Source organism: Xanthomarina maritima, assembly GCF_008084905.1.
In the GTDB taxonomy this organism is placed as follows: Bacteria; Bacteroidota; Bacteroidia; order Flavobacteriales; family Flavobacteriaceae; genus Xanthomarina; species Xanthomarina maritima.
This window is the reverse complement of sequence record NZ_VSFC01000023.1, coordinates 115,343-160,376: the sequence shown is the minus strand read 5'-3', so window position 1 is coordinate 160,376 and position 45,034 is coordinate 115,343. Positions and strand designations below refer to the sequence as shown.

Annotated in this window: 43 protein-coding genes (1 of these 43 only partly in view); 20 read left to right on the top strand and 23 right to left on the bottom strand. The window is 31.9% G+C overall.

The window, feature by feature from the left end; genetic code table 11:
• The 15 genes from FVF61_RS05510 to mnmE form a co-directional block, all read right to left on the bottom strand.
• Positions 1–416 (bottom strand): hypothetical protein (locus FVF61_RS05510; protein ID WP_148454188.1); only part of this gene is annotated, 416 nt, incomplete at its 3' end.
• A complete protein-coding gene (locus tag FVF61_RS05505) occupies positions 400–720 on the bottom strand; it encodes an STAS-like domain-containing protein (protein ID WP_148454186.1) in 321 nt (106 codons plus the stop codon). The genes FVF61_RS05505 and FVF61_RS05510, both read right to left, overlap by 17 nt.
• Positions 721–725: 5 nt before the next feature.
• On the bottom strand, positions 726–1,748 hold the full coding sequence (locus FVF61_RS05500) for a hypothetical protein (protein ID WP_148454184.1): 1,023 nt from the start codon (positions 1,746–1,748) through the stop codon (positions 726–728).
• A gap of 18 nt (positions 1,749–1,766) precedes the next feature.
• Positions 1,767–3,866 (bottom strand): Piwi domain-containing protein, encoded by a 2,100-nt coding sequence (locus FVF61_RS05495; RefSeq protein ID WP_148454182.1) that lies wholly within the window; start codon positions 3,864–3,866, stop codon positions 1,767–1,769.
• A 30-nt stretch (positions 3,867–3,896) separates the two neighbouring features.
• Positions 3,897–5,762 (bottom strand): DUF2075 domain-containing protein, encoded by a 1,866-nt coding sequence (locus FVF61_RS05490; protein WP_148454180.1) that lies wholly within the window; start codon positions 5,760–5,762, stop codon positions 3,897–3,899.
• Positions 5,759–6,088, bottom strand: a complete 330-nt coding sequence (locus tag FVF61_RS05485; RefSeq protein WP_148454178.1) for a nucleotide pyrophosphohydrolase — start codon at positions 6,086–6,088, stop codon at positions 5,759–5,761. The genes FVF61_RS05490 and FVF61_RS05485 overlap by 4 nt, the downstream gene beginning before the upstream one ends.
• A 3-nt stretch (positions 6,089–6,091) precedes the next feature.
• Complete coding sequence (locus FVF61_RS05480; RefSeq protein ID WP_148454176.1) at positions 6,092–8,053, bottom strand: tetratricopeptide repeat protein; 1,962 nt, start codon at positions 8,051–8,053, stop codon at positions 6,092–6,094.
• 32 nt (positions 8,054–8,085) lie between these two features.
• Positions 8,086–8,370, bottom strand: a complete 285-nt coding sequence (locus FVF61_RS05475; RefSeq protein ID WP_148454174.1) for a helix-turn-helix domain-containing protein — start codon at positions 8,368–8,370, stop codon at positions 8,086–8,088.
• Positions 8,371–8,536: 166 nt separating this feature from the next.
• The gene (locus tag FVF61_RS05470; RefSeq protein ID WP_148454172.1) at positions 8,537–10,351 is read right to left on the bottom strand and encodes a DUF3987 domain-containing protein; all 1,815 of its coding nucleotides are present in this window, start codon (positions 10,349–10,351) and stop codon (positions 8,537–8,539) included.
• Between the two features lie 3 nt (positions 10,352–10,354).
• Positions 10,355–11,275, bottom strand: coding sequence for a BT4734/BF3469 family protein (locus FVF61_RS05465; protein ID WP_148454170.1), 921 nt, complete (start codon positions 11,273–11,275; stop codon positions 10,355–10,357).
• Positions 11,262–11,558: a helix-turn-helix domain-containing protein gene (locus tag FVF61_RS05460; protein WP_148454168.1), complete on the bottom strand. Its 297-nt coding sequence runs from the start codon at positions 11,556–11,558 to the stop codon at positions 11,262–11,264. The genes FVF61_RS05465 and FVF61_RS05460 overlap by 14 nt, the downstream gene beginning before the upstream one ends.
• Positions 11,555–11,854 (bottom strand): helix-turn-helix domain-containing protein, encoded by a 300-nt coding sequence (locus FVF61_RS05455; protein WP_148454166.1) that lies wholly within the window; start codon positions 11,852–11,854, stop codon positions 11,555–11,557. Before FVF61_RS05455 ends, FVF61_RS05460 begins: the two co-directional genes overlap by 4 nt.
• A gap of 231 nt (positions 11,855–12,085) precedes the next feature.
• Positions 12,086–13,102 (bottom strand): DUF6617 family protein, encoded by a 1,017-nt coding sequence (locus FVF61_RS05450; RefSeq protein WP_148454164.1) that lies wholly within the window; start codon positions 13,100–13,102, stop codon positions 12,086–12,088.
• Positions 13,099–14,193, bottom strand: coding sequence for a site-specific integrase (locus FVF61_RS05445; protein WP_148454162.1), 1,095 nt, complete (start codon positions 14,191–14,193; stop codon positions 13,099–13,101). The genes FVF61_RS05450 and FVF61_RS05445 overlap by 4 nt, the downstream gene beginning before the upstream one ends.
• 185 nt (positions 14,194–14,378) lie before the next feature.
• Positions 14,379–15,767 carry a tRNA uridine-5-carboxymethylaminomethyl(34) synthesis GTPase MnmE gene (gene mnmE, locus FVF61_RS05440; RefSeq protein WP_148454160.1) on the bottom strand — a complete coding sequence of 463 codons (1,389 nt, stop codon included), beginning with the start codon at positions 15,765–15,767 and terminating at the stop codon, positions 14,379–14,381.
• Positions 15,768–15,884: 117 nt separating this feature from the next.
• Here mnmE and FVF61_RS05435 point away from each other — a divergent pair, with 117 nt between their 5' ends.
• Positions 15,885–17,009 carry a TlpA disulfide reductase family protein gene (locus tag FVF61_RS05435; RefSeq protein WP_148454158.1) on the top strand — a complete coding sequence of 375 codons (1,125 nt, stop codon included), beginning with the start codon at positions 15,885–15,887 and terminating at the stop codon, positions 17,007–17,009.
• Positions 17,010–17,063: 54 nt separating this feature from the next.
• Here the strand turns inward: FVF61_RS05435 and FVF61_RS05430 are convergent, their stop codons facing one another.
• The gene (locus tag FVF61_RS05430) at positions 17,064–17,714 is read right to left on the bottom strand and encodes a rhomboid family intramembrane serine protease (protein ID WP_148454156.1); all 651 of its coding nucleotides are present in this window, start codon (positions 17,712–17,714) and stop codon (positions 17,064–17,066) included.
• Positions 17,715–17,777: 63 nt separating this feature from the next.
• Here FVF61_RS05430 and FVF61_RS05425 point away from each other — a divergent pair, with 63 nt between their 5' ends.
• The gene (locus FVF61_RS05425) at positions 17,778–18,668 is read left to right on the top strand and encodes a lysophospholipid acyltransferase family protein (protein ID WP_148454154.1); all 891 of its coding nucleotides are present in this window, start codon (positions 17,778–17,780) and stop codon (positions 18,666–18,668) included.
• A 7-nt stretch (positions 18,669–18,675) separates the two neighbouring features.
• Here FVF61_RS05425 and glmM read toward each other — a convergent pair whose 3' ends face one another.
• The gene (gene glmM, locus FVF61_RS05420; protein ID WP_148454152.1) at positions 18,676–20,061 is read right to left on the bottom strand and encodes a phosphoglucosamine mutase; all 1,386 of its coding nucleotides are present in this window, start codon (positions 20,059–20,061) and stop codon (positions 18,676–18,678) included.
• An 87-nt stretch (positions 20,062–20,148) separates the two neighbouring features.
• Here glmM and FVF61_RS05415 point away from each other — a divergent pair, with 87 nt between their 5' ends.
• Genes FVF61_RS05415 through FVF61_RS05405 form a run of 3 tightly spaced genes read left to right on the top strand, consistent with a single transcriptional unit; the run spans position 20,149 to position 22,152 of the window.
• Entirely contained in the window at positions 20,149–20,745 is a 597-nt protein-coding gene (locus FVF61_RS05415; RefSeq protein WP_148454150.1) for an acyl carrier protein phosphodiesterase, read from the top strand.
• Between the two features lie 19 nt (positions 20,746–20,764).
• Positions 20,765–21,433 carry a DNA alkylation repair protein gene (locus FVF61_RS05410; RefSeq protein ID WP_148454148.1) on the top strand — a complete coding sequence of 223 codons (669 nt, stop codon included), beginning with the start codon at positions 20,765–20,767 and terminating at the stop codon, positions 21,431–21,433.
• A 2-nt stretch (positions 21,434–21,435) separates the two neighbouring features.
• A complete protein-coding gene (locus tag FVF61_RS05405; protein WP_148454146.1) occupies positions 21,436–22,152 on the top strand; it encodes a hypothetical protein in 717 nt (238 codons plus the stop codon).
• Between the two features lie 68 nt (positions 22,153–22,220).
• On the opposite strand, the gene FVF61_RS05400 is transcribed toward FVF61_RS05405, so the two are convergent.
• The 3 genes from FVF61_RS05400 to FVF61_RS05390 form a co-directional block, all read right to left on the bottom strand.
• On the bottom strand, positions 22,221–22,742 hold the full coding sequence (locus FVF61_RS05400) for a hypothetical protein (protein ID WP_148454144.1): 522 nt from the start codon (positions 22,740–22,742) through the stop codon (positions 22,221–22,223).
• A gap of 164 nt (positions 22,743–22,906) precedes the next feature.
• Positions 22,907–23,734 (bottom strand): alpha/beta hydrolase, encoded by an 828-nt coding sequence (locus tag FVF61_RS05395; protein ID WP_148454142.1) that lies wholly within the window; start codon positions 23,732–23,734, stop codon positions 22,907–22,909.
• 160 nt (positions 23,735–23,894) lie between these two features.
• A complete protein-coding gene (locus FVF61_RS05390) occupies positions 23,895–24,722 on the bottom strand; it encodes a hypothetical protein (RefSeq protein WP_148454140.1) in 828 nt (275 codons plus the stop codon).
• Between the two features lie 438 nt (positions 24,723–25,160).
• On the opposite strand from FVF61_RS05390, the gene uvrA reads away from it, so the two are divergent.
• From uvrA to FVF61_RS05330, 12 genes are all read left to right on the top strand, one after another.
• Entirely contained in the window at positions 25,161–27,992 is a 2,832-nt protein-coding gene (gene uvrA / locus FVF61_RS05385; protein ID WP_148454138.1) for an excinuclease ABC subunit UvrA, read from the top strand.
• Positions 27,993–28,047: 55 nt separating this feature from the next.
• A complete protein-coding gene (locus FVF61_RS05380; protein WP_148454136.1) occupies positions 28,048–28,218 on the top strand; it encodes a lmo0937 family membrane protein in 171 nt (56 codons plus the stop codon).
• 216 nt (positions 28,219–28,434) lie between these two features.
• The gene (locus FVF61_RS05375; protein ID WP_148454134.1) at positions 28,435–29,124 is read left to right on the top strand and encodes an LOG family protein; all 690 of its coding nucleotides are present in this window, start codon (positions 28,435–28,437) and stop codon (positions 29,122–29,124) included.
• A gap of 25 nt (positions 29,125–29,149) precedes the next feature.
• Complete coding sequence (locus tag FVF61_RS05370) at positions 29,150–30,418, top strand: T9SS type A sorting domain-containing protein (RefSeq protein WP_148454132.1); 1,269 nt, start codon at positions 29,150–29,152, stop codon at positions 30,416–30,418.
• The gene (locus tag FVF61_RS05365) at positions 30,415–33,246 is read left to right on the top strand and encodes a gluzincin family metallopeptidase (protein ID WP_148454131.1); all 2,832 of its coding nucleotides are present in this window, start codon (positions 30,415–30,417) and stop codon (positions 33,244–33,246) included. Before FVF61_RS05370 ends, FVF61_RS05365 begins: the two co-directional genes overlap by 4 nt.
• Positions 33,247–33,508: 262 nt before the next feature.
• A complete protein-coding gene (locus tag FVF61_RS05360) occupies positions 33,509–35,920 on the top strand; it encodes an alpha-ketoacid dehydrogenase subunit alpha/beta (RefSeq protein WP_148454129.1) in 2,412 nt (803 codons plus the stop codon).
• An 87-nt stretch (positions 35,921–36,007) separates the two neighbouring features.
• Entirely contained in the window at positions 36,008–37,618 is a 1,611-nt protein-coding gene (locus FVF61_RS05355; RefSeq protein ID WP_148454127.1) for a class I SAM-dependent methyltransferase, read from the top strand.
• A 9-nt stretch (positions 37,619–37,627) separates the two neighbouring features.
• Positions 37,628–38,005 (top strand): DoxX family protein, encoded by a 378-nt coding sequence (locus FVF61_RS05350; protein ID WP_148454125.1) that lies wholly within the window; start codon positions 37,628–37,630, stop codon positions 38,003–38,005.
• Positions 38,006–38,007: 2 nt separating this feature from the next.
• Positions 38,008–38,484 (top strand): hypothetical protein, encoded by a 477-nt coding sequence (locus FVF61_RS05345; RefSeq protein ID WP_148454123.1) that lies wholly within the window; start codon positions 38,008–38,010, stop codon positions 38,482–38,484.
• 16 nt (positions 38,485–38,500) lie between these two features.
• Entirely contained in the window at positions 38,501–38,962 is a 462-nt protein-coding gene (locus tag FVF61_RS05340) for a GNAT family N-acetyltransferase (protein ID WP_148454121.1), read from the top strand.
• A 159-nt stretch (positions 38,963–39,121) separates the two neighbouring features.
• Positions 39,122–39,535, top strand: a complete 414-nt coding sequence (locus FVF61_RS05335) for a hypothetical protein (RefSeq protein WP_148454119.1) — start codon at positions 39,122–39,124, stop codon at positions 39,533–39,535.
• Between the two features lie 17 nt (positions 39,536–39,552).
• The gene (locus tag FVF61_RS05330; RefSeq protein WP_148454117.1) at positions 39,553–40,719 is read left to right on the top strand and encodes a C45 family autoproteolytic acyltransferase/hydolase; all 1,167 of its coding nucleotides are present in this window, start codon (positions 39,553–39,555) and stop codon (positions 40,717–40,719) included.
• Between the two features lie 5 nt (positions 40,720–40,724).
• Here the strand turns inward: FVF61_RS05330 and holA are convergent, their stop codons facing one another.
• The gene (gene holA, locus FVF61_RS05325) at positions 40,725–41,729 is read right to left on the bottom strand and encodes a DNA polymerase III subunit delta (RefSeq protein WP_148454115.1); all 1,005 of its coding nucleotides are present in this window, start codon (positions 41,727–41,729) and stop codon (positions 40,725–40,727) included.
• 109 nt (positions 41,730–41,838) lie between these two features.
• Here holA and FVF61_RS05320 point away from each other — a divergent pair, with 109 nt between their 5' ends.
• From FVF61_RS05320 to FVF61_RS05310, 3 genes are all read left to right on the top strand, one after another.
• Complete coding sequence (locus FVF61_RS05320; RefSeq protein ID WP_148454113.1) at positions 41,839–42,285, top strand: type I restriction enzyme HsdR N-terminal domain-containing protein; 447 nt, start codon at positions 41,839–41,841, stop codon at positions 42,283–42,285.
• Complete coding sequence (locus FVF61_RS05315; RefSeq protein WP_148454111.1) at positions 42,282–43,271, top strand: glycosyltransferase family 2 protein; 990 nt, start codon at positions 42,282–42,284, stop codon at positions 43,269–43,271. The genes FVF61_RS05320 and FVF61_RS05315 overlap by 4 nt, the downstream gene beginning before the upstream one ends.
• A 94-nt stretch (positions 43,272–43,365) precedes the next feature.
• Entirely contained in the window at positions 43,366–44,205 is an 840-nt protein-coding gene (locus tag FVF61_RS05310; RefSeq protein WP_148454109.1) for an OmpA/MotB family protein, read from the top strand.
• Positions 44,206–44,284: 79 nt separating this feature from the next.
• Here the strand turns inward: FVF61_RS05310 and FVF61_RS05305 are convergent, their stop codons facing one another.
• Both FVF61_RS05305 and FVF61_RS05300 read right to left on the bottom strand, forming a co-directional pair.
• Entirely contained in the window at positions 44,285–44,905 is a 621-nt protein-coding gene (locus FVF61_RS05305) for an L-threonylcarbamoyladenylate synthase (RefSeq protein ID WP_148454107.1), read from the bottom strand.
• Positions 44,905–45,034, bottom strand: the 3' end of a protein-coding gene (locus FVF61_RS05300) for an ATP-dependent helicase (protein ID WP_148454105.1). 2,207 nt of this gene lie beyond the right edge of the window; 130 of the gene's 2,337 nt are visible here — the last part of the coding sequence; its start codon lies beyond the right edge, outside the window; its stop codon occupies positions 44,905–44,907. Before FVF61_RS05300 ends, FVF61_RS05305 begins: the two co-directional genes overlap by 1 nt.

The window sequence follows — 45,034 nt, the reverse complement described above, 5'->3', positions numbered from 1 at the left end:
AAATCTTCCATACTTTGTTCCAAAACATCAATACAAGTGTGATTTATATTAAATGTTCTGAATACTATTTTAATATTATTTAATTCTTGATATAGGCTTTTAAAAGTTTTGGTTGCGATTTTTAATTGTATAGTATTTTGATTATATAACCTATGGTCAAAAGCTGAAAACTCATTCCAAACATTATCCATTTTAGTTTGAACAATAGAGTGTAGACTTTGATTACGATTATTCTTTTTTTGAATAGAAATAGCAATATATAAACCTATTAAGGCGGTTATAACACTTAATAAAGTCTCAACTACATTTACTTCTGAATTAATTTTAAAGTATGAAAATTGTAAAGTAAAATAAGTAATTAAGCTACCACCAAAAAAAGATAGTAAAACGATGAAAATATTACTTCCTCTTTTCATAAATATACTCTTTTATTTTATCAATATATTTAGGAACTTCATTAGAAATAAGTATTAAATTATCCCATACTTCATTTGGTTTATATTTATTACCTAAACGGCTAAATGCTTCATTTAAAAATGAACTGGCATATCCATAAGTACCATCCAAATCTATTTGAAGTTTTACTTTTTTCTTAAGAGCTTCTTCGTATTTTGGAAGCAATATTTTATCATAAAATTCTTGACCAGAGAACTCACCATCATCATAAGTTCTTGCACCTGGTGTATCTGTGAAATCATCACATATATTTATTTCAACCATAGTTTTTATTTTTTAATTGGAAAACACTCTTTTACACAAGTTTGGTCAACTTTCCAGTAATAATAAGTGCCCGAAAATGCATTTTTTAATTTGTACCTTATACTTCTATCGAAATCGATGTACACATTATTTGAAATTACAACTAAATTTTTGATATGATTATCACTATAATTATCGAAAATTGTTGGTAAACCTTTACCTCTCCAAGACAAACCTGTACGTGAGTCAATTCCATTCTTAAATGCAGTTTCTATTATATCCACATTGTCCTGAAATAAATTTACGAAATTTTTCAAGATACCTTCTGTAAATGTTTTTATAATGCCTTTCCCATTGTCTACAAAGGAAAATTTAACGGTATTATCTGTATCTGAATGACTAAGAGCGAAGTGCCATCTTATCTGATTATCTTTCTTGAAGGCGTGGTCGCACGAATTTCTCATCATTTCAAAAACACAACTATAGACTGATGGACTCCTACCTTTTTGCTCCCATATAGTCTCCATTGACTTGGCAATTTCAAATGCTAATTCAGATTGAGGAGTGTTATTATCACCAGTATTTAAAATCGTATTTTTTGAATTGCTATTGCTTTCATCAACCTTACCATTAACAAATTTAAAGAAGCCCGACTTTTCTAAAATTGCCTTACAAGTTTTGTCTTTAGGCTTCGTTCCTGTAAAAACTATGCCAGCTCTAACTAATTCTTCCATAACAGATAACAACATTGATATTGCACCTTCTCCAATCTCTACAATATCATCCATTATGATATTCATATGTTGTCCGCTTCTACCTAAAGCTTTAATTTTATTTATATAACCTATAACATCTTCACTATATTCATATTCCAATTTAAATTTTGATGGTGTCCTTAAATCGAGAAAAGAAAAGCTATGATTTTGCGGTATTAAACCCGAAGTTGATTGACGTAATGAACGAGTTTTCCTTATACGTTTTTTATTTCGTAATTCACGTCTACCTCTTTTTAATAGATACTTTTTTTGTTTTGGGCTTAATTTTTTCATTCAAATATTTAGTACTATTTATAGAAACCAAAGGTTATCTTTTCCAAATTCAGGTATTTCGTTGCCGTCAAAGTGTGGTAGCATTTCTGCAACCATTTCAGGGTATTTAATGGTAACTGGTAAATTTTGTTGGCGTACCGATTTCCAATACATTCTACTGAATTGATATACTTGGTCTATAAGTTCTCTAACTGTTTTTATGTCGTCTACCAATTCCTTTTGAGTACAGTAAATTTTTAGTTTTATCGGGAATGGGAAACCATCATAGAAATTAAACTGATTGTTGCTGTATCGGGTATTGTTGAACAACAGGAATTTGTTGTAGCCAATATTGATGTATGTACCGCTTAGTGGCATTAAATCCTTCCAACCTAAATCAAATGCTACTATATCTGATGATTCCGTTTTGTTAATGGAAACTATGAATACTGGTATTCCTAATCCTAATCGTTTTAAGCCATCTTCTATGGGTTGTAATTCATCTTGGCTCATTGTCTTATAGAAATGAATTACTAAGCGTTTTATATCAGGGGTTAGGGCTGCATAATCTTTTACCGATTTTATAATAGAACCCGCTAATTCTCTTGTCTGGTCTTGTTGGAAACATTCAAAACGATTAAACCTTCCATTATTAGAGAAACTGAATGCACTTCCTATGTATTGAACATCAAAATCAGGGTTTTTAAATGCTCCTACACCAACTACTAATTCTTTCTTTACAGTATTGTCCAAACGCCAAGGAATACCGTTTAATTTGGCTAAAATAGCTATGGCGATATTTGGTAGACTAAAGTAATATTTGTCGTTACTCATTACTTTCTCAGCATCTATCACCTGAGAAGAAATACCTTTTTTAAGTAGCAACTCTTTCAGTTTGTAATAAATCTTACGTCTTGATTTATCTGGTGAGTTTTTGGAAAACGGACTAATGTAAATAGCTATGTATTGAATATCAGGTTCAAAATGCTTTTCGGTAATCTTAGTGTAAATTTCTGACCAAGGATTATCTAAATCTTCAAAACATATACTGAACCCTTTTTCTGTATGGTAAGGCGTGTGTATAAACTTTGACAAACCACCAAAACCTCTTTCTGTACCTCTAAAATATCTGTCCATTTTCTTAGCAACCTCTACATCTTGCTTATGGTATATAAAGAAAAAATGAATGTTTGAAGTATCACTAAAATCAAATGGGCCATATTCTTTCATACCGCTCATAGGTACAATATGCGTTTTACCATCACCAAACAATAGCTGGTTGCTATTGCTTTTAACCTTACCTAATCTAATTTCTTCAACAGGAATAAACCCATTTGAGGTAATAGGTATGAGTTGTTTAAATTCTGCCGTATTTAGATACGTTTTATAAAAGAAATCTATTGCAGTTTTAAACTTTATGTACTTGTTGGATTTATCAGGTGCTTCCGTGGTTTCACCTAAGGCATCCCGAATATCGAAGTTCCAAACAGGAAATACTTGGTCGTAAGCTCTTTTACCTGCACTTGGCAATTCATCAAATTTATACAGTCCATTTTCAAATATCACCCAATTAAAAGCCATTGGGGAAACAAACTCTTGGAGTTCTTCAACTGACTGTTTATAGACTTTTGAAGTACCCTCAAAGGTTACCAGTAGTTCGAGTTGCTTAGTTACCGTCTTGAATTGTACTTTTAAAGAATATCGGTCATAAAGGTTAAATTGACCTGTTCTATCTGATTTTTTACTTGGTAGCCAAACTTCTGTATCGCTGATAAAATTAGGTTTGACCAAAAAGCCTTGCCCTTTGAAATATTCGTGTATTAAGTAATTGTAATACCGTTTTAATATGGAAACCGATAAAGCCGAATTATTCACAAAGTAAGAACGTTCTTCTCCGTTTTCATCTTCTTTAACCTCATAGGTTGGATTTACCGCTTTGGTTACTGGATAAAAACCTTCTACTTCTTTTGTGAATGATGTGTAATAATGCTCCTGTTCCCCAAACTCCTCAATAACCTCATCAGGTACAATCCTATAATTTACTCTTGTAAGAGATTCATCTGCTACATTAGTAAAGTAGAGTGTTAGTTCTTCCTGAGGATGGTTAAAGGTTAGGATGTTGAAACAGTGATTTTGCATTGTGATTTACATATTGGTTATCATTAAGTTTTATTGTTTGGGAGAAATTGCTTGTTTGAAATAATTACTTGTTTCAGGGTCAGAACAATAAATATAACACCCTTTCATACCTCTCGTCATTAATGTTCTGTATGTGTTTTTAATAATAGTTTTTAAAAGTGGTTTCCAATAATCAGGGTTTTCCTTAATTCCTTTTTTCCAACCAAATACGGTTCTATCTCCACTATCTCTTTCACTCGGATTGACTAATACTTCACCATCTCTAACTATCAAATCATTTCCAATAATAACACCAACGTAATCTACTTCTAAACCTTGGGCTGTATGAATACAACCAATTTCAGATACCGAATTAGGGTCAATTATCCATTTACCTCCATAATCCGTCATATTCCAACGCATATTGAAACCAAACTCATCCTCCTTAAAATCGTATGCAGATGGTTTTTTTTTACTATCCCATTTCCAACAATAACCTGCTACTAAACGGGCTTTATTGTTAATTTCATTTTTTTCATAAATAGCTTCTTGAAGTTTTTTAGGATTGTCAAATACCTGAAAATCAAACTCATAATCAATAGAGTTTAAATCGTAATTTGCAGTCTCTTTAATTTGTAGAATATGGTCTACCCAAGCCAAGTAACCATCAGAACCATTACATCTAAACTGAGATTCTAATTTCTGCTTGTGAACTGTTATTCCTAATTCCTTTGCCAATTCTTCGATAACATAGGTTTCACCATAATCATCAACAGAAACTCGCTGATTTTCATCTATAAAAAATACTGACGATAATGAAGAATTTAGTATTTCTTTAATTTGATTATCACCTCTTTTTAAAAAGCCTGTCTTTTCAGTTAAGCGGTGAGCTTCATCAATTATTAATGTGTTAATTACATTTTCAGGAGCATTAATAAACGTACCAGAACCCACAAATAATGATTTTAGTTCTGTCATTCTTTTTTGACCTTTTAACTTTTCAAAATAAACATCACGAGGTGCAGAAGTCTTTGTCACATATTGAGACATTTTACCTCTGCGGTTTAACTCAACAAGGAGATTGATAGCTACAACAGACTTTCCTGTGCCTGGACCTCCTTCTACAATTAATACATTTTTGTTTTTTTCGTGTGACTGAAGAGCTAACTGAAGAGCTGTTTCATAGACAACTTTTTGGTCATCTATCATAATAAACTCCTTATTTCCCTTAATCATACTTTTCAAGCTATCCGCAAGACTTTTGGTAGGTTTTATTTTCCCATTATCTATACGAAACATAATATTAGAGTCATCTCCTTGTTTGATGTATTTTTTGATAAACTCTCTCAGTTTAATAGCATCAGGTTTTAGAAACACAGGAGCTTTATCTATGTAATAGGAATAAAACTCATTCGTAATATTATTATCAGGCACATAATTATGAAGGTATGCACAAGGATAGAGAGCGATTGACTCTTCATCTACTGTTGCATTAAATGAAGTTAACAGTGCTGCGTATGACCAAGCTTGGTAAGATGGATGACTCGTTTCAGATTCACCAAATTGAAATCTTGTTTTAACAATACCATCCTTTGAGGTTATATCAGCGTGTTGCCATTGTTTTAACTCAATTATAATTACATTTTCTTGGTCTCCATCCTTTCCTGTAATGATGAAGTCTACACGCTTAGATGTTTGTGGAAGATGATATTCAATAGAAATTCCACAATCTTCAGGAATTGTAGGGTCACTTACAACCCTTTCCATATAACTTAATGAGTTTTCAAAAGACCTTATTTCGTTAGGAGAAACTTTGTTTCCTGTTTTTTCTAAAATATGACTTGTTATAATATTCCCAATATCATTCGTCAAAATGTCATTACTAAAATCTTCTTTGGTTTTATTGTATACTATCATAAATCAGTATATTTTTTAGCTGTACCCTTTGACTTTGAGACTGGGTATTTTTGATTATTCTTATCTATTTTTTCTGAAATAATCTGATTTACATCAAGATTATGTTTATTGGCTAATAACAAGGAAAAAGAAAGTACATCTGCTAATTCTTCTTTTAATCGTTCAATATTTACATCTTCATTGTCCTTCCATAGAAATAACTCTAAAAGCTCACCTGCTTCAATTGAAATTGCTGCTGCTAAATCTTTAGAGTTATGAAATTGCTCCCAATCTCTTTGGTCACGAAAGTCAATTAGCTTTTGTATTGTTTCCTTTAAATCACTCATTACCTATAATTTTGTTAATTGTTTGGCTAATTCGTATTCCTTATCAAAAGGCATTTGGAGCTGAGACAGCATTTCAGGAAGAGCAATAGCCCAACTTACATAGTAATAAGCCAAAGCTTTATATCCGGAAAACTTTGTGTTCTTTATAGAAGGTATTGAATAACCATCTTTGTTAGGGTCTATACCAGACATTCCTAAAGTTGCAAATTCAAAAGCTAAATCCTTAACCTTGTTTTTTTGCATAGGAGAGAAATATTCTATTGCACCAGCCATATACATTGCAACTGCTGAATTAAGTTCTTGGTCTGAATGACTTTCCAAAAACTTTTTCATTTTTCGCTCCTTTGATGGGTCAATCGAATTTAGTCCGTAAGGATCAGATTCGATTTCAGAAAGAACGTCATCAACAGTTTTACGTCTGTGCTCTGATTCTGCTATTAGTTCAAAGTAGGAGTCTAACTTTAAATCTTCCGCCCAATGTTCTACTAATTCATATTCTTCACCAGGTTCTTTATCTTCTCTATACTCTAAAAATTCTTTATACAGCTCTTTTGCTTGATTTAATTCTAATTTAGAAGGCTTATGGTCATTGATTAAATCAACTTCATATAAACTTTTGAAATGAAGTGCATTAATTAAATTAAAGATTTTAGATTTAGATAATATACCTGTTGGAGTATTTTTTACGATTTCAGGTTTTGTAGTAGCTTCGACACCTTCTTGTATCATTGCTAACATTGACAAAAACTGGAACGGTCTAAGCTCTGGGTAACGGTTATATATTCTATCTTCAATAAAAAGGTCAATTGGCGTATTGTAAATCTGTCTATTTATACCATCAAAGAGTGCTTGTAGATAATTTGCAATTGCCTCTTCAGCGACTCCTTTCTTATTTAAATTATGAGCAAATTTTTCTAATGAATAAAAAAACTTAGACTTTAAAGATTGGTTGGTAATAAATAGTTGATTTTCGTGTACCTCTCTTGCTTCAGTTGCCAATTCTAAGTGCATCAACTCGTGCATTACCAAATGCTCTACAGCGGGATATGATGACTTATATTTTACAAGATGGTAGTCTCTGTTATAATTTTCTGCGAACTCTATTTTTGCAGCTGTAGGTATATCATCATCAATTTCAACCTTTATTGCTTTTTTGCATTGGTTTTCTAATTGTGTTGCAAAATCTTCAACTACTTTTTTGCCATCTATTGAGTTAGTCAGTTTTTGTGCTGATTCAATAGCCATTCTAAAACTATTACCATATAGACCATCTCTATTTGGATTTACCTTAATAGCATTTAAAGAATGCTTAAATGCATCTTCGTAATCATCTTGCATTTCACTAACTAAAGACAAAGCATAGTGAGTGTTTGAATATTTTGGATTTATTTCAATCGCTTTATTGAAATATTTTAAAGCCTCCTCAGTATTACCAAGCTGCATTAAATTTGCACCGATATTATTTAGAGCTATATTATCGTCAGGTTTAACTACAAGCACCTGGTCATAATACTTCATTGCTGTATCAATATCTTCTTTGAATTTGGCGAAGATATTTCCCATCATCAATAAAGCCCATTCATTTTTTGGGTTCCACCTCAAAGCATCTATTAAACAATTTATAGCTTCTTCTTGGTCACCTTCATCAGATAGTATTTGACCAAGTATTCTGTGGTATTCAGAGATATTTGGTGATTTTTCAATCAGTTCTTGTGCAAGTGGTTTTGCTTTATTGAAATCGCCTTTCTCACATAGACTTACTAATTTTTGGTAGGACTTACTATCCTCCTCAATTTTATTAGTATCAATTGTGATTCTAACAAATTCTTCTGAAATTTCAACTTGTGGCACAAAAGGACCTTCTGTATAGTATCTTTTAAGAAAGTCCTCTAACTCATTTATATTTCCTTTTTCAACTGGAAAAATTTCAAATAGAAAATCGTCTATTTTAAATATTATATTCATTACAATGTATAGTTCTCTGTTTCCTTAATAATTTACTGCTGTTCAATTTCTCTTAATGCAAATTTCAGAGCTTGAACTCCCACTTTTTCCTTGTCAATGACTGCTAAAATTTGGTCTACTAACCATATTGTCAACAATTCATTTTCATTCGCTTTTAAAATAGAAGCCAAGAGTACAACCTGCTCACGCTTTGCTCTTCTTTCACCACGCTCTATTTTACTGAACATTGGTGTATCAATTTCTAATTGAGCTGATAGCTGTCGTTGCAATAACCCTTGATTTTCTCTAAGTTCTTTTAAACGTTCGCCTAACTTCATGACAATTTATTTTTTGACTTGTCAAATATTGGCTAATATAGGAAGAAAAGACCAATACAAAAGAAGGAAAACCGTAAAGTCATTAACTAATTATCAACATGATAAATTCTTGAACAATAAGGGTATTTATACAGGACTTTAAGGAAACCGAGGAAACTAAGGATATTTAATCCTTAGCATCCTCAACATCCTTGTTTTCCTCAATAGAGAGGTTTGTATAGGTGTCCTGTTGCTCACGGTGAATGAGGTTGGACTTTATAAAACCAGTGATATAGCCTTCGGCTGTTTTTGCAGGAATGTTTAGTTTCTTGGCTACTTCCAAATACTTCTGACGGTTAAAGTTTCTTGGTAAAGCGTATAGGAATTTTTCTTTACGGTTCATTCGGGTAGGTTTGGTTTCTTCTTGTGGAAGCTCACCAAATACTTTACTGGAATGTTTTACCAATACTTTAATCATAGCCAATGCGGTTTGAAAATCTCTTTCTTCACAAATGAGTTTATTAGAAGTATCTCCAGTTTCTAATATTCTTAACGCTGAAAAGAGCATACAGAAACGGAATGCAATTAGCCCTAATCTTCTAATGGTAGCCATATAGTCCATCCCTTGAAGATTGAGGTATTTTACCTGTATCTCACTAAAGAACTGATTGAATTGCTCTTGTTGGTCTGCGGTTAAGTAAAACTGAAAATCGCCATTGCTTTTGAGCAACTTATGCAGTTCGTAGAACTGGTTTCCTAAATTCTCAAAGTAATCATCTAATCCGTTATCGGTAGTGCTTGCAAATACGTTTTTCCAAACAGGCTTTACATTCATAAAGTAGAAAATAAAGCGGCTGAACAAGCCGTTTTCTGCACTTGGTATTAAAGCCGAAACTTGTTTTGGCGTACCTGAAAGGACGGTAGATAGACAAGGACTTTCTATATCTACAAATTCACGGTCAGTTCTGCGGTAATAGGAAATAGTTTCGTGGTGGAATGCTTTTCTAAAACCATCACTATAATTTCCGTAATCGCTTTTAAAGGCGTGTGCCAAGGTATCACCTTCGGTTTCAAAAATCAATCCTTTTCCATCACTATCTCCTAATAATTGATATGCACCTGTAGAACTATTGTTTGCAGGAATAAAGAGCATTTTTTCAGGTGGTTTAGCTGGTTTTTCTACCCCTTCAACTTTGCCTTTATTGGCATTGTACTCCGCCATTTCCAATTCAAAATGTTGCTTATGCAATTTGGCTTCTTCTCGTAATTCCTTGTGAATAGGATTTACCAATTGACGACAATGCACCAAACGCCCTTTACCTGCGGATGCTTGTGCCGTAATGAATAGAAATAGATTGGAGAATACTTTCTTACCGTCATAAATACCGTAGAGTTTAGGGAAACACGCACTAATAGCCGCTAATGACCCTAAGAGTAAAATATCTCTTTCTTCATCTGATGTAGCTACATCGACCACTTGTTGTAAGTATTCGGGAAGCTCAGGATATAAGAATTTAGGGAATGTTGGCATTATTTCCTTAATCGGTTCTTCTTCCTGGTATTCTTGTACTGGTGTAGCCTTTGATGATTTGTGATTACTACTTTTAGCGTTATACTGGTCATTGGATTGTGTTACAATAGAAACGCCTGCTTGTTTAGCAAGAAAGAAAAAGGTTTTCAATGAAACACCTTGACCTTTTGACTTTAGACAATTATCAAATTGCTTATCACATTCCTTTGTATTGTAACCTGAATAATATTGGCTTACTCTATGAAATAAACTTCTTCCAGACTCTCCAAATTCATCAGCAAAAGCGAAACCGATATTTATCCAATCGTTGTAATTGGGAGCAATATCAATATGATTAGCTTCTATGTTTTGAATGACTTTCTCAACTTCTGAGTTATCATCTGTAACTGGTTGGTAGTTCTGTTCTGTATATTGCTGTTGTTGGTTTGAATTATCCATCCATTCCAACGGATTAAACGTCTTTTTTTCCATTATCTATAAATATTTTGGATTGATAAATACATTGGGGTCGTGAGGTAAAAAACAGGCTCTTGAAATGTCTTTACCCGAACCATCTACTTCCAAGTTGTATGTGTGTTGGATGTAATTGGCAACCGCCTTGAAATAATCTTGATGTTTGACTTTGGTTAATTCAATAGGAATAACCCATTTTAACCCATCACCCGAAGGGGATGTAAAAAGAAGCTCAGTTTCAAAGTATTCGTCTTTGAGAAGTTCTTCCTTTAATGTGGAAATATTACTGATGTGGTCAAAGTCAATCGTTAGAAGTCCTGAATGCTTTTTTAGGTGTTTATCATTTCGCTTGGAAAATGCACCTGAGAAGGTGACATAATCGAAATTAAACGCTTTGTATTTTCGGGCTTCTTTAACATCTTGAATGTTGCGTAGTGTACTTGTACACGTAGCAAATTCATTGCCTTGAATGAGGTTGTAAACCTCTATCAAGGTTATCTCTTTTGTAGGTACTACATTGGTAACAGGCTTTTTGTAATAGCTGAATACTGGTGGTTTTGGTTTTATAATTTCGGGTTCAGGTTCTGTAAATATTACTTCCTCCTGATTATAAAAACCGTTTTTCTGACCAATACGCAAATGCAATTCTTCATTTAGCTTATCCAGTAATTCCTGACCAGAAAGCTTAAAATGTAGTGCTGCAAAATCAAATACATTGCCGTCTGCAATAGCTTCTTCGCTATCGGTATGCACCGCACAATTATCTACTACCTTAACCCATAATGTAGGCTTGCCTGCATTAAATGGGTTTTTAGTGGGTTTGCAGTCCCTTCCCGAAAGGGAAAGAACTGTTTCGCCCGGATAGTACTGTCTTAACACATAGGCATAAATATTTAGGCCATAATGTGTTTTGCTTAATATGGCTTTTCTATTTACGTCCATCACACTTGAAGTTTGGATTGTAATAGTTAGCCTGTAAAAGCTCCTCAATATCGGATACCTTGTAGTAAAACTTTCCGCTTATTTTACTGTAAGGAATTGTGCCGTTGGTTCTGAATGTTTGCAAAGTGCGTGGACTAATGTGTAGCATCTGCATAACATCCTGATTGTCTACCCATGCATTTTTAAGGTATTCAACCTTTATTGCATTAAGCAATTCAATACGTGTTCTTAGGTCTCTAACTTCCTGAGAGAGTGCCACCAGTAAATCGATTATTTCAGTCATAGCTTTACCCTCCCTTTTTTGATTAGATAATCAGCTGCTCTCTGTTCGATTTCATCAGTAGTGGCATTGCGGTTACGCAATAGCCATTGGTCTAATTCCTCACGGTTGAAATAGAGTTTCTTACCGTTGGGTTTGTAATGTGGAATGCTTCCCGCACTTGTGAGTTTATACAAGTGAGATTGTGATAATTCCAAGTACTGACAAGCTTCATTGAAGTTGAGTACATTCTTTAGTATTAGATTTTGGTCTAATACGTGTTTCTCGATAATTTCAAGTCTTTTTAAAATCTCTTCCATCTTATTATGGGTTTGAAAATTTGTAAAAGACTTCAGGCCTAAAGTCATATTCGATGTCCGAATACAGTGCTAAAGTAGATTGACTTTAAGGCTGTTATGGGGTGCAGAAACAAGGTGCAGTGTAGAGTGCAGAGTGCAGAGTGGGAAAACAAAAGCAAAAACCCTTATCGGATTAGAATAAGGGCTAAATAAAAACTGAAAAAGAATAGGAAGTGTAAAGTGCAGAGTAACCTATTTTAATAGGTTTACGGCATTATCGATTTTATCTCCAGTAAGATTTGGACGTTTTAATGACCTGAATTTTGAACGGTCGAACGGTTCTCCGTTTTCATCAACAAAACAATTGCAAGTTACTTGCCATTGCTTTTGCTTTAAATCTTCAACCAGTTGTAAATCTTTGTGAATGCGTTTTACGAAGTAATACAAATCACTTGGTAATCCAGTCCAAATAACTGGTGTATTGATTTCAGAACCTGAGAATACCTTTTTAAAAGTCGCTAAAGGTGTATCAGCACTTATGAAATTGTTGAGCTTTAAGCTATCCCATAAATCACCAAGTTTATCAGGACTGGTGTTGTATTGTTTGTAAGTGAAAGAATTGAACGGAATAGGTTTGTCCGTTGTTTTTGGTGTAGGCTTCCTTACTGGTTCAGGAGCTACCTCTATAACTTGTAGTTTCTTGATGTGAAGTTGTTCGGGAATAGGTTCATTTAATAATTGGGTGTAGAAGTCCTCCACAATAAACACATCATCAACCCAATCTTTAAAAGCTTCCTGAATTTCTAAATACAGCTGCATATAACCAAGTTTGAGCAACTGCATAATATAGGTGTTTGCTTTATGTACATGGTCTAACTGATGCGAGGTATTTTTTGGATTTATGTACACAAGTGCATAATCCTTTTTCTTTAAAAGTTCTCCAAGGTCTTTCAAGCGTGTTTTTAATCGTTTGTTTAGAGTATCATTAAGATAGTAGCGAATTAGGTTCTCGTTTCTATCTTCATCAATCTTGTTATAAAGACTATCGAAATCAGATTTAACGGTATTCAGAATAAGCCTTGAATAGTACTTGGTTTTATTGTCAAATGGTCTGAAAAATTCAATTTCAAACTGTAAGGGCTGTTGAGGTGTGTACTCCTTTAAACTTCTGAATTTTGAAGCAAATACATCATCCATACTATTTTGAGCAAGCCAAGGTCTTAACTCATAATCAAGGATTTTATCTAAGGTGTTGTTTTGCTTACTCATAAATCCAGTTTAATTCTGTTAGCGGCTTCTTTCTTTTGTTGGTCGATTACCTTAGCATAAATCTGAGTGGTTTTTAATTCTCTATGACCGAGTAATTTTGAAACCGTATAGATGTCTGTTCCTGCGGAAAGCTGTAGTGTAGCGTAGGTGTGTCTTGCACAATGAAAGGTTATGGTTTTAGATATTCCTGCTCGCATCATCCATTGCTGCAACTTTAAGTTGTGCCAAGCTGAATAACGCAATCCTTTAAATACTCTTTCGTCCTTATCCTGACGTACACCGAGCAAGCCGAAGGCTTGTTCTGAAATAGGAAGGGTTTCCGCTCCTTTGGTTTTCTTTTGTCTGAAACGGATGTAGTAACCCATTTCATTTGAATGTTGAACTTCTGACCAAAGCAACTTATTTACATCTGACCAACGCAATCCGGTAAGACAAGAAAATATGAATGCTGTTTTCATTAGTGGAATTTCACATTCCGATTGTACCGCAGCTTGTAATTCTTCAAGCGTTAAAAACTCTCGCTGAGGTTCTCCTTGTTTGAATGCTTCTACACCTTCAGAAGGATTGGTTGGAATGATACCATCTTTAACCGCTTGTTTTAATGCAGCTCTTAATTTGTTGAAATAGGAGTACTTTGAATTTTGAGATAAGTTCTGGTTACTCTTTGTTTTGGCATCCTTATCAAGATATTCTTTAAAGCCTTGGACAAACTTTCTATCAACTTCCGCAAAAGTGATGTCCATAGGAATATAGGATTGTAAATGCTTTAGCATACTATCCCAATTTCCGTAATTACCTGAGCTGTCTTTTCGCTTATCGGTAAGAAGCTGAACGTAGTTGGTAAAACTGGCTTTTAATTTCTCATTGTCACGGAAGCCATAAACACCGTTTTGGATTTCGATTTGTCGCTGTGCTCTAATTGTCTCAGCTAATTGAAGTGTTTTTTTATTGACTTCCTTTTCGTCCTTGGTTTTGGCATTAGGGTCTAAATAGAGTTTTAAATACTCTGTTTTACGTTTGCCTTTGTGGTAGTAATCCAAGTATAAACTGGTCTTACCACCTTGATTGCGTTTTCTTAGTGTAACCTTCATATCTCAAAAAAATTTGCAGTTGTTTCTGTAACAGCAAACTTGTTGTTAGCAACAAAATTTGTTTCTATAACAACAAATTAGAAACGAAATATACGTAAAAAAGGGCAAATTAGCAACAAATAAGAATAGTTAAATACGCATAAACACCAATAAAACAAGGATTTAACTAATCAAAAGAAGTGTAATTACTTTCCGATACAAAAATTAGCAAAAATATTTCCTAAAAGCTCATCGTTTGTAACACTTCCAGTAATTAACCCAAACTGGTAAAGAGCTTCTCGAATATCAATTGCTAATAAATCACCAGATATTCCTGTATCGAGCCCATACTTTACTTTCTGGATTTCTTCCAAAGCTTTTATAAGCGCATCATAATGTCTGGTATTTGTAATAATTGTTTCATTATTTCTTAATGCGCCAGTGCTTATTAAATATAAAAGAGTATTTGTAAGTTTTTCAACTCCATATCCAGTTTTAGCAGATAATAACTGTATTTCAGGAATTTCAGTCTGCATTTTAGCTATCTGAATATCATCAACTTTGTCAATTTTATTAGCAATGACTAGAAGAGGTTTTAAAGGATATTTATTTTTAATTTTTTCTAATTCTACTTTAAACTTGGAACTTTGAGCTTTAAACTTTTCAGAATCAAACAAGTAAATAACTACTTGTGCTTGTTCTATTTTCTCGAAGGTTTTTTTAATACCAATACTTTCAACCACATCTTCTGTATCTCTGATACCTGCCGTATCTATAAATCGAAATCCAATGCCTCCAATAGAAATTTCGTCTTCTATAGTGTCTCTGGTAGTTCCAGCAATTTCTGAAACAATAGCTCTCTCTTCATTTAACAAAGCATTTAATAAAGTCGATTTACCTACATTTGGCTCTCCAACAATTGCTACTGGAATTCCATTTTTTATAACATTTCCTACAGCAAAAGAATCTACCAATCGTTTTAAAACAAAAGTAATACGTACTACCAATTCTTTAAATTGAGATCTATCAGCAAATTCAACATCTTCTTCAGCAAAGTCTAATTCTAATTCAATTAATGAAGCAAAGTTTAAAAGTTCTTCTCGAAGTTTAGCTATTTCACTTGAAAAACCGCCTCGCATCTGTTGCATGGCTATTTGGTGTGATGCTTCATTATCGCTAGAAATTAAATCGGCAACAGCTTCAGCCTGACTTAAATCTAACTTACCACTTAAAAAAGCCCTTAGAGTAAACTCACCTGCTTGAGCCATTCGGCATCCATTCCTTAAAAACAATTGTAAAATTTCTTGCTGAATATACACTGAACCATGACAACTAATTTCAACAACATCTTCTCCAGTATAAGATTGTGGGTTTTTAAATAATGACACCAAAACCTCATCTATAGTTCTGTTTCCATCTATTATATGACCAAGATGAATACTGTGTGTATCTTGTTCTTTTAATTCTTTATTATGTATTGATTTAAATAATTTTGACGAGATGGCTATAGCATCTTTCCCTGATAAACGAATAACAGCAATGGCTCCTGCTCCAGAAGGTGTTGCTAATGCTATAATTGTGTCTGTTTGATTCATGCTACAAAAATAGTAAAATGAAAGCACAAAATAGGTTTAGATAATTAAGCTAATCTTAACAGTTATAATTTTTTATAACTATTATATTTGCACAAAAATTTAGAAATCTAATTAACTATGTTAAGAATTTTTACTGTATTATTTATCGCTTTAACAATTGTTTCTTGTAAAGAAGAAGAGTCTATAAATGGGTATATTATTAATGGTGCTATTGATAGTTCTATTGATAATAGAAAAATTAAAATAATGAAGCTTGAAGAAAACCAAGAGGTTTTAATAGATTCAGCGACTATCTTAAAAGGAAAAGTAACTTTAAAAGGTCAGGTTGAAAATCCAGATATCTATTACATAAATATTGATGGCATTAGTGGTAATATGCCTATTGTTGTTGAAAATAAAAAAATGACTATTACTTTTTATAAAGACAGTTTGTTAAAATCTAACATTAAAGGAAGTAAAGAAAACGATATATTGAGAAGCTATTTTGATGATTCTGAAGTATTAAGAACCAAAAATGCTCAATTTGGCCAACAATTTAGAGTTGCAAAAGAATCTAATGACTCGTTAAGAATGAAAGAGATTAGATTAGAATTTGATAAAATGATGGAAGCATCAAATAAGAAACACATCGATCTAATAAAATCAAACACCAACTTAATAATAAGTGCTGCTATTCTTGAAAACATGCTTCGATCTAAACAAATAACTGCTAAAGAGACTGAAGATATTTATAACACCTTTACTGAACAAGTTCTTACAAGTAATTTTGGAAAAAACATTAAAGAGTTACTTGCTGTTTCTTCAACAGATGTCGGTAATATAGCTCCAAACTTTTCTGCTCCTAATCCAGAAGGAAAATCTATTTCTTTAAACGATATTAAAGGAAAAGTAACAATTATAGATTTTTGGGCTGCTTGGTGTGGACCATGTAGAAAAGAAAACCCAAATGTGGTAAAAGTCTATGAGAAATACCACGATAAAGGTCTTGAAATAATTGGTGTTTCATTAGATGGTACACCTGCACAAAAAGATGCTAAAGCAGCATGGATAGAGGCTATTGAAAAAGATAAGTTGACATGGCATCAAGTTTCTAATTTGAGCTTCTTTAACGATCCAATTGCAAAAGCATATAACATTCAAGCTATTCCTGCTACTTTCATATTAGACAGAAATGGAACCATTGTTGCAAAAAACTTAAGAGGTGAAGCTCTTGAATCTAAAATTGCAGAATTATTAAACTAAAAATAGATTAATCTCCACAAAAAAGTCTTTCAAATTGAAAGGCTTTTTTGTATTTTATATTTTGTCCAGTTTTTTTAAAATAAACAACAATATAATTGGAATGGCTAATAAAATAATCATTAACAAATGCTCTTTAAACAACCAGGATGCTAATATTAAAGTAATAACATAACCACCAATAGCTCCACCAAAATGAGCATCATGTCCAATATTACCAAATTGGTTTTTCATACCATAAATTGTATATATTAAATAACCTATACCAAAAATATAAGCTGGAATTGGTATGGGTATAAAAAACAAATACAGGCTCATATCTGGTCTTAAAAGAATAGCAGAATATAGAATTCCCATAACTGCACCACTGGCTCCTACTGCACTGTAATGGTATTCATTTTTATGAAAATAAAAAGACAACAAACTGCCTAACAACAAACTACCAATGTAAACTATTAAAAAATACAAAGTACCTAAGTAGCTTAAAACAATATCTGCAAAAATATAAAGTGTAAACATGTTAAAGAACAAATGCGTCATTTCTACATGCAAAAATCCAGAACTAAACATTCTAAATTGCTCTCCTCTTAATATTGCTCCTACATTAAATTTATATTTTTCAAAAAAACTAAAATCATTAAAACCTTTGAATGAAATAATTGCATTTGCAGCGATTATAATGATTAACACCAAACTTAAATTGCCCATAAATTCTAAACGTTATATTTTAAATATACCATATATTTGTTTCTGCAAATCTAAAATTAATTCATGCAATTTCTTGCTTACATTTTAATTTATCCATTTTTATGGGGTATTTCCATCTTACCTTTTAGGATACTTTATTTTTTTTCTGATGGAATATATATATTAATATATTACATAATAGGCTATAGAAGAAGAACTGTTAAAGAGAATTTGAACTTAGTATTTCCAGATAAATCGGAAAAAGAGATCAAAACCATTACTAAAAAATTCTATCACCATTTATGTGATATGGTTGTAGAATCTATTAAATCGATGACTATTTCTGAAACTGAAATAAAAAAGAGATTTGTTTATAAAAATGTTGACCAGATTCTAGATTTAGAGAAAGATAATAAAAGTATCGTACTCATGTGTGGCCATTATGCAAGTTGGGAATGGATTTTCATTCTTCAAAAGTATATAAACCATAAAGGTTATGCAATATACAAACGTCTGGCTAACAAATATTTTGATACTTTAGTAAAACGTATAAGAGCAAAATATAACAGCTATTTAATAACGACTAAAGAAACAATTCCTGTTTTAATTAAAGCCAAAGTTGAAGGAGAACTTACTATAAATGGGTTTGCATCAGATCAGTCTCCTAAGAATAATAAAGCATTACACTGGCAGGAATTTATGAATATTAAAGTACCTGTTCATACTGGCGCTGAAATGTTAGCTAAAAGACTTGATATGGCTGTAGTTTTTTTAAAAGTAAAAAAACTAAAACGTGGCTATTATGAAGCAACCATTAGCACAATTACAAAATCTCCTAAAGATTATAAAGATTATGAAATTACAGATATATTCTTAAAACTATTAGAAGAACAAATCTACGAAGCTCCAGAATATTATCTGTGGACTCACAAACGCTGGAAACATAGAAATAAAGTGCCTGAAAAATTTAAATAAACATATATTAATTACTAAAAGATTTAATCTCTAAGATAATTCTATCAGCCAAACTATCTGCTTCTTCTTGTGTTGGAGCTTCAGTATAAACACGAATAATAGGTTCTGTGTTACTTTTACGTAAATGCACCCAACTGTTAACAAAATCTATTTTAACACCATCAATAGTTGTTAGTTTTTCATTGTTATACCTTGACTCCATTTGTTTTAAAATAGCATCAACGTTTATTTCAGGTGTTAATTCAATCTTCTTTTTACTCATAAAGTAACTAGGATAGCTAGCTCTTAATTCACTGACAGACATTTTCTTTTCAGCTAATAAACTTAAAAACAAAGCAACTCCAACTAGAGCATCGCGACCATAATGAGATTCAGGATAGATGATTCCTCCATTTCCTTCGCCTCCAATAATGGCTTTATTTTTTTTCATTAACTCAACGACATTCACTTCTCCAACTGCACTCGCTTCATAAGTACCTCCATGTTTTTCGGTTACATCTCTTAAAGCACGTGTAGAACTCATGTTACTTACAGTATTTCCAGGTGTTTTACTAAGCACATAATCTGCACAAGCTACAAGCGTATATTCTTCACCAAACATCTCTCCCTTTTCATCCATAAACGCCAGTCTATCTACATCTGGATCTACTACTATTCCTAAATCTGCACGTTCTTTTACAACAGCTTCAGATAAATCTGTTAAATGTTCTTTTAAAGGTTCTGGGTTGTGAGGAAAATGTCCATTTGGCTCACAATATAACTTCACTGGATACACGCCTAATCGTTCTAATAATAATGGAATTGCGATTCCTCCAGTAGAATTTACGCCATCAACGACCACTTTAAAATTAGCCGCTTCAATGGCTTTTTTATTGACTAAAGGTAGTTTTAAAACCTCATCAATATGCATATCGATATATGCTTGGTTCTTTGTAATTTTCCCTAAGCTATCTACATCTGAAAAAGTCATAGTGTCACTTTCAGCTATCTCTAAAATCTTTGCTCCTTCTGCTCCACTTAAAAACTCCCCTTTTTCATTTAATAACTTTAACGCATTCCATTGTTTAGGATTATGACTAGCAGTTAAAATAATACCACCATCTGCATGCTCCATAGGCACAGCAATTTCAACCGTTGGCGTGGTAGATAAGCCTAAATCAATCACATGAATTCCTAATCCAACAAGCGTATTCATAACTAAATTCTGAATCATCTCTCCCGAAATTCTAGCATCTCTGCCAACCACAACTCTGTAATGCTCTTTATTGCGTTGCTGTTTTAGCCAAAAACCATAAGCTGATGCAAATTTAACGGCATCAATAGGTGTTAGATTATTGCCTACTTGTCCTCCAATAGTGCCTCGAATTCCTGATATAGATTTTATTAATGTCATGAAATTATTTTAGATTTTCAACAAATATACAATTACAATTCATAAATCAAATCTAGATTCTTCAAGAGTAATTTGTAAATTCACCAAATGAACTTTTTAGCGCATATTTATTTGTCAGGAACAAACGATTTAATAACCATTGGAAATTTTATGGCTGATGGCATTCGAGGGAACAAATACAAAAAATACCCAAAAGACATTCAAATTGGCATTCTTCTACATCGAGAAATAGACACCTTTACAGATGCACATCCCATAGTTAGACAAAGTACCAAAAGACTTCATAAGAATTACAGTCATTATTCTGGTGTGATTGTAGACATTCTATACGATCACTTTTTGGCTAAAAACTGGACAGATTATTCAACCATTCCATTAAATGTTTATACAGACAATTTTTATAAAACCATTCAAACACATTTTGAATTCCTTCCTGTTAGAACACAAAAAATGATGCCTTATATGATAACTGATAATTGGTTATTAAATTATGCAAGTATAGAAGGGATTCAAAGAGTTTTAAATGGTATGAATAGACGTACAAAATATGTTTCAGGAATGGATAAAGCTACTACTGAATTACAGGAACACTATCTGGAATTTGAAGAAGAATTCACCTTATTCTTCAAAGAATTGATTGATTTCTCCGAATTAAAGAAAATTGAAATCACAGAGAAACTGTAGCCAATAAGCCAAAAATAATATGAACTTTACTGAAGCTCTTATCCATAATTTAAACCATCAAAGCAACACAGAATATGCGCTTCAAATGAAAGCCTATTTACGCCATCAATTTGAGTTTTTCGGTATAAAAACACCTCTTCGAAGAGCCATATTAAACCACACAGTCAAGTTATATAAAAAGGACATTGAAGAAAACATAAGAACAACTGTTTTAGAATTGTTGCAACAACCACAACGAGAATTACACCATTGTGGCATTGAATTGTTTGAAAAGCACTTAAGGAAATCCTATCAGAAAAATGATATCGAAATTATAGAAACTTTAATTACTACTAATTCCTGGTGGGACACTGTAGATTTTATTGCCAAACAAATATTAGGCACTTACTTAATTCAATATCCTGAAGCCACACAAACTGTTATCGAAAAGTATTCGGTATCTACTAATATGTGGGTAAATAGAAGCAGTATTTTATTTCAATTAGGATATAAACACAAAACAGATGAAGCTATATTATTTAATCAGTGTCTAAGATTTAAAGAATCAGACTTGTTTTTTATTCAAAAAGCCATTGGTTGGTCTTTAAGAGAATATGGTAAAACATATTCGGAATCTGTACTAAATTTTGTAAATTCGACTTCCCTCAAACCTTTAAGTCAAAAAGAAGCCCTCAGAAATATCATTTAATTATGAAAATTAAGAAGCTACTTAAAATTATTGCTGGTGTTGTTATCTTTTTAACCTTACCAAGCTTATTGTTTTTTGGGTTTGTCTATTTTAAATATAACGAAGACTTACCTACTGGAATTGAAGGAAAACAAGCAGATGCCTTAGCTACAAAAATGCTCGATGCTTTAGATTATGTAGCGTATAAAAAAACAAATTATATTGAATGGACTTTTAAAAGAAAACACCATTATCAATGGTTAAAAACAGAAGGCATATGCTATGTTTTTTGGGAAACCTATAAAGTAGAATTAGACCTAAATAATCCTTCTGAAAGTAAAGCTTATATCCATGGATTTAGAGTTCATGACGAGCAAGAAACCAATCTAATAGAAAAAGCAACCACCTTTTTTAACAACGACTCCTTCTGGCTTGTTGCTCCTTATAAAGTATTCGATAAAGGCACAAAACGTTTTATAGTATCCACAAAAAAAGGCGAACAAGGCCTTCTTGTAACCTATACTTCTGGTGGAACAACTCCAGGAGACTCATACTTATGGTTTTTAGACGATAGTGGTAAACCAAACCGATTTAAAATGTGGGCTGATATTCTACCTATTGGTGGTCTTGAAGCATCTTGGGAAAACTGGACAACTACAGAAAGTGGCGCACAACTCCCTACCTTTCATAAACTACTCTTTTTAGGATTAGAAATGGGAGACGTTAAAGGCACTAAATAGATTACAGTCGCAGTCTCAGTTTACAGCAAAAACTAACTGAAAACTGAGACTGAAACTGTGACTGAATACTAACTCCTTTGTCCAACAAACTGCTGCTCCTTCAACTTAAACAATACATTAAACGTAGTTAAACTTCCATAGCTTCTGGTAATATATTGCTGTAAGTCAATCTTTTCTTGCTCATCCAGATTACTGGAATTTATTTTTTGTTCCATAACACGCAATCTATCACGAACCATGGTTATTTTATGAAAGAAGGTATCTATAGGTACTTCGCTAGATTTTAGATTGGTATCTCCTGGTTCTAAAATTAATTTGCCACCTTTCCATTTGTCAGCAATATGTACCACTTCTGTTACATCACTCCAACGTTTTAAAATCTGAACCAAGCTGCTTTCAACTTCAGCAAAGCTAACCGTATCAACATCGTCATCAGCTGCTTCAATAACTTCAAATTGGGTGTCTATATCTATAGTTTCTAAACCACTTTCAATAAAAGTTACCCAATAATGTTTAGAGGTTACGTTGGTAACGACACCTTTTCCAAATTCTGGATGATTAATCCTGGAGCTTATTCCTAGTATGTTCATGATATTGTTTTATGTTATTCCCACGAAAGTAGGAATCTGTTATTTTTTTATTGTTTATATTTCTTAAAATTAATAATATTTTAAAACTGTAAATATAAACAGATAGTTTAAATAGCTTATTTTAACTCAGTACTTAGTTGGCAAACGTATTTTATACAATATTATCAATTCTCTTGATTAATATATAGTAACCCTTCGTACAAAGCTATTAATGGTACAGATCGATGGTTTTCTTTTTCAAAATATTCTATTTCGACATTTAGAGGTTTATCAGATTTCTTTGTTATGAAAGCATATAAAGAGTCGTGTCTTTGTTTATTCCTCTCGTAATTAGCCTCTCCTTGATTAGCAGTAGCTATATAAAGCTTTTTTTTAAATGATATTGAGGAAATAGAATCAACCTTGTTTTTCATCGTCACCTCACTCCACCAAACACTTGGGTCTATAGAAATATAAGCATTGAATACACTATTTTTATCCATATAAGAATTTAATGTTAGTAGACCCCCTAAAGAATGTCCAACTAGAGTTCTAGAGGGTTCTGTTCTATAATTTTCATCAATATAAGGTATTAGTTCTTTCTCAATAAAATTCAAAAAATTCCTTCCACCTCCCATAGTATTTGGTCGTTTGGTCTTAATTTTTGTAACAGTAAAATCTCGTTCACGGTCAACATTTTCTATGGCTATAAGAATACTTTCTGGCATTAAATTATTTCGGTTCCTATTTGAACTCATAAAATGTACTATTCCAGATGCTGTTTTAAAATAAGTATATCCATCTAATAATATGATGATTGGATATTTTTTAGCAACTTCAGATGAATCATTGTATGAATCTGGAAGACTGATTAAACAAGTTCTTTCTTCATTTAATATATTAGATTTAATAACAAACTTATTTCCTAATACAATATCTGTTTTATTCTGTGCAAGTGTGTTTTGTACTCCTGAAAGAAGAATATATAAAATTACAAATGTCAAATTTTTCATATTTTGATTTATATGTTAGGTATCGGTTTTGTGTATGATTTCGTTGCGTGTTTTAAGCACCTAATTTAGCAAATACAAACCGAATAGAAAATCCGCGAGGATTTTCGTAAGTAGGCTAGAATTAGCAATAAATTATATACAGTGTTGTAACACGTTTTTTTTATTCGTAATATTCAATTTGTCTCTCCCAGACCATACCTAATTCTCCATTAGAACTTCTCCTTTTAGAAATCCAATTTCCATTTTCGTCATATACATACTCAAAAGAAGTTTGGTGTGTTTTTTCGTCTTTCTCATTATACCAATTTTGTATGGTTAGATTACCCTTTTCATCATATTCGGATACGAATTTTGTGTAACTTCCATCTGGTTTGAACATAATTTCGATATTTTCATTTCCATCTTTATCGTATGAGTATGTTCGTCTGTCTTTTAAACTGCCATCAGGTTTATATCTGAACTGTTCAATTTTTTTGTTGTCAAAATTGTATTTATAAACATATTTCCAACCATTTTCACTACCTAGACTTTTGATTAACATCTCAATATTATTTCCGCTTTCGTCATACTCATTAGATTGAATATTTGTCAGGTTGTTATCCGAATCATAAGTTTTAACAGCAATCATATTGTCTTTGGAATCGTACTCATAAGTCCAATAGCTTTTTAATTCATCTGATGAATTTTTCTTCATAGCTTTTTGAGCAACTCCATCTTCATTTCTTTCGTAAATAGCTTTCTCGTAAAGCGAACCGTCTCTTTCATATTGTCCGTTTTCTATCACTTTCTCATTTTTATCAAAAATCATATACGAACTTATGTTTGAGTCAAACAGGTTTTCTCGACTTTTTAATTCACCATTCTCTGGTTTATAAATGACTTCTTTAACCATTTTCATTTTTGGTTTCAGGCTGTCAGAAGTCGATTGAGCGATAAGATTTGTTCCGGAAAATGAAATCAGAATTCCGAGTAATAATATGTATTTCATAGGTTTGGTCAAATGTGTTACAACTCGTTATATAATAAATAAAAGTTTTCTTATCCCAATCCTAAATAGGAATAATATGCTAATTTAAAACTTTTTTAAATACTAGAACTAAGGAAAAACTCTAAAGCACTTTTAAGCACTTTTAGGGTTTTGTTCGAGTCTTGTTCGAGACTCCTTCGAGGATCCTTCGAAAAAACCCTGATTTTACAAGGAAAACCCGAACAATTCCCGAAGGATTCCCGAAGAAACCCCGTAAAATATGAGATTGTTAGCTGCGCTTTGTCGTGTTTTTATGTATTTCATCGATTATTTTGTTTATAATATAACTTAAACATCCACTAAATGTAAAAAATTAAAACCTTGAATCTATAAATCTCAAAACCCAAAACCTTTCTTATTTCAAAGCATAATCTGTACCTTTGCAACTTTGCTATTTTTATGAGTCCATTCGAAGAAAATATTGAGGTTCAAGGTGCTCGTGTACACAACCTAAAAAACATAGATGTTACCATTCCTAGAGAAAAACTGGTAGTTATTACTGGTTTATCTGGTAGTGGAAAATCCTCATTGGCTTTCGATACCATTTATGCCGAAGGGCAGCGTCGCTATATTGAAACTTTTTCGGCTTATGCCAGACAGTTTTTAGGTAGTTTAGAACGTCCTGATGTAGATAAAATAGATGGACTTTCGCCTGTTATTGCTATTGAACAAAAAACAACTAGCAAGTCGCCACGTTCTACTGTAGGTACTATTACTGAGATTTACGATTTTTTAAGACTGCTTTTTGCTCGTGCTAGTGATGCGTATAGCTTCAACACAGGCGAAAAAATGGTAAGTTATAACGATGAGCAGATTAAAGAATTAATTATTGAAAGTTTTAAAGGTAAACGCATTAATATTCTGGCTCCTGTGGTGCGTTCTCGAAAAGGACATTACAGAGAGTTATTTGAACAAATAGCCAAACAAGGCTTTGTAAAAGTGAGAGCAGATGGAGAGATTCTTGATTTAGTTAAAGGCATGAAGATGGATCGTTACAAAACTCACGACATAGAAATAGTCATCGATCGTTTAAAAATTGACGATTCTGTTGATAACGATAAACGCCTTACAGAAACCATCAATACAGCCATGTATCATGGCGAAGATGTGCTTATGGTTTTAGACCAAGACACACAGGAAACACGTTATTTTAGTAGAAATCTTATGTGCCCTAGTTCTGGAATTTCTTATCCAAATCCTGAGCCCAATAACTTCTCATTTAACTCGCCAAAAGGGGCTTGCCCTAAATGTAATGGTATTGGTACTTTGTATCAGGTAAACGAAAATAAAATTATTCCAGATCCTAAATTATCTATTAATGCTGGAGCTTTGGCGCCTCATGGCCCACAAAAAAACTCTTGGATTTTTAAACAGTTCGAAACCATTGCACAGCGTTTTAGTTTTTCTTTAAACGATCCGTATAAAAACATTCCTGAAGAAGCCAAACAAATGATTTTGTTTGGTGGAAACGACAAGTTTTCGGTAGAAAGCAAAACCCTTGGAGTAACTCGAGATTATAAAATAGATTTTGAAGGCGTTGCTAATTTTATCGAAAGTCAATATGCAAATGCTGAAACCACTTCTCTAAAACGTTGGGCAAAAGAGTATATGGATAAAGTAACTTGTGATGAATGCCATGGGTCTCGTTTAAGACAAGAATCTTTATACTTCAAAATAAACGACAAAAACATAGCCGATTTAGCCAATAAAGACATAGTAGATTTGGCTGAATGGTTTAACGATTTAGAAAATCATCTTTCAGACAAACAATTAAAAATTGCTGAAGAAGTGATTAAGGAAATCAAAACTAGATTGCAGTTTTTACTGGATGTTGGTTTGGAATATTTATCCTTAAACCGAAGTTCTAAATCCCTTTCTGGTGGTGAAGCACAACGTATTCGTCTTGCTACACAAATTGGTTCACAATTGGTTGGCGTACTTTATATTTTAGACGAACCAAGTATTGGACTCCATCAAAGAGATAACGAAAAATTGATAAAATCTTTAGTTGCTTTAAGAGATATTGGAAATTCAGTAATTGTGGTAGAGCACGATAAAGACATGATTGAGCATGCAGATTATGTGATAGATATTGGTCCTAAAGCTGGAAAATATGGTGGAGAAATCATTAGTATTGGCACACCAGCAGAACTAAAAACACATCATACCTTAACTGCAGATTACTTAAATGGTACCAAACAAATTGAAGTGCCTAAAACACGCAGAGAAGGCAACGGAAATTTTATTGAATTAAAAGGTTGCACAGGAAACAATTTAAAAAATGTTTTGGTAAAAATCCCTTTAGGCAAAATGATTGGAGTGACAGGTGTTTCAGGAAGTGGGAAATCTACCTTAATCAATGAAACCCTCTATCCTATTATGAATGCGCATTATTTTAATGGTGTTAAAAAACCGATGCCTTACAAAAGCATTTCAGGCTTGGAGCATATAGATAAAGTGATTGATATCAACCAATCGCCAATTGGGAGAACTCCAAGAAGCAATCCAGCAACTTATACAGGAACTTTCAGTGAAGTTCGAAGTTTGTTCGCCAAAATTCCAGAAGCCATGATTCGAGGTTACAAACCTGGACGATTTAGCTTTAACGTAAAAGGTGGACGTTGTGAAACCTGTCAAGGTGGTGGTTTAAGAGTGATTGAAATGAATTTCCTCCCAGACGTTTATGTAGAATGTGAAACCTGTCAAGGAAAACGTTTTAACAGAGAAACTTTAGAAATTCGTTATAAAGGAAAGTCGATTAGCGATGTGTTAAACATGACCATAAATGAAGCAGTTCCGTTTTTTGAACATATTCCTAAAATTCATAAAAAGCTTAAAACTATTAAAGATGTTGGTCTAGGTTATATTACTCTCGGACAACAAAGCACGACCCTTTCTGGAGGCGAAGCACAACGTATTAAATTAGCAACAGAACTAAGTAAACGAGATACAGGAAACACCTTCTATATTTTAGACGAACCTACAACTGGGCTTCATTTTGAAGATATTCGTGTGTTAATGATTGTTCTAAATAAATTAGCAGACAAAGGCAATACTGTTTTGATTATTGAACATAATTTAGATGTCATAAAAATGGTAGACCACATCATCGACATTGGTTACGAAGGAGGTAAAAATGGAGGCGAAATTATTGTTGAAGGAACTCCTGAAGAAGTGATAAAACATAAAAAAAGCTATACAGCCCAATTTCTTAAAAAAGAATTAAAATAAAAGTATTCTCGTTATTATTCACTAAATTAGTTACTTAACCATAAAAATGTATATTATGAGAAGTTTACTTTGGTTAGTAGCAGTTGTATGTATCGTCATTTGGCTACTAGGTTTTTTCGGTATTGTTTCAGGCATGCCAACTGGTAATTTAATTCATATTTTATTGGTCATTGCTATAATTGTTATCTTGTATAACATAATTTCTGGTCGAAGTCCTTTAAAATAATTATTAATAAACAATTCTAAGTAAAAGAGGCAATCCTAAAAAGGTTCGCCTCTTTTTTACGCTTAACCTTTTTTTCTATATACTACTTTTAATAAATCATTTAAATAAAGCGCCTTAAATGTCTTTATTTCTCTTAAATTTGCCTTTGGATTTATCAATATGAAAAAACTATTGTAAAGTTAAATTCACATATAACACGAGAATAAATAAATAAAAATGAGAGAAGAACAACATCATAAACGTTGGAATGAAATAAAAACAAACGATTCATGGGCTATTTTTAAAATCATGGGTGAGTTTGTTAATGGATATGAAAAATTAAGTAAAATTGGTCCTTGTGTATCCATTTTTGGATCGGCAAGAACCAAACCAGATAATAAATATTATAAACTAGCCGAAGAAGTAGCTGCTAAAATTGTAAATCATGGTTATGGTGTAATTACAGGTGGTGGACCAGGAATCATGGAAGCTGGTAACAAAGGAGCGCACATAGCGGGAGGAACTTCGGTTGGATTAAATATCGAATTGCCTTTCGAGCAACATGATAATCCGTATATTGACTCTGATAAAAGTTTAGATTTCGATTATTTCTTTGTTAGAAAAGTGATGTTCGTAAAATACTCTCAAGGCTTTGTAGTCATGCCTGGAGGCTTTGGAACTTTAGACGAATTATTTGAAGCCATTACATTAATTCAAACAAACAAAATAGAGAAATTCCCTATCATTCTTGTTGGTAAAGAGTTTTGGGGAGGATTATTTGAATGGGTAAAAGAAACATTACTAGACAAATTCAATAATATAAGTGCCAAAGATCTCGATTTAATCCATTTAGTAGATTCAGCAGAAGAAGTTATAGTAATACTTGATGATTTCTATAAAGAATACAGGTTAAGTCCTAATTTTTAATATAATATTCTCCCAAAAAAATAAAATGAAAAAGAAAATACAAATTGTATCGATACTTTGCATGATGATAACCAATGGCTTATTTGCACAAGAAAGCTTCAAGGTTATGTTTTACAATTTGTTAAACTTTCCATTAGAAACAAATGTTCCAAATAGAATTCAGCATTTAGATATAATTTTAAATAACTATCAACCAGATATTTTCGCTGTTTGCGAATTAAATAATGAGTCTGGTGCAAATAATATATTGCAAATTCTTCATGATAGAGTAAGTGAAGATTTTAGAAGTGCAGTGTTTACACTCAACACATCTGACGATAATATTGGAGACCAAAACGATCTTCAGAATTTAATATTCTTCAACAGTTCTAAATTTATTTTAGAAAGTCAAGATATTGTTCAAACACTATATCGCGATTTCAATCATTATAAATTAAAGTTAAATTCTGTTAATCAAGATTCTAATCCTGTATATTTAGATATCATTGTTTGTCATTTAAAAGCATCAAGTGGTGAAGAAAACCAAAACTTAAGATTACAAATGGTTCAAGATTTAACAACATATTTAAACTCATTTCCTACAGATAGCCAAGTTATGCTTGCTGGAGATTTAAATGTGTATACCAATTCTGAACCTGCTTTTCAAGAATTAATAGACAACACAAATCAAATTGTTTTTAACGATCCAGCAAATAGAATTGGAAGCTGGCATAATAACATTAATTATGTAGATGTATTTACACAATCTACAAGAACACAAACAGGTCTAGGTGGTACAACTGGTGGCATGGACGATAGGTTTGATTATATATTAACTTCGACTAATATGCTTTCTAATTCAGACATATATTATGTGGCTGATTCTTATAGATCTTTTGGAAATAATGATAATTTAAATTGTTACAATAGTGAAATAAAAGATGACGATTGTGCTGGAACAGAGTTTTCATCAGAAATAAGAAATGCTTTATATTACTTTAGCGACCACTTACCAGTAACGCTTCAATTAGAAACAAATGAAACCTTATTAAATATCCCGTCTTACTATCTAGAAAGTCTTCAAATAATTGGCACAAATATTATTGAAAACAAACTAGAAATTAAAATTAACAATCTATCTCAGCACACCAAAAAACTTAATATTTATAGTACTCTAGGACAAGTTGTAAAAACGGTTCCTTTAGGTTCGACAAATGTAATTAGTTTAGACATTTCTTATTTAAGTAATGGCTTGTATTATATTACTTTGCCAAACACTCAAGTTAAACCTTTAAAATTCGTTAAAACAAATTGAAATTAAGTTTTTTAAGCAGTTTATTAATTTTAGTGCCAATACTTCTTTTAAGTCAAAATAAAATTGATTTAAAGGCTGAATTTAGCACTGAAAAAAAGCAAATAAAAATTGCTCAAACAATTACATATTTCAATAATACTGAGGATACCTTATATGAAATATACTTAAACGATTGGAATCATAGTTTTGCTACTAAAACAACTCCTCTAGCTAAACGTTTTGCAGAAGAATACAATGCAGATTTTCACTTTGCAAAAAATGATGATAGAGGTTATTCTGTAATAACATCTGTAAAACAAAATCAAGAAGATCTTGAATTCGATAGACTAATAGACCATATTGATGTTATTAAAGTCTTTCTAAAGACACCATTAAAACCAAAAGAGAGTTACACCATTAATCTAAACTATATAGTTCAGGTTCCAAGTGATAAATTTACACGTTATGGAATGACATCTCAAGGCGATTTTAATTTACGTTATTGGTACATGACTCCTGCTGTTTACAATGGAGAATGGCAATATGCTAGCAATAAAAATCTAGACGATTTATTTATTCCAGTTGCAGACTTAACTTTTGAACTAAAATTTCCAAATACCTACCATTTAACTTCAGAATTAGATCAAATAGACATCTTTCAAAAAGACAGCATGTTAACCGTAAGTTTGGAAGGAAAAAACAGAATTAACAGCAAACTTTTCTTAAATCATACAAAACCGTTCAATCAAGTAAAAACAGATTATTTTACAATGGTTTCAGACATAGATGATGAAAACTTAAACATGATTGACAACCTAGTAATTACGGACCAAATATCTGAGTTCTTAACAAAAAACCTAGGTTCATACCCTCATGAAAAACTTTTAGTAACAGATATAGACTATAGAAAAAATCCTATTTACGGTTTAAATCTTTTACCTAATTTTATTCGTCCGTTTCCTGATAAATTTCAATATGAATTAAAGCTTTTAAAAACAGCTTTAAACAACTATTTAGACAATGTAATCATTACCAATCCAAGAAAAGACCAATGGATTATTGATGGCTTACAAACCTATTATCTAATGAAATATGTTGAAGAATATTATCCAAACATGAAACTGGCTGGTAGTCTATCAAAAATTTGGGGAATTCGTTCATTTCATGCTGCACAATTAGATTTTAATGACCAATATGCCTTTTTATACATGCATATGGCTAGAGAAAACCTAGACCAACCCTTAACCATGGAAAAGGATTCTTTGTTGAAATTCAATAAAAACATAGCCAATAAATACAAAGCTGGTGTAGGCTTACGCTATTTAGATCAATATGTTAATGCAGATGTTGTAGAAAATTCAATTAAAGAATTTATATCTAAATTTGAATTTAAAGAATCTACTACAGCTGATTTTCAAACTATTTTACAAGAAAACACTTATAAAAATATCAATTGGTTTTTTACAGATTATTTAAACACTAAAAAATATATAGATTTCACTATTTCAGAGATTCAAGAATCTAGAGATTCTGTAAAAGTAACTATTAAGAATAAAACACAAACTAATGTGCCAATTTCTTTATTTGTTCTTAATAAGGATAGTATTATTTCTAAAATCTGGATTGACAATATAAAAGACACAAAATCTATAACTGTACCTAAAGAAAATGGTACAAAAGTAGTTTTAAATAAAGATTTTATAGTTCCTGAGTTTAACTTAAGAGATAATACCAAATCTCTAACAAACTCTATTTTTAATAGACCTTTGCAGCTTAGACTAATAAAAGACATTGAAGATCCTAGATACAATCAAGTATTCTTTATGCCTATTGTAGAATTCGATAACATTTATGATGGCATTGTACTTGGTTTGAAAGCCTACAATAAAACAGTTTTAAAAAAGGCTTTTTATTATAAAGTATCTCCTCAATATGGAACCAGATCTAATTCGTTTACTGGTGGAGTTACCCTTAACTATAACCAGTATATAAAAAATAACGACATCAATTTATTTAGTATAAATTATGGTGTTACTGCTAGTTATGCAAGTTATGCAGAAGATTTGTTTGTTAGAAAATTAACTCCTGGAATACAGTTTTTGTTTAGAGATAAATCTAATTTAATGTCTAACAAAAAACAATTCGTTACCATGCGATTAGTAGACATACATAGAGATCAAGATCTAAGCATAGATGCAGACGAAACAGAACCTAACTATAGTGTATTCGACTTTAGATATAATAACATAAATAAAGGATTAGAAGATTATATCTCATGGTTTTCAGATGTTCAATTTTCTAAAGATTTTGGTAAAATCTCTTTTAATTTTGAATATAGAAAGTTAACCGAAAAAAGCAGACAATATAATATAAGATTCTTTTTAGGTACCTTTTTATATAACGACAGTTATCAAACTTCAGATTACTTTAGTTTTGCTCTAGACAGACCAACAGATTACTTATTTGATTATAACTATTATGGTCGTTCTGAAAGTTCTGGTCTTTTTAGTCAACAAATTATTATTGCAGAAGGAGGTTTTAAATCCAAACTAAACACGCCATATGCTAACGAGTGGATAAGTACTATTAATGGTAGTACAACCATATGGAAGTACATTTTAGCATATGGAGATATAGGTATGGTTAAAAATCATGGGCAAGATATCGAGTTTGTTTACGATACAGGTATTCGTATTAGCTTAATTCCAGATTATTTTGAGCTATATTTTCCTGTTTATTCTAATCTAGGTTGGGAAGTTGCTCAATCTCAATATGCTGAAAAAATACGCTTTGTAGTGACTTTAGATTTTAAAACACTTTTTGGGTTGTTTAGTAGACGTTGGTATTAATAAAACTGCTTACTTAATTTAGTTACTAGCTAAAATAGCTAATTATCAATAGAGTTTATTCTGAATTAATTATAAAAAAAAACTACATATAAAAGCGTATTTTCAATAACATATTTCTAACAATTTCGAAAATAACTAACAATCTTTCTGTATTTTATCATAAAATAGCCTAATCATTGATAATTTGTCAAATCTTTAACTATGTTACAAATTGCAAAACACACAAATATTAACTAATTTTGTTTTCAATAAAAAACTGAACATGCAGACAAATCCAGACGTACAAAAAGACCTATCTTTTGAAGACTTTAAAATAGAAGTTTTAAACGATTACAAAATTGCTGTCACTTCTCGTGAGTGCAGTCTTCTTGGTCGTAGAGAAGTTTTGACTGGAAAAGCGAAGTTTGGAATTTTTGGCGATGGCAAAGAAGTGCCTCAATTAGCTTTAGCTAAAGCCTTTAAAAATGGCGATTTCCGTTCTGGTTATTACAGAGACCAAACCTTTATGATGGCTATTGGCGAACTTAATATCCAACAGTTTTTTGCAGGTTTATATGGTCATCCAGATTTAGAACACGATCCAATGTCAGCTGGAAGACAAATGGGTGGACACTTTGCAACACATAGTTTAGATGAAAATGGCAATTGGAAAGATTTAACAAAGCAAAAGAATTCCAGTGCAGATATTTCTCCTACTGCTGGTCAAATGCCACGTTTGTTAGGATTAGCACAAGCTTCAAAAATCTACAGACAAGTAAAAGGAATTGACACTACTAATTTTTCTGAAAAAGGAAATGAAGTAGCTTGGGGAACGATTGGAAATGCCAGCACGAGTGAAGGCTTGTTTTTCGAAACCATCAATGCTGCTGGTGTTTTACAAGTACCAATGGTTATGAGTGTTTGGGATGACGAGTATGGAATTTCGGTGCACGCAAGACATCAAACAACAAAAGAAAATATCTCTGAAATCTTAAAAGGCTTTCAAAGAGACGAAAATAATAAAGGCTTCGAAATTCTTCGAGTAAATGGTTGGGATTATCCTACTTTGGTTGAAACCTATCAAATTGCTTCAAAAATAGCTAGAGAAGAACATGTGCCAGTTTTAATTCACGTCAATGAATTAACACAACCTCAAGGACATTCAACGTCTGGTTCTCACGAACGTTATAAAGATGAAAACCGTTTAGCTTGGGAAGCAGCATTCGATTGTAATGTGAAACTTCGTGAATGGATAATTGCCAATGGCATGGCTACAGATGAAGAATTATCTGAAATTGAAAACACCATTAAAAAAGAAGTTCGTGAGGGTAAAAAAGCAGCTTGGACAGCTTTTGTGGAACCTTTAAAACAAGAACAGCAAGAACTTGTAAGTTTATTAGAAAACGTTGCAAACTCAAGCGATAACAATGTTTTCATTACAAAACTTAAAAACGATTTAGCTGAGATAAAAGAACCTATTAGAAAAGACATTCTTTCTACTGCTAGAAAAACTTTGCGCTTTGTGGTTAGTGAAACTTCAGCAGAAAAAACACAATTAGTTAATTGGATTAATTCTTACATAGAAAAAATACAACCTAAATACAGTTCGCATTTATATAGCCAGTCTCCAAAATCTGCTTTAAACATTAAAGAGGTTAAGCCAACATATAATGCAGATAGCGAAGATGTGGATGCTAGACTAGTAATAAGAGATAATTTCGATGTTATTTTCAGCAAATATCCTGAAGCTTTAGTTTTTGGTGAAGATGCTGGCCATATTGGAGATGTCAATCAAGGTTTAGAAGGCATGCAGGAAAAATATGGAGAACTTCGTGTATCAGATGTTGGTATTCGTGAAGCAACCATTCTAGGCCAAGGTATTGGCATGGCTTTAAGAGGCTTACGACCTATTGCCGAAATTCAATATTTAGACTACATTTTATATGCGCTTCAAATAATGAGCGACGATTTGGCAACGCTTCAATATAGAACCAATGGTCGTCAAAAAGCACCTTTAATTGTCAGAACTCGTGGACACAGACTGGAAGGTATTTGGCATTCTGGCTCTCAAATGGGAGGCGTTATCAACCTGATTCGTGGAATTCACGTGTTAGTTCCTAGAAACATGACCAAAGCTGCTGGTTTTTATAACACGCTTCTTGAAAGCGACGAGCCTGCTTTAATTGTAGAGTGTTTGAATGGCTACAGACTAAAAGAAAAAATGCCTTCAAATATTGGTGAATTTAAAACACCTCTTGGTGTGGTTGAAACCATTAGAGAAGGAAGCGATATTACTTTAGTGTCTTATGGCTCTACTCTAAGAATTATAGAACAAGCAGCAAAAGAATTGCAAGAAGTTGGTATTGATGCTGAAATTATCGACATTCAATCCTTATTGCCTTTCGATTTAAATAATGATATAGTTAGGAGTGTTGCAAAAACCAATCGTTTAATGGTAATTGATGAAGATGTTCCAGGTGGCGCTTCAGCATATATTTTAAATGAGGTTTTAAACAGCCAAAACGCATACAAACATTTAGACAGCAAACCACAAACATTAACAGCAAAACAACACAGACCTGCTTATGGAACAGATGGAGATTATTTCTCTAAACCTTCAGCTGAAGATATCTTTGAAGCTGTTTATAATGTGATGCATGAAGCAAATCCTTCAAATTATCCGAAGTTGAGATAAAAATTACAATTTATAAAACATTAAAGACCTCATTCGTTTTAAACAGTGAGGTCTTTTTTATTATATTTATAAACTAACAACACATGCATGCTAACAAAACAAGATAAAGAGCAACTTCGTGGCACTATTTTTAGACATCTAGATGGCTTAGTAACTGCAACCACAGCATATTCACTTTACAAAAAAGGTGTTTTAGATTACATTCTTAAAAACAAAAAAGCGTCTTTAAAAGAGTTAACTTCTCATTTTAAAGCCAATGAAGGTTATTTAAACGTGGCATTAAGAATATTATGCTCTCAAGGTTGGCTAATTCAACATTTAGATAATAGTACTAATACTGTTTCATATGAAATAAATAAAAACAGTAAAGAAGCATTTCAGCTCATTCCTTTATATGAAGATGCTGTTAAGTTACTTTCTTATTCTGAAAAATTCCCAGAAGAACGTATTGGAAGTGATGCTTTTATAGCTCTAGAACGTATTTTTAAAAAATATGAAAAAAGCTTTGGATTAGCAGATGAAAGTGACATTGAGTATCAAATTTTAAAACATATTGAAGGATGTATTGTCGGTCCTATAATTGTTTTACTTGGTGTCAATGGCTTATTTCATAAATATTTTATGGAAGCATCTTTTACTGCTGAAGAATATCATAAAAACCCTGAAAGTTTCAAAAAAATATTAGATTTCTTTTCTTATTTAGGATGGTTTAAAAAAAAGAAAAACACCTATCAATTTACAGATGAAGGTTTATTTTTTGCTAAGCGAGCTTCAGCATATGGAGTTACAGTTTCCTATTTACCAACATTTTTAGCCTTAGATGAACTTTTTTTTGGAAATCCATTGATTCTAAAAACAGAATCGCCAAACGATACAGAAAAACATGTGCATCGTGAAATGAATGTTTGGGGTTCAGGTGGAGCACATACTACTTATTTTAAAATTGTCGATCAGGTGGTTATAGAACTTTTCAATAAACCTATAGACGAGCAACCAAAAGGTATATTAGATATGGGTTGTGGCAATGGAGCCTTTATTCAACATATTTTCGATGTGATTGAACACCAAACTTTAAGAGGGAATATGCTTGAAGAACATCCACTTCTATTGGTTGGAGCAGATTTTAACCAAGCAGCTTTAAAAGTAACCAGAGCCAATTTAATAAAAGCAGATATTTGGGCAAAAGTCATTTGGGGAGACATTGGCAGACCAGACCTATTGTCTAAAGACTTAAAAGAAGATTACAATATAGATTTAAAAGATTTACTTAACGTAAGAACTTTTTTAGACCATAATCGGATTTGGGAAGAACCAAAAACAAAAACAAAAACAAATAGAACTAGTCTTTCAACAGGAGCTTATGCCTTTCAAGGAAAGCGTTTAAACAATAATTTAGTTGAAGATTCGCTTTTAGAACATTTACAAAAATGGAAACCTTTTGTGGAAAAATTCGGATTGTTAATTATAGAATTACACACCATAAATCCAGAATTAACTGCCAGTAATTTAGGTAAAACAGCAGCAACAGCTTATGATGCGACTCATGGTTTTAGCGACCAGTACATACTTGAAATAGATGTATTTAAAAGCATTGCTAAAGAAGCTGGATTGCATCCAGACGAGCGTTATTTTTCAAAATTTCCAGATAACAATCTGGCAACAGTAAGTATTAATTTATTAAAAGGAACTCAAAATTAAATCCATTATATGACTAAAAATTTCACAGACTTAGCCTTAGCTATTTTACGTATATCTATTTCAGGAATGATGCTAGCACATGGTATTCCAAAAATAGAGCGTCTTTTTACAAGCCCAATAGAATTTGGAGACCCAATTGGTGTTGGACCAACCTTGTCTTTAATTCTTACATTAATAGGAGAAGTAGTTGCTCCAATTTTCATCATTATAGGTTTTAAAACAAAAATAGCTGCAATTCCAGTAGCCATAACCATGTTTGTAGCTGCTTTTATAGTGCATATGCAAGATGATTTTGGCACAAAAGAAAAAGCGCTATTATATCTTGTTGGTTTTGTAGTTATTTTTCTAGCTGGACCTGGAAAATATGCCATAGATAACAAAAAATAAATATGAAAGCCGTTTCTGTAGTTACTATAAAAAAAGAATTACAACATCGTTCTTCTGAAGAACTTATGGAATTATGTCTGCGATTATCTAAATTTAAAAAAGAAAACAAAGAGCTTCTCACCTATTTATTATTTGAATCTCATAACGAGTCTGATTATATCAAAACAGTTAAACAAGAATTAGATAAACAATTTGAATCTATAAATACGGATAGCTATTTCTACATTAAAAAAAGTGTTCGAAAGATATTACGTAATATTAAAAAGTATGCTAGATATTCGCTTAAAAAGGAAACCGAAGTAGAACTCCTACTCTATTTTTGTAATAGACTTAAAGATTTTGAACCATCTATTAAATGGAACGTGACATTAACTAATATATATGAAAGACAGATTTTAAACATCAAAAAAATAGTGGCAACCTTGCATGAAGATTTGCAATACGATTATAATATAGAATTAGAAGAATTAGTTGATTAATTTTTAAAGATTAAAAATGGATTTACAATTTAGAAAACTTAAAGCAAATGAATCTAACTTATATAGAGAAATTAGATTGGAAAGTTTAAAAAAATTCCCAAAGAATTTTGGTTCAAGCTATAAGAGTGAATCTAAAATAACATCTTCCTTTTTTCAATCCTATATTGAACTTCAAGACATTAACAATTTTGTAATAGGAGCCTTCTATAAAGATTCTTTAATAGGTATTTCAGGGTTTAACAGATATGTGGCTGAAAAGACAAAACATCGTGGACGCATCATTCAAGTATATGTAAAATCCGAATTTCAAGGACAGCAAATCGGTTCAAAAATTATTAGAAAAACATTACGAGAAGCATTTAAAATTTCAGAAATAGAACAAATTGAAATTAATGTCCTTACCACCAACGAAAAAACTGAGATTCTTTATAGTAAATTAGGCTTTAAAACCTATGGAACCCAAAAACAATACTTATAAATTAATAATTCATATTTTCACCAAAAAATGATGCAAATTTTTAAAGTTGACCTTCAGAAAATGACAACTAAATAAATCTAAATACTTTAGCTTCAATTCTTTTAACTATCTTAGTATTACCCATTACAAAAACTTCCTGCTTAAATATATTTTACAACCATGAATTCTACAGTAAAAAACATATTAGCAATTGTAGCTGGACTTGTAGCTGGCAGCATTGTAAATATGGCATTAATTACCATAAGTGGCTCTGTTATACCGCTTCCCGAAGGTGTAGACAACACGACTACCGAAGGACTCAAAGAATCTATGCATTTATTTCAACCAAGGCATTTTATATTTCCATTTTTAGCACATGCTATGGGGACATTTGTAGGAGCTCTAATTGCTGCAAAAATTGCTGCAACTAGTAAAATGACATTTGCCATGGCAATTGGTGTCTTATTCTTAATTGGAGGGATTGCAAGTGTTATAATGCTGCCTGCACCAACTTGGTTTTCAATACTTGATATTGTAGGTGCATATATTCCTATGGCTTATATTGGTGGAAAACTTGCAATAATGTATAAATAATAAAACAAACTTTAGAAATGAAAAACATCATATTACTTATAGGACTACTTCTGTCATTAGAGAGTTTTAGTCAGAAAGCAAATAGAGAATTAAAAATGATTTCACTTTCTGGAACTGGATATGAACTTGGCTTGCAACATGGTGAAAAACTAAAAAATGAAATTGCAGACATTGTTAATGCATGGAAAAAAAACACGTCGACTGCTCTAGGAAAAGATGCAGACATCGTATTAAAAGATTTTTTTGAATATGCAGCATTCGATGATGCCATTAAGAAATGGACGCCAGAACTTTACGAAGAAGTAAAAGGAATTTCTGATGGTTCTGAACAAAATTTCAACGATATTTTTGTATTGAATTTACTTGATGAGTTTTGGGTTTATATTGATAACCTATACAATCACCATTGCAGTAGTTTAGGTGTGCCAGCAAGAAATGGAAATCCTGGATATATCTCGCAAAACATGGATCTTGAAAATTATACAGATGGCTTTCAAGTACTAATGCGATTGAATAAAACAGATAACAGTCCTGAACAATTAATTCTTACTCATCCTGGATTAATTGCTTTAAATGGTTTAAATCAAGATGGAATTGGAGTTTGTGTAAATACACTTATGCAATTAAAAGCATCATCAACCGGATTACCTGTAGCTTTTGTGGTAAGACGAATAATTAATTCTACAGATAAAGAAGACTTATTATCATTCATTCAAACTGTAAATCATGCATCAGGACAAAACTATATAATAGGAGTTAAAGGTGAAGTTTACGATTTTGAAGCCTCTGCAAACAAAGTTGTTAGGTACAATCCTTTAAATGAAAATGGTTCGCTATATCATACAAACCATCCAATAGTTAATAATGATTTGAAATCTTGGCATAAACAATTTAGTCCAAGTTTAGATGAAAAGTTAAAACCTACAAATTCTAATAGCTATCTTCGTTTTAGTGCAGTTGAAACTAGGTTAGCTAACAAAAATGAAGTTTCAGAAGAGCAAATAAAAGAGGCATTACGTTCAAAAGATGATGCAAATAATCCTGTTTGTAGAGCAAATAATGAAAATGGCTTCGGATTTACTTTTGCATCAATTATTATGACAATTTCTGAAAACCCTTATATTGAAGTTCTTGCTGGTCCTCCTGATGAATCTGAATATGTGAGAGTAGATTTTAGTAATTAACTATTCTATGTCATAATTCTAACCATCATCTCTTTCAGTAAATCTCCTTGATGTATCGCATTGGCTCCAACACCTTTACTTTTAACATCAAACTCTCTTAAAACAGCAATAACAGAGCTTACTTTTTTCATAGGGTAAATTCTAGCTGCAGCAATATATTCGCTTGCAAAATATGGATTGATTTTTAAAGCAGAACTAACATTTCTAGGAGATTTATCGTGTAAACCATGCAGGTGCAATAATTTAGAAAAGAAACTATATAACAAAGAAACCGTTACAACCATTGGGTTATCTTTAGGGTTTTCGCCAAAATATTTAATTATCTGATTAGCTTTTAAAATATCTCTGGCTCCAACAGCTTTTTGCAATTCGAAATTATTATAGTCTTTACTAATACCAATATTTTGCTCGATATGTTCTGGAGTAATTTGCGTACCTTCAGGAAGAATGATTTTAAGTTTATCTAATTCATTAGAAATCTTACTTAAATCTGTCCCTAAAAACTCAGCCAGCATTTGAGCTGCTTTTGGAGAAATGGTATAGTTTTGTCCAGATAAAACACGTCTTATCCAATCTCCTACTTGATTGTCGTAAAGCTTCTTACTCTCAAAAATAACACCTGTATTTTTAAGCGCTTTATATAATTTTTTACGCTTATCTATGGTTTTATACTTATAGTTTATAACTAATATTGTCGTAGGTTGAGGTTGCTCGGCATATTCAACCAATTTTTCTATAGTTCGAGATAAGTCTTGAGCTTCTTTTACAATAACCACTTGGAATTCTGCCATCATTGGATAACGTTTGGCTTGACCAACCACATCTTCAATAGTCACATCACGTCCATATAAAACCATTTGGTTAAATCCCTTTTCTTCTTCCGAAAGGACATTCTTTTCAATATATTTAGAAATATTATCAATATAATAAGGCTCTTCTCCCATTAAAAAATAAATAGGATAAAACTTACCATTCTTAATATCTGTTACTATTTGTCTAACTTCGTCCAAATCTGTTAATAAAGCTCAAATTAATTAAAATCATAAATCCAAAAAACACAAATGGTATTTGGTAATTGTTGATAGTAGATTAACTTTGAAAAAAATTGAATACGCCTTCATGCAAGAGCTAAATTTTTCAAAGTTTCCGTTTCGATTCAAAAATAGCGAAAATAAAATTTCTATTTTCGATTGTATTCGTAAAAAATTTGTGATTTTACAACCCGAAGAATGGGTACGTCAACATTGTGTTCAGTTTTTAATTAAAGAAAAAAAATATCCTCAATCTTTAATTAATGTCGAAAAAGTATTAAAAGTAAATAACTTAAGTAAACGATATGATATTGTAGTATTTAATTCAGATGGCACCATTCATCTAATTGTTGAATGCAAAGCACCTCAAATTACTATAAACCAAGAAACATTCGATCAAATAGCGCGTTATAACTTAGTTTTAAATGCCACCTATTTAATGGTAACTAACGGAATTAATCATTATTATTGTCAGATGGATTTAAAAAATGAACGTTATCAGTTTCTAGAAAGCATTCCAGAGTATAAAAAATGAAAATTGCCATCGTCATATTAAACTGGAATGGGAAAGAATTACTTAAACAATTCTTACCTTCTGTTATTAAATATTCACAAGATGCAACCATTTACGTAGCTGATAATGCTTCTACAGATGACTCGGTAGCTTTTATCAAAAAATCGTTTCCTATGGTTAAGATTATTCAAAACCAAGAAAATGGAGGTTTTGCCAAAGGCTATAACGATGCTTTGAAACATGTTGATGAAGATATTTATTGCTTACTAAATAGCGATGTCGAGGTGAGCGAAAATTGGTTAGAACCTATTCTTAAAACTTACGAAAAGGAAACTGACACAGCTATTATTCAACCAAAAATATTAGATTATAAAAACAAAGCCTATTTTGAATACGCTGGAGCAGCTGGAGGTTTTTTAGATAAATATGGGTATCCGTTTTGTAGAGGACGTATTTTTAATACCATTGAAAAAGATAATGAACAATATAATGATGTTTTAGATATTTTCTGGGCTTCTGGAGCTTGTTTTTTTATAAGAAAAGAGGTTTTTAAATCTTTAAAAGGTTTTGATGAATCCTTTTTTGCACATATGGAAGAAATAGATTTATGCTGGAAAGCTTTTAATCAAAATTATAAAACCAAATATATTGGTACATCCACAGTATATCATGTTGGTGGAGCTACCTTAAATAATACAAATCCAAAAAAGACTTATTTAAATTTTAGGAATAGCTTGTTCACATTAGTCAAAAATGCTCAAGAAAATATATTGTTTTTAGTATTCATCAGATTAGTTCTAGATGGTCTAGCAGGAATTAAATTTCTTCTTGAATTTAAGGCAAAACATACTATATCAATTATAAAAGCACACTTTAGTTTTTATAATAGTTTACCAAGATTACTTAAGCAGCGTAGGTCACAAAAAAAGAAAAAGAACTATTATTATAAAACATCCATAATTTGGCAATACTTTATTCGTAAACACAAGTATTTCAATTGTTTATAAATTTGTTAAAATTTTTGTTAACACCTATCTTTTCTATTCAACTTTTATATAATTTTGGTATGTTAATTAATAACAATCAAAAACTAAAATAATTATGAAAAAAACAATGATACTAGGTGCATTCGCCTTATTCCTTTTAGGTTCTTGTGTATCTAAAAAAGATTATGCTTCATTAGAAGCAAAACAAAAAGAAACTCAAGATTTATTAAATACTGCAACTGTTAAATTAAACTCTTGTTTAGAAGAAAAAGCAACTGCATCTGCAAGAGCTAAAGCTTTAGAGGAACAAGTAGCTGATTTACGTAAAAACAACGATAACTTAACTATTTTATCAGCAAAAGGTGCCAGCAATGTTGAGAAAACCTTAGAAAGTATCAAAGAAAAAGAGCTAAAAATAAATCGTTTACAAGATGCTTTAACACAAAAAGATAGTGTAACATTAGCTTTAGTTACAAGTTTAAAACGTGAAGTTGGAATTAACGATCCAGATATTGAAATTAATGTAGAAAAAGGAGTTGTTTTCATCTCAATTGCAGATAAACTACTTTTCCAAAGTGGTAGTTATAATGTAACAACTAGAGCAAAAGAAGTACTTGCTAAAGTTGCTAAAGTAGTAAATAGCAAACCTGATTTTGAATGTATGGTTGAAGGACACACTGATGATGTACCTTATAACAAACCACCATTATTAGACAACTGGGATTTAAGTGTTAAACGTTCTACTTCTATTATTAGAGTGTTACAAGAGTTAAATGTAAATCCTGCTCAATTAATTGCTGCTGGACGTAGTCATTATGTGCCTTTAGTACCAAATGATACAGCTGAAAACAGAGCAAAAAACAGACGTACAAGAATTGTGGTACTTCCTAAAATCGATCAGTTTTATGATATGATTGAAAAAGAAATGAAAAACCTTGAAGCTGGTGGAAACTAGTTTTTAAAAACTTATAAATTTAAAAAAGCTCAATCTTTCAATTGAGCTTTTTTTATGCCTTTTAATTAAATAATTCAATCTAAAATATCTCTAAACTTCCTTTACCTTCTCTAACAATAATTGGCTCATCTTCAGATAAATCAATAACAGTTGATGCTTGATTATCACCATAACCAGCATCTATTACTAAATCTACTAAATCATTCCATTTTTCATAAATAAGCTCTGGATCTGTTGTATATTCAATTACCTCATCCTCATCATGAATAGAAGTCGATATTATTGGGTTTCCTAATTGCCTAACAATTTCAATAGCTATAGGATTGTTTGGCACACGAATACCAACCGTTTTTTTCTTTTTAAAGGGATGTGGCAATGACTTTGCTCCAGGTAAAATAAATGTATATGGCCCAGGAAGTGCTCTTTTTAATATTTTGAAAGTAGATGTATCTATTTGCTTGACATAATCACTTAAATTACTTAAATCTTCACAAATAAAAGAGAAATTAGATTTTTCTAATTTCACATTCTTAATTCTGGCAACTCGCTCTAGAGCCTTCATATTGTTAATATCACAACCCAAACCGTAAACCGTATCTGTAGGGTAAATTATTAACCCTCCAGCCCTCAATACTTTAACAACTTTAGCTATTTCTTTTGGATTCGGATTTTCCTCGTATATTTTAATAAACTCAGCCATTATCCTATAATTTCTAGTTTAGCAAAACGCAATAACAATTTTTTAATGCCTCCTTTATCAAATTTTATTTCGGCTTTAGTATCTCCTCCTACACCTTCTATTTTTACAACTTCTCCTTTCCCAAATCGC

What these genes read in the sequence shown, in the direction of transcription:
- FVF61_RS05505 (WP_148454186.1), bottom strand. Translation starts at nt 720, where the DNA reads ATGGTTGAAATAAATATATGTGATGATTTCACAGATACACCAGGTGCA.
- FVF61_RS05500 (WP_148454184.1), bottom strand. Translation starts at nt 1,748, where the DNA reads ATGAAAAAATTAAGCCCAAAACAAAAAAAGTATCTATTAAAAAGAGGT.
- FVF61_RS05495 (WP_148454182.1), bottom strand. Translation starts at nt 3,866, where the DNA reads ATGCAAAATCACTGTTTCAACATCCTAACCTTTAACCATCCTCAGGAA.
- FVF61_RS05490 (WP_148454180.1), bottom strand. Translation starts at nt 5,762, where the DNA reads ATGATAGTATACAATAAAACCAAAGAAGATTTTAGTAATGACATTTTG.
- FVF61_RS05485 (WP_148454178.1), bottom strand. Translation starts at nt 6,088, where the DNA reads ATGAGTGATTTAAAGGAAACAATACAAAAGCTAATTGACTTTCGTGAC.
- FVF61_RS05480 (WP_148454176.1), bottom strand. Translation starts at nt 8,053, where the DNA reads ATGAATATAATATTTAAAATAGACGATTTTCTATTTGAAATTTTTCCA.
- FVF61_RS05475 (WP_148454174.1), bottom strand. Translation starts at nt 8,370, where the DNA reads ATGAAGTTAGGCGAACGTTTAAAAGAACTTAGAGAAAATCAAGGGTTA.
- FVF61_RS05470 (WP_148454172.1), bottom strand. Translation starts at nt 10,351, where the DNA reads ATGGAAAAAAAGACGTTTAATCCGTTGGAATGGATGGATAATTCAAAC.
- FVF61_RS05465 (WP_148454170.1), bottom strand. Translation starts at nt 11,275, where the DNA reads ATGGACGTAAATAGAAAAGCCATATTAAGCAAAACACATTATGGCCTA.
- FVF61_RS05460 (WP_148454168.1), bottom strand. Translation starts at nt 11,558, where the DNA reads ATGACTGAAATAATCGATTTACTGGTGGCACTCTCTCAGGAAGTTAGA.
- FVF61_RS05455 (WP_148454166.1), bottom strand. Translation starts at nt 11,854, where the DNA reads ATGGAAGAGATTTTAAAAAGACTTGAAATTATCGAGAAACACGTATTA.
- FVF61_RS05450 (WP_148454164.1), bottom strand. Translation starts at nt 13,102, where the DNA reads ATGAGTAAGCAAAACAACACCTTAGATAAAATCCTTGATTATGAGTTA.
- FVF61_RS05445 (WP_148454162.1), bottom strand. Translation starts at nt 14,193, where the DNA reads ATGAAGGTTACACTAAGAAAACGCAATCAAGGTGGTAAGACCAGTTTA.
- mnmE (WP_148454160.1), bottom strand. Translation starts at nt 15,767, where the DNA reads ATGAATCAAACAGACACAATTATAGCATTAGCAACACCTTCTGGAGCA.
- FVF61_RS05435 (WP_148454158.1), top strand. Translation starts at nt 15,885, where the DNA reads ATGTTAAGAATTTTTACTGTATTATTTATCGCTTTAACAATTGTTTCT.
- FVF61_RS05430 (WP_148454156.1), bottom strand. Translation starts at nt 17,714, where the DNA reads ATGGGCAATTTAAGTTTGGTGTTAATCATTATAATCGCTGCAAATGCA.
- FVF61_RS05425 (WP_148454154.1), top strand. Translation starts at nt 17,778, where the DNA reads ATGCAATTTCTTGCTTACATTTTAATTTATCCATTTTTATGGGGTATT.
- glmM (WP_148454152.1), bottom strand. Translation starts at nt 20,061, where the DNA reads ATGACATTAATAAAATCTATATCAGGAATTCGAGGCACTATTGGAGGA.
- FVF61_RS05415 (WP_148454150.1), top strand. Translation starts at nt 20,149, where the DNA reads ATGAACTTTTTAGCGCATATTTATTTGTCAGGAACAAACGATTTAATA.
- FVF61_RS05410 (WP_148454148.1), top strand. Translation starts at nt 20,765, where the DNA reads ATGAACTTTACTGAAGCTCTTATCCATAATTTAAACCATCAAAGCAAC.
- FVF61_RS05405 (WP_148454146.1), top strand. Translation starts at nt 21,436, where the DNA reads ATGAAAATTAAGAAGCTACTTAAAATTATTGCTGGTGTTGTTATCTTT.
- FVF61_RS05400 (WP_148454144.1), bottom strand. Translation starts at nt 22,742, where the DNA reads ATGAACATACTAGGAATAAGCTCCAGGATTAATCATCCAGAATTTGGA.
- FVF61_RS05395 (WP_148454142.1), bottom strand. Translation starts at nt 23,734, where the DNA reads ATGAAAAATTTGACATTTGTAATTTTATATATTCTTCTTTCAGGAGTA.
- FVF61_RS05390 (WP_148454140.1), bottom strand. Translation starts at nt 24,722, where the DNA reads ATGAAATACATATTATTACTCGGAATTCTGATTTCATTTTCCGGAACA.
- uvrA (WP_148454138.1), top strand. Translation starts at nt 25,161, where the DNA reads ATGAGTCCATTCGAAGAAAATATTGAGGTTCAAGGTGCTCGTGTACAC.
- FVF61_RS05380 (WP_148454136.1), top strand. Translation starts at nt 28,048, where the DNA reads ATGAGAAGTTTACTTTGGTTAGTAGCAGTTGTATGTATCGTCATTTGG.
- FVF61_RS05375 (WP_148454134.1), top strand. Translation starts at nt 28,435, where the DNA reads ATGAGAGAAGAACAACATCATAAACGTTGGAATGAAATAAAAACAAAC.
- FVF61_RS05370 (WP_148454132.1), top strand. Translation starts at nt 29,150, where the DNA reads ATGAAAAAGAAAATACAAATTGTATCGATACTTTGCATGATGATAACC.
- FVF61_RS05360 (WP_148454129.1), top strand. Translation starts at nt 33,509, where the DNA reads ATGCAGACAAATCCAGACGTACAAAAAGACCTATCTTTTGAAGACTTT.
- FVF61_RS05355 (WP_148454127.1), top strand. Translation starts at nt 36,008, where the DNA reads ATGCTAACAAAACAAGATAAAGAGCAACTTCGTGGCACTATTTTTAGA.
- FVF61_RS05350 (WP_148454125.1), top strand. Translation starts at nt 37,628, where the DNA reads ATGACTAAAAATTTCACAGACTTAGCCTTAGCTATTTTACGTATATCT.
- FVF61_RS05345 (WP_148454123.1), top strand. Translation starts at nt 38,008, where the DNA reads ATGAAAGCCGTTTCTGTAGTTACTATAAAAAAAGAATTACAACATCGT.
- FVF61_RS05340 (WP_148454121.1), top strand. Translation starts at nt 38,501, where the DNA reads ATGGATTTACAATTTAGAAAACTTAAAGCAAATGAATCTAACTTATAT.
- FVF61_RS05335 (WP_148454119.1), top strand. Translation starts at nt 39,122, where the DNA reads ATGAATTCTACAGTAAAAAACATATTAGCAATTGTAGCTGGACTTGTA.
- FVF61_RS05330 (WP_148454117.1), top strand. Translation starts at nt 39,553, where the DNA reads ATGAAAAACATCATATTACTTATAGGACTACTTCTGTCATTAGAGAGT.
- FVF61_RS05320 (WP_148454113.1), top strand. Translation starts at nt 41,839, where the DNA reads ATGCAAGAGCTAAATTTTTCAAAGTTTCCGTTTCGATTCAAAAATAGC.
- FVF61_RS05315 (WP_148454111.1), top strand. Translation starts at nt 42,282, where the DNA reads ATGAAAATTGCCATCGTCATATTAAACTGGAATGGGAAAGAATTACTT.
- FVF61_RS05310 (WP_148454109.1), top strand. Translation starts at nt 43,366, where the DNA reads ATGAAAAAAACAATGATACTAGGTGCATTCGCCTTATTCCTTTTAGGT.
- FVF61_RS05305 (WP_148454107.1), bottom strand. Translation starts at nt 44,905, where the DNA reads ATGGCTGAGTTTATTAAAATATACGAGGAAAATCCGAATCCAAAAGAA.